The 57,671-nt window shown below is 35.4% G+C and carries 53 protein-coding genes (2 of these 53 cut by a window edge); 31 read left to right on the top strand and 22 right to left on the bottom strand.

What is annotated here, in order from left to right; translation table 11 throughout:
* Both DDY94_RS00835 and DDY94_RS00830 read right to left on the bottom strand, forming a co-directional pair.
* Window positions 1–117 carry the start of a T9SS type A sorting domain-containing protein gene (locus DDY94_RS00835; RefSeq protein WP_198658893.1) on the bottom strand. 2,874 nt of this gene lie to the left of the window's left edge, so the window shows 117 of its 2,991 coding nt (coding positions 1–117); the start codon lies at window positions 115–117; its stop codon lies beyond the left edge, outside the window.
* A 300-nt stretch (window positions 118–417) separates the two neighbouring features.
* The gene (locus DDY94_RS00830; RefSeq protein WP_111682133.1) at window positions 418–3,876 is read right to left on the bottom strand and encodes a T9SS-dependent choice-of-anchor J family protein; all 3,459 of its coding nucleotides are present in this window, start codon (window positions 3,874–3,876) and stop codon (window positions 418–420) included.
* A gap of 686 nt (window positions 3,877–4,562) precedes the next feature.
* On the opposite strand from DDY94_RS00830, the gene DDY94_RS00825 reads away from it, so the two are divergent.
* The 17 genes from DDY94_RS00825 (at window position 4,563) to DDY94_RS00745 (ending at window position 23,430) form a co-directional block, all read left to right on the top strand.
* Window positions 4,563–5,909, top strand: a complete 1,347-nt coding sequence (locus tag DDY94_RS00825) for a flippase (protein ID WP_317047171.1) — start codon at window positions 4,563–4,565, stop codon at window positions 5,907–5,909.
* Between the two features lie 16 nt (window positions 5,910–5,925).
* Window positions 5,926–6,684, top strand: coding sequence for a sulfotransferase domain-containing protein (locus DDY94_RS00820; protein ID WP_111682131.1), 759 nt, complete (start codon window positions 5,926–5,928; stop codon window positions 6,682–6,684).
* Window positions 6,677–7,519 carry a nucleotidyltransferase family protein gene (locus DDY94_RS00815; RefSeq protein ID WP_111682130.1) on the top strand — a complete coding sequence of 281 codons (843 nt, stop codon included), beginning with the start codon at window positions 6,677–6,679 and terminating at the stop codon, window positions 7,517–7,519. The genes DDY94_RS00820 and DDY94_RS00815 overlap by 8 nt, the downstream gene beginning before the upstream one ends.
* A 143-nt stretch (window positions 7,520–7,662) precedes the next feature.
* Window positions 7,663–8,337, top strand: coding sequence for a class I SAM-dependent methyltransferase (locus DDY94_RS00810; protein WP_157957207.1), 675 nt, complete (start codon window positions 7,663–7,665; stop codon window positions 8,335–8,337).
* 18 nt (window positions 8,338–8,355) lie between these two features.
* A complete protein-coding gene (locus DDY94_RS00805) occupies window positions 8,356–9,318 on the top strand; it encodes a hypothetical protein (protein ID WP_111682128.1) in 963 nt (320 codons plus the stop codon).
* An 18-nt stretch (window positions 9,319–9,336) separates the two neighbouring features.
* Window positions 9,337–10,422, top strand: coding sequence for a glycosyltransferase (locus DDY94_RS00800; protein WP_111682127.1), 1,086 nt, complete (start codon window positions 9,337–9,339; stop codon window positions 10,420–10,422).
* Window positions 10,422–12,314: an asparagine synthase (glutamine-hydrolyzing) gene (gene asnB, locus DDY94_RS00795; RefSeq protein ID WP_111682126.1), complete on the top strand. Its 1,893-nt coding sequence runs from the start codon at window positions 10,422–10,424 to the stop codon at window positions 12,312–12,314. Before DDY94_RS00800 ends, asnB begins: the two co-directional genes overlap by 1 nt.
* A gap of 22 nt (window positions 12,315–12,336) precedes the next feature.
* Complete coding sequence (locus tag DDY94_RS00790) at window positions 12,337–13,452, top strand: glycosyltransferase family 4 protein (protein WP_111682125.1); 1,116 nt, start codon at window positions 12,337–12,339, stop codon at window positions 13,450–13,452.
* Window positions 13,445–14,638 carry an O-antigen ligase family protein gene (locus DDY94_RS00785; protein WP_111682124.1) on the top strand — a complete coding sequence of 398 codons (1,194 nt, stop codon included), beginning with the start codon at window positions 13,445–13,447 and terminating at the stop codon, window positions 14,636–14,638. The genes DDY94_RS00790 and DDY94_RS00785 overlap by 8 nt, the downstream gene beginning before the upstream one ends.
* Window positions 14,625–15,752: a glycosyltransferase family 4 protein gene (locus DDY94_RS00780; RefSeq protein ID WP_111682123.1), complete on the top strand. Its 1,128-nt coding sequence runs from the start codon at window positions 14,625–14,627 to the stop codon at window positions 15,750–15,752. The genes DDY94_RS00785 and DDY94_RS00780 overlap by 14 nt, the downstream gene beginning before the upstream one ends.
* On the top strand, window positions 15,742–16,629 hold the full coding sequence (locus tag DDY94_RS00775) for a putative capsular polysaccharide synthesis family protein (RefSeq protein ID WP_157957205.1): 888 nt from the start codon (window positions 15,742–15,744) through the stop codon (window positions 16,627–16,629). Before DDY94_RS00780 ends, DDY94_RS00775 begins: the two co-directional genes overlap by 11 nt.
* Entirely contained in the window at window positions 16,614–17,369 is a 756-nt protein-coding gene (locus DDY94_RS00770) for a WecB/TagA/CpsF family glycosyltransferase (protein WP_111682121.1), read from the top strand. Before DDY94_RS00775 ends, DDY94_RS00770 begins: the two co-directional genes overlap by 16 nt.
* A gap of 65 nt (window positions 17,370–17,434) precedes the next feature.
* Entirely contained in the window at window positions 17,435–18,535 is a 1,101-nt protein-coding gene (gene wecB / locus DDY94_RS00765; protein WP_111682120.1) for a non-hydrolyzing UDP-N-acetylglucosamine 2-epimerase, read from the top strand.
* A 90-nt stretch (window positions 18,536–18,625) separates the two neighbouring features.
* Entirely contained in the window at window positions 18,626–19,705 is a 1,080-nt protein-coding gene (locus DDY94_RS00760; RefSeq protein WP_111682119.1) for an MraY family glycosyltransferase, read from the top strand.
* Window positions 19,706–19,798: 93 nt separating this feature from the next.
* Window positions 19,799–20,560, top strand: a complete 762-nt coding sequence (locus tag DDY94_RS00755; protein WP_111682118.1) for a polysaccharide biosynthesis/export family protein — start codon at window positions 19,799–19,801, stop codon at window positions 20,558–20,560.
* 3 nt (window positions 20,561–20,563) lie between these two features.
* On the top strand, window positions 20,564–22,903 hold the full coding sequence (locus DDY94_RS00750) for a GumC family protein (RefSeq protein ID WP_111682117.1): 2,340 nt from the start codon (window positions 20,564–20,566) through the stop codon (window positions 22,901–22,903).
* A 107-nt stretch (window positions 22,904–23,010) separates the two neighbouring features.
* Window positions 23,011–23,430 (top strand): CBS domain-containing protein, encoded by a 420-nt coding sequence (locus DDY94_RS00745; RefSeq protein ID WP_111682116.1) that lies wholly within the window; start codon window positions 23,011–23,013, stop codon window positions 23,428–23,430.
* A gap of 26 nt (window positions 23,431–23,456) precedes the next feature.
* On the opposite strand, the gene rpe is transcribed toward DDY94_RS00745, so the two are convergent.
* The 8 genes from rpe to DDY94_RS00705 form a co-directional block, all read right to left on the bottom strand.
* Window positions 23,457–24,119, bottom strand: coding sequence for a ribulose-phosphate 3-epimerase (gene rpe / locus DDY94_RS00740; protein ID WP_111682115.1), 663 nt, complete (start codon window positions 24,117–24,119; stop codon window positions 23,457–23,459).
* Window positions 24,116–24,526: a BLUF domain-containing protein gene (locus tag DDY94_RS00735; protein WP_111682114.1), complete on the bottom strand. Its 411-nt coding sequence runs from the start codon at window positions 24,524–24,526 to the stop codon at window positions 24,116–24,118. The genes rpe and DDY94_RS00735 overlap by 4 nt, the downstream gene beginning before the upstream one ends.
* Before the next feature lie 157 nt (window positions 24,527–24,683).
* Window positions 24,684–25,547: a sigma-70 family RNA polymerase sigma factor gene (locus DDY94_RS00730; RefSeq protein ID WP_094967995.1), complete on the bottom strand. Its 864-nt coding sequence runs from the start codon at window positions 25,545–25,547 to the stop codon at window positions 24,684–24,686.
* A gap of 175 nt (window positions 25,548–25,722) precedes the next feature.
* The gene (locus DDY94_RS00725) at window positions 25,723–26,829 is read right to left on the bottom strand and encodes an outer membrane beta-barrel protein (RefSeq protein ID WP_111682113.1); all 1,107 of its coding nucleotides are present in this window, start codon (window positions 26,827–26,829) and stop codon (window positions 25,723–25,725) included.
* Complete coding sequence (locus DDY94_RS00720; protein WP_111682112.1) at window positions 26,819–27,379, bottom strand: RNA polymerase sigma factor; 561 nt, start codon at window positions 27,377–27,379, stop codon at window positions 26,819–26,821. The genes DDY94_RS00725 and DDY94_RS00720 overlap by 11 nt, the downstream gene beginning before the upstream one ends.
* A 73-nt stretch (window positions 27,380–27,452) precedes the next feature.
* A complete protein-coding gene (locus DDY94_RS00715) occupies window positions 27,453–27,899 on the bottom strand; it encodes a hypothetical protein (RefSeq protein WP_111682111.1) in 447 nt (148 codons plus the stop codon).
* A 103-nt stretch (window positions 27,900–28,002) separates the two neighbouring features.
* The gene (locus tag DDY94_RS00710; protein WP_111682110.1) at window positions 28,003–29,061 is read right to left on the bottom strand and encodes a hypothetical protein; all 1,059 of its coding nucleotides are present in this window, start codon (window positions 29,059–29,061) and stop codon (window positions 28,003–28,005) included.
* A gap of 94 nt (window positions 29,062–29,155) precedes the next feature.
* Window positions 29,156–30,157 carry a hypothetical protein gene (locus DDY94_RS00705; RefSeq protein WP_111682109.1) on the bottom strand — a complete coding sequence of 334 codons (1,002 nt, stop codon included), beginning with the start codon at window positions 30,155–30,157 and terminating at the stop codon, window positions 29,156–29,158.
* 139 nt (window positions 30,158–30,296) lie between these two features.
* Between DDY94_RS00705 and DDY94_RS00700 the strand changes: the two genes are divergently transcribed.
* From DDY94_RS00700 to DDY94_RS00690, 3 genes are read left to right on the top strand one after another with little or no spacing between them, the layout of a single operon-like run.
* Entirely contained in the window at window positions 30,297–30,791 is a 495-nt protein-coding gene (locus tag DDY94_RS00700; RefSeq protein WP_111682108.1) for a hypothetical protein, read from the top strand.
* A gap of 16 nt (window positions 30,792–30,807) precedes the next feature.
* The gene (locus DDY94_RS00695; RefSeq protein ID WP_157957204.1) at window positions 30,808–31,179 is read left to right on the top strand and encodes a hypothetical protein; all 372 of its coding nucleotides are present in this window, start codon (window positions 30,808–30,810) and stop codon (window positions 31,177–31,179) included.
* Window positions 31,180–31,200: 21 nt separating this feature from the next.
* Complete coding sequence (locus DDY94_RS00690; protein ID WP_111682106.1) at window positions 31,201–31,596, top strand: hypothetical protein; 396 nt, start codon at window positions 31,201–31,203, stop codon at window positions 31,594–31,596.
* Between the two features lie 52 nt (window positions 31,597–31,648).
* On the opposite strand, the gene DDY94_RS00685 is transcribed toward DDY94_RS00690, so the two are convergent.
* Window positions 31,649–33,907 (bottom strand): polyribonucleotide nucleotidyltransferase, encoded by a 2,259-nt coding sequence (locus DDY94_RS00685; RefSeq protein WP_111682105.1) that lies wholly within the window; start codon window positions 33,905–33,907, stop codon window positions 31,649–31,651.
* 207 nt (window positions 33,908–34,114) lie between these two features.
* A complete protein-coding gene (gene rpsO / locus DDY94_RS00680; RefSeq protein ID WP_111682496.1) occupies window positions 34,115–34,384 on the bottom strand; it encodes a 30S ribosomal protein S15 in 270 nt (89 codons plus the stop codon).
* A gap of 184 nt (window positions 34,385–34,568) precedes the next feature.
* Between rpsO and DDY94_RS00675 the strand changes: the two genes are divergently transcribed.
* Both DDY94_RS00675 and DDY94_RS00670 read left to right on the top strand, forming a co-directional pair.
* Entirely contained in the window at window positions 34,569–35,675 is a 1,107-nt protein-coding gene (locus DDY94_RS00675) for a sensor histidine kinase (protein ID WP_111682104.1), read from the top strand.
* A 73-nt stretch (window positions 35,676–35,748) separates the two neighbouring features.
* Entirely contained in the window at window positions 35,749–36,594 is an 846-nt protein-coding gene (locus tag DDY94_RS00670) for a hypothetical protein (protein WP_111682103.1), read from the top strand.
* Window positions 36,595–36,654: 60 nt separating this feature from the next.
* Here DDY94_RS00670 and accD read toward each other — a convergent pair whose 3' ends face one another.
* From accD to tamL, 3 genes are all read right to left on the bottom strand, one after another.
* On the bottom strand, window positions 36,655–37,512 hold the full coding sequence (gene accD, locus DDY94_RS00665; protein WP_111682102.1) for an acetyl-CoA carboxylase, carboxyltransferase subunit beta: 858 nt from the start codon (window positions 37,510–37,512) through the stop codon (window positions 36,655–36,657).
* Window positions 37,513–37,710: 198 nt separating this feature from the next.
* Window positions 37,711–38,778, bottom strand: a complete 1,068-nt coding sequence (fbaA, locus tag DDY94_RS00660) for a class II fructose-bisphosphate aldolase (protein ID WP_111682101.1) — start codon at window positions 38,776–38,778, stop codon at window positions 37,711–37,713.
* A 122-nt stretch (window positions 38,779–38,900) separates the two neighbouring features.
* Window positions 38,901–41,465: a translocation and assembly module lipoprotein TamL gene (tamL, locus tag DDY94_RS00655; RefSeq protein ID WP_111682100.1), complete on the bottom strand. Its 2,565-nt coding sequence runs from the start codon at window positions 41,463–41,465 to the stop codon at window positions 38,901–38,903.
* 99 nt (window positions 41,466–41,564) lie between these two features.
* Between tamL and DDY94_RS00650 the strand changes: the two genes are divergently transcribed.
* The gene (locus DDY94_RS00650; protein WP_111682099.1) at window positions 41,565–42,299 is read left to right on the top strand and encodes a TrmH family RNA methyltransferase; all 735 of its coding nucleotides are present in this window, start codon (window positions 41,565–41,567) and stop codon (window positions 42,297–42,299) included.
* Here the strand turns inward: DDY94_RS00650 and porT are convergent.
* Together porT and ubiE are read right to left on the bottom strand one after the other, a co-directional pair.
* The gene (porT, locus tag DDY94_RS00645) at window positions 42,286–43,002 is read right to left on the bottom strand and encodes a type IX secretion/gliding motility protein PorT/SprT (protein WP_111682098.1); all 717 of its coding nucleotides are present in this window, start codon (window positions 43,000–43,002) and stop codon (window positions 42,286–42,288) included. The genes DDY94_RS00650 and porT overlap by 14 nt on opposite strands.
* Window positions 43,003–43,004: 2 nt before the next feature.
* Window positions 43,005–43,736, bottom strand: a complete 732-nt coding sequence (gene ubiE / locus DDY94_RS00640; RefSeq protein ID WP_111682097.1) for a bifunctional demethylmenaquinone methyltransferase/2-methoxy-6-polyprenyl-1,4-benzoquinol methylase UbiE — start codon at window positions 43,734–43,736, stop codon at window positions 43,005–43,007.
* 194 nt (window positions 43,737–43,930) lie between these two features.
* On the opposite strand from ubiE, the gene trkA reads away from it, so the two are divergent.
* The 6 genes from trkA to DDY94_RS00610 all read left to right on the top strand — a co-directional run bounded on the left by trkA (window position 43,931) and on the right by DDY94_RS00610 (window position 49,670).
* Window positions 43,931–45,280, top strand: a complete 1,350-nt coding sequence (gene trkA, locus DDY94_RS00635) for a Trk system potassium transporter TrkA (protein ID WP_111682096.1) — start codon at window positions 43,931–43,933, stop codon at window positions 45,278–45,280.
* Between the two features lie 17 nt (window positions 45,281–45,297).
* Window positions 45,298–46,791, top strand: a complete 1,494-nt coding sequence (locus DDY94_RS00630) for a TrkH family potassium uptake protein (protein WP_111682495.1) — start codon at window positions 45,298–45,300, stop codon at window positions 46,789–46,791.
* A gap of 57 nt (window positions 46,792–46,848) precedes the next feature.
* A complete protein-coding gene (locus DDY94_RS00625) occupies window positions 46,849–47,418 on the top strand; it encodes a hypothetical protein (protein ID WP_111682095.1) in 570 nt (189 codons plus the stop codon).
* 2 nt (window positions 47,419–47,420) lie between these two features.
* A complete protein-coding gene (locus DDY94_RS00620; RefSeq protein ID WP_111682094.1) occupies window positions 47,421–48,839 on the top strand; it encodes a DUF5723 family protein in 1,419 nt (472 codons plus the stop codon).
* A gap of 170 nt (window positions 48,840–49,009) precedes the next feature.
* Window positions 49,010–49,258, top strand: a complete 249-nt coding sequence (locus DDY94_RS00615; protein ID WP_111682093.1) for a hypothetical protein — start codon at window positions 49,010–49,012, stop codon at window positions 49,256–49,258.
* Between the two features lie 127 nt (window positions 49,259–49,385).
* A complete protein-coding gene (locus DDY94_RS00610; protein ID WP_111682092.1) occupies window positions 49,386–49,670 on the top strand; it encodes a hypothetical protein in 285 nt (94 codons plus the stop codon).
* Between the two features lie 93 nt (window positions 49,671–49,763).
* On the opposite strand, the gene DDY94_RS00605 is transcribed toward DDY94_RS00610, so the two are convergent.
* Window positions 49,764–50,948, bottom strand: coding sequence for a pyridoxal phosphate-dependent aminotransferase (locus DDY94_RS00605; RefSeq protein ID WP_198658892.1), 1,185 nt, complete (start codon window positions 50,946–50,948; stop codon window positions 49,764–49,766).
* A gap of 15 nt (window positions 50,949–50,963) precedes the next feature.
* On the bottom strand, window positions 50,964–52,064 hold the full coding sequence (locus DDY94_RS00600) for a fatty acid desaturase family protein (protein WP_111682090.1): 1,101 nt from the start codon (window positions 52,062–52,064) through the stop codon (window positions 50,964–50,966).
* Window positions 52,065–52,206: 142 nt separating this feature from the next.
* Here DDY94_RS00600 and rsmG point away from each other — a divergent pair, with 142 nt between their 5' ends.
* Window positions 52,207–52,833 (top strand): 16S rRNA (guanine(527)-N(7))-methyltransferase RsmG, encoded by a 627-nt coding sequence (rsmG, locus tag DDY94_RS00595; protein WP_111682089.1) that lies wholly within the window; start codon window positions 52,207–52,209, stop codon window positions 52,831–52,833.
* Between the two features lie 46 nt (window positions 52,834–52,879).
* Here the strand turns inward: rsmG and DDY94_RS00590 are convergent, their stop codons facing one another.
* Window positions 52,880–54,586, bottom strand: a complete 1,707-nt coding sequence (locus DDY94_RS00590) for a T9SS type A sorting domain-containing protein (protein WP_111682088.1) — start codon at window positions 54,584–54,586, stop codon at window positions 52,880–52,882.
* Between the two features lie 144 nt (window positions 54,587–54,730).
* Window positions 54,731–56,356: an L-glutamate gamma-semialdehyde dehydrogenase gene (gene pruA / locus DDY94_RS00585; RefSeq protein WP_111682087.1), complete on the bottom strand. Its 1,626-nt coding sequence runs from the start codon at window positions 56,354–56,356 to the stop codon at window positions 54,731–54,733.
* 143 nt (window positions 56,357–56,499) lie between these two features.
* On the opposite strand from pruA, the gene DDY94_RS00580 reads away from it, so the two are divergent.
* The gene (locus tag DDY94_RS00580; RefSeq protein WP_111682086.1) at window positions 56,500–57,504 is read left to right on the top strand and encodes a DUF6695 family protein; all 1,005 of its coding nucleotides are present in this window, start codon (window positions 56,500–56,502) and stop codon (window positions 57,502–57,504) included.
* Window positions 57,505–57,508: 4 nt separating this feature from the next.
* Here the strand turns inward: DDY94_RS00580 and apaG are convergent, their stop codons facing one another.
* Window positions 57,509–57,671 carry the final stretch of a Co2+/Mg2+ efflux protein ApaG gene (gene apaG, locus DDY94_RS00575; RefSeq protein WP_111682085.1) on the bottom strand. It continues 224 nt past the right edge of the window, so 163 of the gene's 387 nt are visible here — the last part of the coding sequence; its start codon lies beyond the right edge, outside the window — the gene reads right to left on this strand; its stop codon occupies window positions 57,509–57,511.

Raw genomic sequence — 57,671 nt, 5'->3', positions numbered from 1 at the left:
TGTCCCAAAAGGTCCCACTGAGGCCGGTCCTGATGCAGGAGGAGAGGATGATGTATGATCTGGAAATCCATCACCGTTATTTGAAAAATCCGCATCAAATATTACAGTTTGTGACATTCCTGCAGAACTAAAAATAAATGTCAAAAACAAAATCATTAAAAAAGAATAGAAATGTTTCATATTGTAGTTAAAGTATTTTCTAAAATTATTACAACGTAGGTTATGCTATTAAAAGGGGGGAAGACAAATATAGCAAAACAAAACACTTGCCAACTATTTAAATATTAACAATGCGTTAAAAATCTAATATTTACGTCAATCAACTAATTCATTAATTACGAATTAGTAATAGGACAAATAAAAAAGGTATTCTTGTTAAGGAATACCTTTTTTGTCACTAAATATAAGGTGCTGATGTTATCGCAGAATAATCTTCTGCGTTTTACGTGCATTTTGATTCTGAATGTCTGCAACATATATACCAGATGGTAATTCTGAAATATCAAATGTTTGAAGCGTGGTATCCTCCTTTAAAGTAAAAATATTTACAACTCTACCTTGAAGGTCATATAGTTTGAGTTGCGCTTCACTTTGAAGTTGGCCTTTAACGGTCAAGGAACGTTGCTGTTGATCTGTGAAAATTTGCAATGCATTCATGGTGTTTTCATTAACACTCAACGTTTGATTGACAAACCTTAGATAAAATCTTCCTTTTTCAATAGTAGGACTATCTAATACCACTTCATAATTTTCATCATTCAACAACGTTGTCGTTTCGGTCACTACATCTTCCAAGTAAACATTAACGTCATTTGGCAAGGTAGATTCCTGAATGCTAAACACTACAGTTTGATTTGGATTTACATTTATTCCTAAAGGAATTGTAACGTCTGAAACATCATTACTGTGTAAAGCCTGAATTGCCATAGCTCTGCCATTATCATTTTCAACTAAATAAGAGTGAACAGAGAAACTGGCAGGAGTGCTATTCCAAACTGAAGCGTCATAACCTTCATCTAAAGCTAGACTTGCATTGTCGTTAAAATAAAAGTCGGTATGAAAATTATTAGACCCATCATTTATTTGAAGTTTCAAAAAGGTGAGTGGCTGACTGTTTCTGCCTAAAATAAAATCATCTGAAGTGCCTGTCATTCGCATACTAGGAGTAAATCTAAATGTACCTGATGTTTCGGCATCAATAAAAAAGCCTTGCCCTGGTGCAATTATAGTAGAACCATCAGTATTGGCTAAATTATAGATGGTCCATCCATCGGTTGCTGAGCCGTCATATCCATAAATTCCGACTGCATTTTCATCAAAACGATTTCGGTTAGTGGTTTCATTTAATATTGACTGAACATTGATATAACTCGGATAAGGGTTTCCTATTAAATTCCAATTGGAAGCGCCTCCATTCGTTACACTAATTTCTACATCACCCGTTTCAACGGTACCTGTGAAGGTATAAGTGCCGTTATCTGTTGAGCCAGTGCGATAACCAATTCCGGTGGCTAATGGATCTGGGTTATTTGCTGGAGTAAAATTCAAATACGTACTTGTCGCCGAATCAAAAGTGCCAAATAAAAACGCAGGACTACCCCCAATTGTACCCGATAAAATGTTGGGATTAGCACTTGTAAATTCTCCAAAAGTCTGCCCTTGTAACGGTGGACTAATAAGATCGTTATTACCTGTTGTTGTTCCACTTCCGCTTGCGGAGTTGACATGTCTTAGGTAATTAATTGTACCATTAATTGTGCCGTCGAGAATTAAACTTGAAAAAGCAATGCTTGTTGATTCTAAGTCTAGACTATTAGCAATGTCTAAAGTAACTCCGGTATTGACCGTTAAACTTGCAGCCGGATCTACAACAACACTTTCACATTGGGTTGAGGTTGAAATAACCGCATTCCCACGTATTACCTGAATAGGGTTTGCCAATGTAGCAACACCATTTGGATCGGCAGGTGACCATCCATCGTCGTATACATAAGTGATCCCTGGTAAAACAGTGATGGTATAATCTTCAATTTCACCATCAGTTGATCCATCACATGGACCATTTGTAGGAATTGTTGTAGCGAAATACTGGCAAAGTACACGCAATCTCGTATCTCCAATAACGGCATCAACAGGAGCTGTAATCGTTAAAGCACTATTAGAGGTTGGGCCATCTGGGGTATTTTCAGATTCGCCTAGGTCATAAGTTTCACCAGCATCATCAAAATCTCCGTCGGCGTTCCAATCAATCCAAGCATAGCTGTACACTCTAAAATCACCATCTGTATTAAGATTAACGGTTAAGTCTTCAGATTCACCTCTTTCAATACTCGTGGATTGTGCCGTAAAATCGTCGTATCCAGAACCTTGACCAGTGATATTGTTGATATCCCCAAAATCTACCAATGTAATTGCCGTAGCAAAGGCAGTGTCGCCAGAAACGGTGCAATAATCTAAGGTAATGCTAATTGGAACTCCCGTACTCCAAGTTGTCCCCTTTCTGGTAAAAATTGAAAAATGATAAGTATTCCCCACAGAAACATTACTAATATCCACATTACTACCAATACTATTGAATACTACGAATTCATCAGTAGCGATTTCGGTACCATTACCAAAAATTGAATCTGCTGTATATGAGCTTCCATCTCCTGTTGGTGTTGTGGTCACTGGACTTCCTTCTTTAGCTACCACTAGAATATCATCATAACAAGAGCCGAGTGCCCAGTTCAAGTTAACAACAGAATCGTCAAATCCTACTGTCACGTTTGAAACTTCGTCTGGAATTGTACAAGCAGGAAGTTCAACTACTGAAACATCGTCTAGAAACCAATTGTCACCGTCATTTTGTTCCATTACAAAGGCAATGTAAACCACACCACTGTAGGCTGATAAATCTACTGTTTTTTCATTGTAAGTATTACCGAGTTGAGATTCGTTATAAGTTTGAATAGTTGTAAAACTTGAAATATCTGTAGCAGATGTTTGCGAAATTCGTATCGAATATTCAGTATTGAAATCTATTGTAAACTGCTCTCTTGCAAAAAATCGTAGCTGGGTTTGAGCGGTACCAAGATCAATAGCAGGCGTTACCAGCCAATCTTGTGCATTTCCGCCAGAAACAACTTCAAACTCTACAAAGGCCGATGTTGTACCAGAGTTAGAGACGAGCGTTGAGGTAGTCCAGTCATTGACTGTTCCTAAACCGTTACTTCCTCTGTAACTTTGCCAGCATTCAGGAGGGAAGACGCCTCCTTCAAACCCTTCATTAAAAGGTAGACTATACGCAACATTACAATCACGAGTACCTGTAACTTCAATGTCATCTATTCGTTGACGTTCACCACCACCATTGTTGGTCATGGTTACTCGTATTTCTAAGTTTGAGCCTAATAATCCAGTCTCACTACTTACGGTAAGATCATAATCGTCTGAAAAACTTCCGTTGGTTGAGGCCGTAGTCCAAGTTCCCGAATCTATTCGATATTCAATGAGAACAGTATCTGTGCTTTCCAGGTTATTTCCACCTGTTCCATTAGATTCCGAAACATTAATTGTAAAGCCAACATTTGTGAAGTCTGAAATATCAATATTTGGTGAAAACCATGTTGCGCTTACGTCTAAGTCTCTACCTTCTAGTAATTGATTTCCGCTTACAGTAACTACACTAAAATAATCTGTTGTTGCTGAAAGGGTGGCGTTGCTAACGTCGATAGTCCAGTCGACACCAGAAAGATCGATGGTAGGGCTACTTGTACTAGAGCCAATTGCGCCTTTACCAACTTGATTGGTAAAATCCTCTGTATAAATTGTTGTTTGGCTAATGCCTTTAAAACAAAGTAGTGCTAATACAAAGGTCATGAAAATCTTGTTCATAGCTGTGTTGTTTTATTACATAAAATTTTTAGCAGAAAAAGAACTGCAGGAAGTTGCCTATAAAGGTTGATATACCTATATAAAACATCCTCCGCCAGAATTCTTTAATTCTGCGGCTACAACACTGAAAATGGATTTTTGAGATTTAACGTAGGGTTAAGTTAGGGGACTCATAAAATGTAGAATCTTCAATGTTATTATTTAAGGGTTAATCGTAAATAAGACACATTAGTTAAGAAATAGTCACAAGAATTAATTAACGGTCTTTTACTTCAATTTTATGTTTTTAGTTTCATTGGTTAATTGTTATAATTTGTTTGTTTATAGCAAGATTCCTTACACACAACCCAATGTAAATTGAGTGTGAGAAATAATTATTGATTAAAAAATTAGAGGGTAGTAGCTCGGCAATAACTTCTAAAGCTCTGCTAATGAGTGGGTTATTATGCTTAGACTTTCGTCTGGTCTTCATAATCAAAAAATTAATATCATTAATTTTTTAGAAGCTGAAATGATTATAAAAGATTGATTTCGCGCAAATATACTAAAAAAAGTAGTTAGTTTCTTACGTCGTAATTTTTGTGTTAACAAGTAGGGTAGAATTTAAGTATAATAGGTTATTAAGATTATCTAAAAATTTTAGATTTGTAACCATTAACTAGGGTTTTTATGAGCCTTTAAAAAAAATCGCACCAATCTTCAATAAATTAAAAAACCGTCTTAACTTCGATAGTAATACATCTGAGGTTTTTAAAAAATCTGTACCTACAGCCTTGGTTAAGGTTTTAGGTATGGTTCTTTCTATTCTAATAAGTGTTTTTTTGGGTAGAATGCTTGGTGCCGAAGGCTTAGGTGTTATTAACCTTTCCAATAGGATAGTTGCAATTTTATTAGTAGTCTGCATGTTTGGAATGCGACAAGTGCTCATCAAGGAGATTGCTATTGGATTTAGCGCTGGTGATAACAAGCGCATTGGTGACTCATTAAAAACGGCTTACTTTTTTAATTTAATATTATCTGCTTTTGTTTCTGTAGTATTAATATTATTAAGTCCGTGGCTGGCTAATAATTTCTTTGAGGTGCCTGAGTTAGAAGAGGTTCTCATTATTAGTTTTATTGTTTTTCCATTTCAAATTTTATCGCGAATTTTTTCATCTGGCTTAGCTGGATTTAGAAAAATATGGCAAGCGAGTTTAGTTGATCAGACCTTAAATACCTTTATTACATTTTTAGTCCTTGCGATTTATTACATCTGTAATATTGAAATTGATATTATTAATGTCATCATTGCGTATGTTGCTGGAAGATTTATTTCCATGCTAGTTATCGGTGCTTATTGGAATACACTTTTCGAGTCTACTGAGAAAAGAGAAAAAAAGACCTCAGAACTTTTAAAGACCGCGTTTCCAATTTTATTAGTTACGGTCACCGAAACTATTTATAAGAATGTGGATATTATTATGATAGGCTGGTTATGTTCTGCTAAAGAAGTTGGTATTTATACTGTAGCTTCTAGAGTGGCCATTATCTCTGGGTTTCTATTGAATGTCGCTCATTCTGCAGTAGCACCCAAAGTTGCAGTCTTATATAATGATAATAAGAAGGTTGAACTTCAAACCCTAATTCAGTATTTAACTGGCGCATTGTTAGTTACAGCTTTATTTATTTTAATTATATCCATCGTATTTGGAGAATTTATTCTGTCCATTTGGGGTTCAGAGTTCAAAGCAGGTTATATGGTTTTAGTATTCTTGGCCATAGGGCAGTTTTTTAATGTTTCAACAGGTACCGTGGGAACTATATTAACTATGACGGGCTTTGAAAAGAAGTTACTCTCGGTAAATACCTTTTTTATGGTTTTAAATCTTATTCTTAACTATTTATTTATAACTATTTGGGGCATTGAAGGTGCTGCCATTGCTTTTATGATCTTAATTGTTGGAATGAATTTTACGAGAGTTTTTTACGTATACAAGTATGTCGGGGTGAAAATTTTACCATGGGATAAAGTTTTGGGCAAACTCAAGATTTAATTTGAAAAGTATAAAAATGACCAATATAGATTATGCATTTGTAACTGGAGTAGGAAGATCAGGAACTACTTTTTTATCACATTTATTATCTAACTGTAAGGGAGCAACGATTCATCATGAATATGAGCGAACCAGAGAATTTCAGTTATTAAGTTGGTATTTAGGTAAAACCTATTCCATACCATATTTAAAAGTTTTAAAAGAGGATATTGAAAGTAAAAATTCTTCAGCGTCTAAATTCGTTGAGGTTAATGGTGGTTACAGACATTGTATTAATGAGCTTTGTGAAGTTTTTCAAACAGAAAAAGTATTTCATCTCGTAAGAAACCCCAAAGATGTAGTAAGATCATTATACACCCGAAGAGATGAGAGAAATGTTCATTTTATACCAAAAACAGAAACTGAAATAGAATGGTGGCTCAAAGCAGATAAGTTTAGTCGAATTTGCTGGAATTGGAAAACCGATACAGAATTATTGATCAATGAAGGTCTAGATATCCTTCTTTTTGAAAAAATCATTTCAGATTACGACTATTTCAAAACCAATCTATTAGATAAGATCGGGTTAACCATGGATAAAGGGTCTTGGCAGAACGAAGTTCAGGTTAAAAAGAATAAGACAAAATCTAAGCTGTATCGTTTTCTTTATGCTAAGTATAAGGGTAAAGGTTTTGTTGAAGACAGGTTGCCTAAATATGAAGATTGGTCAGACGATTATAAGCATAAGTTTAATGAGATCTGTGGAGATACAATGTTAAAGCTCGGTTATGAATGAGGTCTCAACAATAAAGCGAATTACTTTAAATCGCTATGACGGCAAGGAACTCATAGTTTCTCAAATTAGCGATCTAATTGTAAATGAGTATTCCTTTTTGTTTTATGCAGTTATTATTCATGGTAGTATTGCTACCGATGAAGTTATTCCTTATAGCGATTTTGATGGATTATTAATTGTGAAAGATAATTACGTCGATTCTGAAGAATTAAAACAATTTGAGAGAAAATCACTAAAGCTTATTTTTGAATTTGATCCACTTCAGCATCATAGATGGTTTCAGATTTTAGAGAGCGATTTAATAAATTATCCTGAAGATTATTTTCCTTGTGCCATTCTTGAACATTCAAAATTAATATATCCTCAACAGGACGAATTGACTTTAGATTTGAAAATAAAGTCCACCGTTAATTATAACAATGCTTTAATTGGTTTGATAGATAAGCTGGAGAAACAATTATCATCAAATTGGAGGCCTAGTAATAGTTACCAATTAAAGAGTTTTTTAAGTGAGATCATGTTAATTCCGAGCCTATATTATTCATTGAAAAACAATAGTGGTATTTTTAAAAAAGATAGCTTTAATGCTGTAAAAGATAACTTCAATGAAAACGAATGGATGCCAATCAAAGTGGCATCAAAAATAAGAACGAATTGGAACTATCCCTTAAACCCAATTCAGAAGCGGTTTTTAAGTATTACCAATTGGCGTATTAGAAAAAAAGCAATCCGTCTATATGCACCAAAAATTAATGAAAGTATAAAGCAAGAATTGTCAAGTGAATTTTATGTAAATCTGATGCTATTTATCAAAAGAATAAGAAAAGACATTTAGTTATGTTTAATCTTAACCTTTTCAATATATTGCAATTAATAGTCATCAAATTTGATTTTAACCTAGAGTAAATTATGTTAGCTATAAGCCACAAATACGGGAAGTATTATTATTCTGTATTTCACCATCCCATATCACGGGTTTTGAAAGCAAAATTGTTTATCGAATATTTTAAACATGTTGAAAAAAGAGACTCTATTTTAGATTATGGTTCTGGTGATGGGCCATATAGGAAAATGCTAACCGAATACTTCGATTCCTATGTTTCAGCAGACTATGAAGTCACAAATTTAAAGCATTCAAATAGGGCAGAAATTTCAATCGATGATAATCAAAAAGTCGATGTAGAAGATAACGCCTTCTCATGTGTTGTGTTATCTGAGGTGTTAGAACATATTTATAAACCTCATGAAGCATTACAAGAAATAAAACGCATTGTTGTACCTGAAGGCTATGTTATTGGTACGGTGCCTTTTTTTATGTGGGAACATGAAAAGCCTTACGATTTTCATAGGTACACTTATTTTTGTCTGAAACGAATGTTTGAAGACAATGGTTTTGAGATCATAAAGTTAGATTACGTAGGCGATAATTTAGGCGTATTAACCTATATTTTCACTAAAGTTTTCGGTGTTTTTATAAAACCTATTAGAAAAATCAAACCCCTACACTTTCTGTTCAAAACAATTCTGAAAATTCCGGCATTGCTGTATTTTCTGCTAATTAAAATCAATTTTGTGGAAAAAGGTTTGAAAAAGTATTTTGGTGAATACCCTTTTGGATTTGTCTTTCTAATTAAAAAACCAAAAGAAGTTTAAGTTCAAACTAAACAACAAATGGGATTAAAATTTATAGATTCTCCAAAATATATAGAGCCTAAAAAATACGAAGTTCTAAAAACGAAATTAGTCGCCGAATTAAAAGATAAAGCAGCTGTAAAAAGTGTGTATCAGATGGGCTCAGTGCGAGATCCTGGGATTTCAGATCTAGATATAATCTGCGTATTTAAAACGGATTCTAATTTAGATATAGATCTTAGAAGTTCCTTAAGCGATAATGAAAGAAGTATATTAACTCATGATTTGTTTGGTATAGAAGAAGCGAGTTTTACCAAAGCTCTTAATTATGGTTTAGTTTCTAATTTGAAATTGCTTTATGGTGAGGATTTACTAAGCGATAAAAATATTGGTCCTGCACACAAAGAAGTTAATACTCAAATTGCTTTTGAGTATCTTATAAAGATGTTTATTTCTCTCGATGTTCAAGTAACTTTAGGCATCATAAAATTGAAATCTTTCTTGTTAGAAGCCAGAGCTATAATTTTTGATCTAGAACTTCTGAACGTTTCTGAAGGACGACTTTACGAAATAGTAAAAGAAGTTATTGAATGTCGTAAAACATGGTTTGAGGAAGAAATAGATAAAGCAAATCTTTCAAAATTGATACTAGATTTTCATAATGAATTAGGGCAATTTTTAGAATCAGAGCTGGTTGATAAGGATTTCTATCTGCCAAGTTTAGATATTAAATTACCTCATGATTACAGGCTAATTCAAAATGACAAATTCATAGCAGAACATAAAGGTTTTGTGCTTCCGAATATATTCAGTTTTTTGGGGAGAAAGTATATAAATCTCCAAACTCGATTTAATAAGTTCTCGTACAAAATACCCTATAAATTACCAGAAAAAGACTCAATAATAGAAGATAGATTTAGCTTTTATAAAAAGTTGGTCATGGCGAATAAAACATCATATAGGCACTTTATTCCGCTAACTACAAGTTTATCCATACACTAACAAAACAAAGATCTACAGGTGAAAGTAATACATTACATTGTTAGTCTAGGATTTGGAGGCATAGAGCGTTTGGTTTATGATTTAGTGACTGAGCAGAAAAAAAATTCTGAGGTTAGTCCTTCCATTGCCATTGCAAAATTGAAAGGAGAATTTAAGGCAGAGTTTGAAGGATTAAATGTTTCTTTGTTCGATTTGAAGCTTAATTCCGGTTTTGATATTAATCCATTCAAGATTAGAAGGATCTATCGTCTGTTTAAAAAGCAAGATATCATTCATTTACACGGTTTTCACCTAAGTGTAGCAATAGCAGCAATTTGGTCTAAACGCAAAATTATTTATACCGAACACGGAAATTTTGGTTTCGGAAGAAAGCATAGTTTATCAGATAAATTAAGCTTTTGGTTAAGACGTCAATTTTTTAAAAATAAGTCTGTTTCAATTTGCTGTAATTCTAAATTTACTGAAGGCTATTTAAGGACGCATTTTTACAAGGGCAAAAGTGTTAAAACAGTATATAATGGCGTTTTGTTAGACAGAAAGGTCAATTCTTCAATGGTCAATGATTTAAAGGAGGAATATTCAGGTAAATTTGTGGTAGGTACATCAACGCGATTAGCCGGCTTTAAAAGAATTGATCGACTAATAGACGTATTCGCAATCTTTCAGAAAACACATCAAAACGCCGTCTTAATTATTGTTGGTGACGGCCCTGAAAAGGAGAATTTAATCCAACAGACGAAGGATTTAAATATTGATGATAGCGTCGTTTTCAAAGGGTTTCAACAAGAGGTGGCCAGTTTTCAATCTGCTTTCGATGTGGCTGTGTTCCCGTCGCAAAATGAACCCTTTGGTTTAGTTGCGGTAGAATGCTTAAAATTGCAAAAACCAGTGCTTGTTTTTAATGACGGTGGTGGTATTTGTGAAATTATTGAAATGTTTAATCCTAACGATATTTGTGACCATAAAACAGCCATGGTGAATCGAATGCTTTTTTATTCAGAAAAGAAGTTCGAGTGGGATGAAGAGAATGACGAAAAACTAAAATATTTTGCTGCTGAACGAATGGAAAAAGCCTATTTTAATGAATATAAAGAAGTTTTGTAATGTGTGGAATTAATGGAGTTTTTGAGCTTTCAGACAATGAAATAGACTTAGTTGGTGCCATCAGCAAAATGAACACCAGACTGAATCATCGTGGTCCAGATGATAGCGGATTGTGGCTAAACGAAGCAAAAAATTTAGGAATTGGTCAAACCAGACTGAGCATACTAGACCTCTCTAATGCTGGTCACCAACCGATGATAGATCATAGAAATACCATTGTATATAATGGTGAGGTTTTTAATTATCAATTTCTGAATAAATCCTACCTGAATGATGAAAAATTCTTTTCTACTTCAGATACCGAAACCATTTTAAAATTATACGGAAAGCTAGGCATTAATGCCATCGAAAAGCTAAACGGAATGTTTGCATTTGCTATTTGGGATGGCGTAAAAGAAGAACTCATTTTAGCAAGAGATCGTTCAGGAAAAAAGCCATTGTACTACACTACCATGGGTGGTAAATTTGTGTTTTCTTCAGAATTAAAAGGCATCTTCGAATTACCATGGATTAAAAAAGAACTTGATGAAGAAGCACTCTATGACTTCCTGACCTTTAATAATGTTCTTACACCCAAGACAATGTTTAAGGACATTCATAAGTTTGTTCCTGGGCATTATATGGTAGTGAATAAGAAGGGTATTAAAACCTATGAGCCATATCAGCATCTAACTCAAAATTCGCTTGAATTTTCTTCAGAAAAAGAACTCTCGGATATGGTGTATTCGAAGTTAGAAGAATCAGTAGCATCACGGATGATTTCTGATGTACCCGTGGGTGCATTCTTAAGTGGTGGTGTGGATTCTTCTGCCATTGTTGCTTTGATGCGAGAAAATACTGCTCATGAAATTAAAACATTTACTGTTGGTTTTGAAGGGCAACCAGATTATAATGAATTGACCTATGCCGAGCAGGTTTCAAAAATGTTTAATACAAATCATTTTGTAAAAACAGTAACGCCTAATGATCTACTAGATTTTATTCCGAAGATCACTGAGATCTACGATGAGCCGCAGGCCGACACAACAGCGATACCCATCTACTTTATTTCAAAACTAGCTCGTGAAGAAAACATAAAAGTGGTTCTCAATGGTGATGGACCAGATGAATTATTCAGTGGTTATAGTAGTTACGAGCGGTACGTAAAATTAAATAAGTACTTTAAAATTATTGAAAAGGCACCTCATTTCTTTAAAGAGATCATTCCTATGGTGACTAAAATGATCAATAAGGGTGCACCAATGCACGAAATGGCGAATAGACTTGCGAATAATCAAGATTTTTATTGGCCGGGTGCTGGCGGGTTTAAAGAAGGAATAAAAGCTGATCTCATCTCTGATCAGTTTAAAACTAGTATAGGAAACCATTCTTCTTACAATTATGTGAAGGAACTTAAAAAGGACTATGAGCAATTTTTAAATGGAAATAAATTTGATTATATAAATTGGTTGTCTTATTCAGGCTACAGAAATGCTATTACCGAACGATTTTTATTTAGAGCGGATCGACTTGGAATGGCTAATTCTATTGAAGCACGTAGTCCCTTTTTGAATCATGAAATGGTACATCTAGCCTTGGCAATTCCGGGTGAATATAAAATCAAAAATGGCATAAATAAATATATCCTGAAAAAATCCCTTGAACGCATATTACCTCACGATATATTGTACAGAAAGAAGATGGGCTTCTGTTTACCAATTAAAGAATGGGCCAATGAAACTATTTATCACACCGTAAAAGACAACATCAAACAGTTCAATAATGACACAGGTTTTTTTAATAGTAAAACGGTCAATGAACAGCTAGAACTCTTAAAACAAGGCAAAGAGGAATACACTAATAATATCTGGACAATTTATTTCTTAATGAATTGGTATAAACGATGGTTCTAATCAAATTTTAGTATTGAAAGAAATGGTAAAAGTACTTTGGTTAACGCCCAATTTTAATCACTACAAAGCTCGATTTTTAAATCATCTAGCTAAGGAGTCAGATATTGATTTACATTTGCTAAGCGGCACCGGTAGAACAGGTTTTGGCGATAAAACACTTCAGAAAGACTGGTCTTTTAAATACCAACAAATTCCGGTTTCGAAGAAAAAGTTTGGATTTTCCCGTAAAGCAGCAAAGACCATTAAGAAAAGGTTTAACGAATTTGATTGGATACTAATTTCTGCTGAAAAGAAGAATTTATTGCTTTTCATATCTCTATTGAGACTTAGGTCATTAGCCAAAAAGAAGGGCAAGAATGTTAAGTTGTTTACCTATTGTCATCCTTTAACCAAATCTGGTGGTGGTAAAGTCACCTATTTTGATTTAGTGATTACAAAATTCTTCTTTAGAAACTTTGATCGTGTCATCTTTTATACTGAACAAAGCCACAATTTAGCCGTAGAACAAGGATATATTGATGAGTCTAAGGCTTATTGGGCAAACAATACAATAGATACCTCCGAGGTAGATAAAAACTACAGTTTTGATTATCCTCTAAAAAAGCCAAAGCATATCGTTTTTATTGGTCGTTTAATTCCTTCTAAAAAAGTGAACATTGCAATTTCTTATTTCGAATTGCTTCAGAAAAGCTTGCCAGATGAAGAATTGGTTCTAGATGTCGTTGGAGAAGGCCCAGACCAAGAAGTGGTGAAGCAAGCTGCAGCCGCGAATACCAATATTATTTGGCACGGAGCATTAATTGAAGAACATGAAATTGCACCAATTTTAAAAAAGGCAAGTTTCGTATTTTTACCGGGCGACTCCGGACTATCAATAAACCACGCTTTTGCTTATGGTAGACCATACATAACGCTCGAGTCTAAAAATCATGGGCCAGAAATTAGTTATATTAATAATCAAATTAATGGTTTAATTCTTCCTCAGGATACCACTGAGGCAAACTTGAAGTTGTTAGAGGAATTATTACAAGATCAAACTTTACTTCACCAGTATTGTGATGAAGCAAAAAAGAAAAGCCAAGAAATTTCATTAGAAAATTGGATTAGTCAAGTTAAAAATGCGCTCCTAAATGAATAATCTCAGCAAAAAATACAAGCTTAGGGTCTATGCATTATTGTTTTTAGTCCTTGTTTTTGTATTCAGAATTACGCTGCTTATCAGAACCAGAGATTCAAGCACTTATACAAGTCTTGATTTTTATAATCTGATTCAGATTGGTAGTGTGATAATGCTAGCGGTTCTATTATTGAAATATAAGAGTCTTATCATTAGACTGAAAAATCAATCCATCAATTTCTTTATTGCTCTTTTTATATTAGGTATTATTTCAGGGATTTGGTCTGAAAATCTATTTTATTCCTCTTATCGAGCCTTTGAGGCGTTTATACTATTTATGGCCTGTATAACTATTCTTAATTACAATAGTTATGATTATATGCAAATTGAAAAACTATTTCTTAAAATAGTATTGATCATAGGTGCTTTGAGTTTTGTAGGTTTATTACTAAGAAGAGATTCACTATCCTTAGCAGGACTTCATAATAACAGTTATACCATTACCGGCGCTATTCTTGCATCTTATTGTTTTGGTGGTCTAATGGAACCAGAATGGTATAAAAACCGTAGAAAGCTACTTAAACGATATTTAGCTTTTGGTTTATTTCTAACCATTTTAGGAACGAGTTTGGGCTCATTTTTATCCTTTCTGACGGCAGTCTTGATCATAATGACACTATCGCCCAAAAAAAGTAAGACCTTTATATTTATTATTCTTTTGGTTGCTGCCGTAATTGTTATAGGGGTTATTAATGCAGATGCCATACAGGAAATCATATTAATTAACAAGGATGCTGAAGAAATAGAAGGATTAAATGGACGTACGAGGCTGTGGGAAATGTATTTAGATATGATTTATGAAAAGCCGTTCCTAGGTTGGGGGTTCGATATTATTGCGCGTAGTGCTGAGTTTTATACCACCAATACACACTTTTTTCTCATTTCTATTTTAGGCGGAATGGGCTTGTTGGGAATCCTAGTATTTTTTATTGGCTTTATTATGTTGATTAGAGAGTTATTCAAGTACCTAAGTCAAAAATTACCATCATATCTTGGCTTTATAGGTGGATTAGCAGCAGCATTTGTAAATGGCGGAAGTAAGGGGTATATTGGCGAACATATTTACCCCGAATCATTGACATTTCTTCTTATTCTTACTTTTTTTTCAATTTGTTATCAGAGACTTTATTTAAATGCAAGACGATAAGCAAAAACCTAAAATATTATTTTTAGCCCAACTACCACCACCTGTTCATGGTGCATCTCAACGGAATTTATCTGTAGCGGAAAGTGAAATAATTAATGAAAATTTCGACCTAATTATTCTTCCATTAAGCTTTTCAAAAACGATAAAGGAGCTTGGAAAAACTTCATTTAAGAAATTTTTTCTTTTTCTGAGTTTTGTATTTCGCTTGATTAAGTTGCTATTTCAAAATAAATTCTCATTCGCATATTATACAATCTCTGTAAGACCTCTAGGCATAACCAGAGATGCCATTATAATTTTCATTTTAAGATTATTTAATGTAAAACTCTTATATCACTTAAGAAATAAGGGAGTTAAGGTATATAGCAAGAATAAATTTCTTAAGATAATTTACAAATGGGTTTTTAAAAACAGCTCGGTGATTTGCTTGAGCAAAAGTATTTCATTAGATATCATTGATTTCATAAACGATTCTCAGTTATATATTGTTCCTAACGGGATAAAAGTTTCCGAAGTGAAGGTCGAAGAGAAGGCGGAGACCCAAAGTTTGAATTTTATTTATCTTTCTCATTTAAGAAAATCAAAAGGTATTATGGAGTTTCTCGAAGCCTTAAAGAAGCTTAGTGATAAAGGATATCAGGTTTCCGCAACAGTAGTTGGTGATGAAGGCGACATTGGATTTGATGTAATTAATGATTTCTGTAAAAGTCATAAGATTGAAGACAAGGTCGATGTTAAAGGACCTTTATACGGTAATCAAAAATTTGAAGCTCTCAATAATGCAGATATTTTTGTCTTTCCTACTTACTACTATAATGAGATTTTTCCTGGTGTAATTTTAGAAGCTATGCAAATGAAATTGCCTATTATCACAACAAATGAAGGGGCGATTAGTGACATGATCCAGGACAGGAAAAACGGACTGATCGTAGATAAACAAAGTATCGAGTCCTTAGAAAAGGCAATGACAGAATTAGCAGAAAATAAGGCGCTTAGGCAACAGATTTCAAAGCAAGCATATGAAGACTTCTATAACTATTTTACTATGGAAGTATTTGAAACGAATATGTTAGAAGTGTATAAGACGATAAACGATAAAAATAGTGCACTTTAGAAATACAAATACAGGAATATTACTAAGACGATGGATCGCTAGATGGCTATTCTATCCGGTTTACTTGGTTGAATATATTTCGGTGTATTATAAGTTGTTTATTAAAAGTAAGTCTCAACCACTATTTATTGTTTTAACAATTGGTAAAGTTGGGTCGTCCTCGGTATACTACAGTATTAAAGAACAACTAACAAGTCGAGTTTTTCACATTCATTATATTTCAGAAGAAGGAATTAAATCCTCTTGGGAACAGCATAAAAACTCGAGTAGAAAATCCGTTCCACTACACCTTATTACAAGCAAGATTCTAAATAGATTATTTAAGAAAGTAGATGAAGATATCTATTTCATTACAGTTTTTCGTGAACCACTGCAACGCAAGCTTTCATCATTTTTTCAAAACTTAGATCAATTCAAAAATGAAGTTGATCTTAAAGGGTTACAATTCGATGTAAATAAAGCTAGTCAAGTGCTAAATAACGATTATTTTAATAGCATAATAGATGAGGAGGATAAATGGATAGAGCAAGAGCTCATTGGACCTCACGGATTTTCGATATATCACAAAAATGAAATCGAAAAAAACAATTATGTTGTTGAGAGAAAAGAAAATCTAAATTTACTGATCTTAAAAATGGAAACCCTAAATGACAGTTGGGATGAAGCGATTTCTAAACTTTATAATAATCAGGATAGTATCGAATTAATTACGGTGAATGATGGTGGTGAAAAGTATTATAACAAGGCCTATAAAGCGATTAAGAACACCATAAAATTAGATAAGCAAATTCTAGAAAATTTATACGGGACACGATATTTCAAAACTTTTTACGAAGACCAAAAATCAGAGTTGATAGAAACATGGATAAAGCGATAGACAAAGGAAAACATCAGGTTGAAATTTTTGGCTTTAATGTAAACGCCACTATTGAAAATTTAAGTATCAATGATCAAAAACAGATTGTTAATACTATAAATCCACATTCCTATTGTATTTCGAGAAAAGATGAATTATTCAATGAAGCATTGCATCATAGCGATTATTTACTGCCGGACGGTGTGGGTATAGTCTTAGCATCAAAATTTCTCAAAGGAAAATCGATTAAGAAAATTGCTGGCTACGATGTTTTTTTACATCTTATGCAGATATTGAATGAAAATAATGGCTCTTGTTTCTTTCTAGGTGCTTCAGAAAAGACACTTGAGATGATCAAAGCAAAGGCCAGCAAAGAATATCCTAATATTACGCTGAACACCTATTCGCCACCTTATAAACCAAGTTTTACTCAAGAGGATAGTGCAAAAATGTGTGCCATGGTAAATCAGCACAAGCCCGATGTGTTGTTCGTTGGAATGACTGCGCCCAAACAAGAAAAATGGGTTTATAGTTTTAAACAGAATCTAGATGCAAAAGTCATCTGTTCCATCGGTGCTGTTTTTGATTTTTATGCCGGAAATGTAAAACGACCAAATAAGATTTGGATAAAAATGGGACTAGAATGGCTGCCACGTTTTTTAAAGGAGCCAAGAAGATTAGCAGAACGAAACTTAGTATCAACACCAAAGTTTATTTTTGAAATGTTGAGCTATAAGCTATTTAACAAAAGTTGTTTGTAAACTTATGCAAAGCTACTAATTGAAGGAAATTATTCTGTATTTTAAGTTAATGATGTTGAACAATAATGAGTTTTAGAATTACCATAATAGCAGGAGCACGACCAAATTTTATGAAAATTGCTCCGATAATACATGCCATTGATGCCGCCAAATCCAAAGGTGAAAGATTAGATTATAGATTAGTACATACTGGTCAGCATTATGATAAAAATATGTCGGGTAGCTTTTTTGAACAACTTAATATACCCGAGCCACATGTCAATCTAGAGTGTAGTGGCGGTACGCAGGCCGAGCAAACAGCGGCCATTCTAATCCATTTTGAAAGAGAACTCCTGGCTAATCCGGCAGATCTAGTTTTAGTTGTTGGTGACGTAACTTCAACAATGGCGTGCGCATTGGTAGCTCAGAAATTACACATTAAAGTGGCCCATGTTGAAGGTGGTATAAGATCACATGACTGGAGTATGCCCGAAGAGATCAATAGATTAGTAACAGATAGTATAACCGATTATTTCTTTACAACTTCTGAATTAGCCAATTCTAATCTTTTGAAGGAAGGTAAAGCGGAAGATCAGATCTTTTATGTCGGTAACACCATGATTGATACCCTACTGAAACAAAGAGCTAATTTTAAACAACCCTCAATTTGGAGTCAATTAGATCTTCGTCCGAAGGAGTACATTGTAATGACACTTCATCGTCCTGCCAATGTTGACGAAGAAAGTCAATTAAAGGCAATGATAGATGAAATTATTCATCATACCAGAGAATTACCATTGATATTTCCTGTTCATCCTAGAACAGCCAAAATCTTAGAACGCCTAGAGATTACGCATCCTAGGTTACACACAATTGCACCATTGGGTTATCTCGAATTTAACTATTTAGTTGAAAAGGCTAGAGCTGTGATTACAGATTCTGGAGGTATTACTGAAGAAGCCTCAATATTGAATGTGCCATGCATGACAATGCGAGATAATACCGAACGCCCTGAAACTATTTCATTAGGAACGAATGAACTGGTCGGAACAGATCCAAAATCAATAAAACCATATTTAGAAAAATTATTTGCAGGTGAATGGAAACAAACTAAAACCATACCTCTTTGGGATGGTAAAACAGCACAACGGATTGTCTCACATATTTTGAAACTTATTGCGAATTAAATCAAACATTAGATTTTGTTAGGACTTGTCGAACTTTGTTCAGAAATTTGTACCTTACTAAACCCCTAAGATGTTTGAATATCAGATTATATGATTAAAACATTACTCGAAAATTTTGCTCCTGAAAATAATGTTGTCGTTTGGATGGTCGCCGCTTTTGTACTAGCGTTTTTTATTGCTTACCAGTCATTTCCTACCATACTATATATAGCGAAAACAAAACAACTTGTTGACGAGCCCGACAGTAGAAGTTTACACTCTAATAAAGTTCCGACCCTTGGAGGCATTGGGATATTTTTGAGCTTAATTGTTCTCATGACCCTTGTTGGGGCATTTTTGAACACCAAAGTTTTGCTGTTGGTTATGGGCGGTTTAACTATATTATTTTTCCTCGGTTTGAAAGACGATCTAACAGTTTTATCTGCTAGGAAAAAATTTATCGGACAATTATTTGCAGCACTTCTTTTAATAGTATTTACAGATACAAGAATAATAGGATTTTCAAAAATTCTTGATGTCGATATGTTACCATATTGGATTTCTATTGGCTTTACTTTATTCGTTTATATTCTTATTATCAATGCCTTTAATCTTATTGATGGAGTTGACGGATTAGCTGGCACCATAGCCCTATCTGTATCTATTGTATTTGCAATTTTATTTGTGAGAAACGGAGCGCTTAGCCTTGCCACAATTTCGGCGGCCTTAGGTGGGTCCTTGGTGGCTTTTTTAAGACTCAATTTTTCTGATAAAAATAAAATTTTCATGGGTGATACGGGGTCCATGATTGTTGGTTACTTGATAGCGATATTTACAATTAGTTTCATAAATATGGCTCAGATTGATGAAACATCAAGTTACTACAGAGCTTCGCCAGCTTTGGCTTTAGCGTTACTATACTATCCATTAATGGATACCTTACGTATATTTTTTGTTAGAGTTTTTATTCATAAAAAGAGTCCGTTTAAAGCAGATCGAAATCACATTCACCATAGATTCATAGATAAAGGATATAGTCATTTGGTTACAACGCTTATGATTTCAGGGATTAACCTTGTAATAATTATAATTGCTTTTAATCTTTTACACCTCAATCTTAATACTCAGATTATCTATTTATTGATCTATGGTTCGGTATTATATAGTTTACCATTTTTTCTTAAGAAGTAATACGATAATAAAGTATATTAGCCCAAAATGGACAATGCTTCTTGTTAGTCCTTATAATTGCATTTATATTTGTTAATCTTTAAAAACATTTAAATGAGAAAACTTATTACGGGAATCATATTACTCGTCTTTATAAGCTCTTGCGCTTCAAAAAAGGATATTTTATATCTTCAAGATGCAGACAGCGCTAACAACAGTAATGTTAATTATTCAGACCCTGTAATTCAACCTAATGATATTCTAAAGATTGATGTTGCAACATTAGTTCCTGAAGCATCAATACCCTATAACAAAACATCGACGAGAGGTGCACAAGTTCCTAATCTGCAGATCATGCAAATTGATGGCTATTTAGTGTCCGTAGACCATAATATTACCTTTCCTGTATTAGGAGATATTATCACCAAAGACCTAACCACTAAAGAACTAGAAAAAGTAATAAAGGATAAACTCGTTTCTGGTGGACATCTTTTAAATCCAACTGTGAGCGTGCGTTTAATAAATGCAAAAGTAACTGTCTTGGGAGAGGTTAATCAACCAGGTACCTTTACCTTTACAGAGCAAAATATTACGCTTTTACAGGCTCTAGGATATGCTGGTGATTTAACAATCAATGGTAAGCGAGATGATATACTTGTTCAAAGAGAGGTTGAAGGCATTCGTAGAGTTTCGCATATAGATTTGACCTCAGTATCATTTATTGATAGTGAATTCTACTTTATAAAACCTAATGATATCATTATAGTCAACCCAAACAATCCAAGAGTGAAAAATGCAGGTTTTATTGGTAATGCCGGAACCGTATTAACCATTGCCTCTTTGGCCCTTAGTATAACCATTTTATTGTCGAGATAAACTATGGAAGTTAGATACGATCATAACTACGCAAAAAATGATGATGATAATGTTGATTTTAAACATGAAATTAAACGATTATTAAGGTATTGGCCGTGGTTTCTTGCAGCGTTGGTAGTTTCATTAATATCGGCCTATGTGTTTTTGAGGTACTCACCTAGAATTTATGAGACTTACTCTAAAATAAAAATCCTCGACGAGTCTGAAGGATTAGAATTACCTACGTCGGCGTTTATATTCAACCGTAGTAACATCAATTTAGAGAATGAGATTGAAATTCTTACGTCTTACATTATAATGAATCGCGTGGTTAGGAAGCTAGACCTGAACACAAGTTTTTATGAAGTAGGGACAATTCAAACAACTCAAATAGATCATTTACCATTCGAATTTCAACAGATCATTGAACCCGATAGCATTACCATCCCAATGTCATATAAGGTTAATATTTTAGACAATGGTTTGCAAATAGACAATCTAAATACTGATAAGTCATTTACCTTTAACGAATTTAATACCAAGAGTAAAGACCATCGTCTTCCTTTCAATATAAATTTGAATAAAGCCTTAGCAGAAAGTTTCGCAGACAAGTCTTATATCATAAAGTTCGCGACTCTAAAAAATGCTGCATTGTCTTTAAAGAATAAAATTAAAGTAGAGACTATTGGAGAGCGAAGTGATTTATTACAACTCTCTATGAAGGGTGAGAGTAAAGAGCTTTCCGAGCGCATATTAGATACTCTTATGGGTGTTTTTGATGCTGACGGAATAAAAGATAGACAACTTGTGTCTCAGCGCACTTTAGAATTTATAGCAGATCGCTTTAAGCTATTAGAAGTGCAATTAGATTCGATTGAAATTGACCAGGAGGTCTTCAAAGAAGACAACAATATTGTAAATATTACAGCCGATGCAGAATTGGGACTTCAACAGCGTGCGGAGTCTGAGCAAGAATTATTCAAAATTCAAAATCAAATTACACTTTCAAACCTTCTCGACAAATCTCTGAACACCGATGACAATACATTAGGCTTACTACCAGCTAATTTCGGAATTGAGAATGCTGGTATTAACACCCTTATTTCAGAATATAATATTGCGGTCCTCAACAGAGATAAACTAAAAAGTAGTGCAGGTGAGAATAACCCTGCGGTGAAGGCAGCTGAAAATCAGGTTTTAGACCTAAGATCTAACATCAATAGATCTATTAAAACCTATAAAAATCAATTGGAAGCATCCTTAAATCAATTGGATGTTAGGAATAAACAATATGCAGGTCGCGTTTCGCAAATTCCAGAGCAAGAGCGATTATATAAGGCGATACAAAGACAACAAAAGATAAAGGAAAGCTTATACCTCTTACTACTTCAGAAGCAAGAAGAAGCTGCTATAAATTTGGCCATTACCGAACCTTCTATCAAAATTGTAGAAGATGCCTTATCGAGCACAAACCCTATTTCTCCAAAGAAGGGTATAATCTATGCTGTTGCAATACTCGGTGGTCTATTTCTTCCTATCGGAATTTTATATCTGACCTTTGTGTTTGATGATAAATTACATAGTAAAGACGATGTGACGAAATATTCGCCAAATGTTCCTGTTATTGGTGAGATACCAGATCTAAGAAAGAAAAAGAACATAATTTTTGAAGATCCAAATGACCGTTCACCTTTGGCAGAATCCTTCAGGATATTAAGTTCTAATGTTGATTATATCTTACCAATAAAAGAAGATAAATTGGGAAGAGTAATTTATTGTACCTCTACGATTAAAGGAGAAGGTAAAACCTATATTAGTATAAATTTATCCTTGGCACTTTCAAGTATAAATAAAAAGGTACTACTTATTGGAGCAGACCTTAGGAATCCTCAAATTCATACACATATTGCTGAAGATAAGCAAAAAAGAGGCCTATCAAATTATCTACATGATGTAGATTTCGACTGGAAAGATTCATTAATTAGTGGTTTTGATAAACACCCTAACCACCATATTATGTTGTCTGGTAGTATACCTCCAAACCCAGCTCATTTGCTCACTAACGGAAGGTTTGAGAAATTAATTGAAGAAGCAAAAGAAATCTACGATTATGTAATTGTAGATACTGCACCTTTAATTCTGGTTACAGATACGATGTTAATTTCTCAATTGGCAGATGCAACGGTTTACCTGGTTAGAGCAAACTATACTGAAAAGAATCTTTTAAAGTTTTCTAGAGAACTTCACGATTCTGGCAAACTTCAAAATATGGCTTATGTACTAAATAATGTAGGCGCAAGCAGATCCTATGGCTACGGTTATAACTATGGATATAATTATGGCTATGGCAGTAGTCAGGAATAATTCTGAGTTGATCAAATCTTAGTTTCAGACTCTTATATATGATTTTTATCATACTTTCTGTCGGTTTTAAATACTACTTTTAATAGTGAATTTTAAAACCGATAGTCATGAGATATGTTCCACCAATTTCTGAAATAATGACCCGTAATATCATTGCTCTTAATAGAGATGATGATCTTGAAACGGCCGAAATGCTTTTTAAGCGAAATAAGATAAGACATATACCAGTCGTAGCTGGTGATGTTATAGTCGGAATGCTAAGTTATTCTGACCTACTACGCATTAGTTTTGCTGATGCCGTATATGATACTGACGAGGAGGTTGATACGCTCGTTTACAATATGTTTACAATTGATCAAGTGATGGTTAAAAATGTTGTTACAGTTCCATCTACAGCGACAATTAAAGAGGTAGCCAAGATATTATCCGAAAACGAGTTTCATGCGCTGCCAGTAGTGGATGATGGCTTCCTGGTAGGGATCGTAACAACCACTGACTTAATTAACTATCTCTTGAAACAATTATAAATAAAAAGCGCCGAAAGGCGCTTTTTTTATGAATTGGCTAAACGTTTTAAATTTTCGATGGTCGCTGTGGGATTATCACTTTTAAAGACATGACTTCCGGCGACAAAGGTATCTGCACCCGCTTCCACTAATTTTTCAATATTTTTATCTGTAACTCCACCATCGATCTCTATTCTTGTATCTAGATTTTGGTCATTGATCATCTTACGCAATTTTTTTACGCGCTGATAGGTGACGTCTTCAAATTTTTGTCCTCCAAAACCAGGGTTAATCGACATTAATAATATCATATAACATTCTGGTAAAATATCTTCTAGTACAGAAACTGGAGTTGTTATATTAAGTACAATACCAGCTTTACAACCTGCATCTTTTATTTGTCGGAGTGTTCGGTGAAGGTGTACTGTAGATTCGTAGTGAACCGTAATAATATCTGCTCCAACCTTTGCGAATTCTTCTATATAGCGTTCGGGCTTTTCAATCATTAAATGCACGTCTAAGGGTTTAGTGGCGTGCTTTTTTATTGCTGCGATTACCGGCATGCCGTAAGAAATATTTGGTACAAAATGGCCGTCCATCACATCGATATGAAACCAGTCGGCCTCACTTTGATTTACCATTTCTGTATCGCGCTGAAGATTGCCAAAATCGGCTGCCAACATTGAAGGTGCAATTAAGCAGTTACTCATTTGTTATGTTTTAAGAAATTTGTGGTTAAATGAATCAATTTGTCAGCTGGTAAATAGTTAGCGTTTTTGATCCAATTAAAGTACAAATATAACCTTTTCATATCTGCATATTTCTGAAAAGTTTCGAATTTTCCACCATTGTAATTATCGAAGATTTGGCCTTCAATATTTGTGTCTAGTAATTTAATGATTCCCTTATGCCGCTTATCCTCTTTAATTTTTTCGTATAAGGCGTCAATTTTTTGAGATTCACCTTCTAATATTTGAAAAAAGTGCTTGTTCTTCAGAATTAACAAGCCAGTAATCTTGTGACGCGTATTATTCAAATTAACGAACTCTATTAATTCTGAAATAGCGCTGTGGTTCAAACCTTTTGCAAAGTTACTTATGTAACATATAGCCTTCATTTTTATAAAGGTGTTGATTTACACTAATATAGCTCAAAAAAAGTGAACCCACGGTAATCAGCCGTGGGTTCTTTCATCAATCAAAAAACGAACAGTTATGTTTTGTAACTGTTGTTACCTTTATTAGGTTGGTCGTTAAATATACAAAAAACTAACCTTATCCTAAATAGGTCTTTAATATTTTACTACGTGATGTATGCTTTAATCTACGAATTGCTTTCTCTTTAATTTGTCTTACACGCTCACGAGTAAGATCGAAAGTTTCTCCGATTTCTTCTAAAGTCATTGGGTGTTGATTCCCCAATCCAAAATATAAACGAATCACATCTGCTTCTCGAGGTGTTAAGGTCTCAAGGGCACGTTCAATTTCTGTACGTAACGATTCGTGTAATAAATCTTTATCCGGATTTGGTGATTCACCACTTCGTAATACATCATATAAATTAGAATCTTCGCCTTCAACTAAAGGCGCATCCATAGATACGTGACGCCCAGAATTTTTCATAGACTCCTTTACGTCGTTGATCGTCATATCTAATTCCTTGGCAATTTCTTCTGCTGAAGGTGGACGTTCATGACTTTGCTCTAAAAATGCAAATGTCTTATTGATCTTATTTATAGAACCGATCTTGTTCAATGGTAAACGTACAATACGTGATTGTTCAGCTAGTGCTTGTAAGATAGATTGACGAATCCACCAAACTGCATACGAGATGAATTTAAAACCACGGGTTTCATCAAAACGTTGTGCCGCTTTAATAAGACCTAAGTTACCTTCATTAATAAGATCTGGTAAGGTTAATCCTTGATTTTGGTATTGCTTAGCAACAGAAACTACGAAACGTAAATTTGCTTTAGTCAATTTTTCTAAAGCTATCTGATCACCAGCCTTAATACGCTGCGCTAACTCAACTTCTTCGTCCGCAGTAATAAGATCTACTTTACCAATTTCTTGTAAATATTTATCTAATGACGCGGTTTCACGGTTGGTTACCTGCTTTGTAATTTTAAGTTGTCTCATGTACTTTTAAGATTTGTGCAATTTTATGTAACAATAGGTTACTATTATTATACGCACAAACTCGAAAAAATGTTACAAAAGTTGTCAAATTATTTTTTTCAAGAAGGTAATTATTGATCTTGAATTTCAACCTTACAGATGTACTAGCTTTAAACTTCACTTAAAACCTGCATGGTCAAAACCTGTATTCTATCCCGGTTTGTATTGAAAAAATATATGGATGTATAGCATTGTTTTCCCTAAATGGTTGCAATTGATAGTTAAAATTACTTTCAAGATTGAGGTATAACTTGTTAAATAATTTGGTTTCTACACCGAGACCAACATTTAAACCTAGTGTTGCTCTATATTCCATCATATTAGAAGCGTTAGAATCTTGTAAAATAAAGTAACTCAATCCACCCGTTACATAAGGATTTAATTTTTTGTCGAATGGAACATATTTGATTTCTAATGGAATTTCGAGGTATTTAGAACTATTGGTTAAGCTGTCTATTCGTTGCTCTAGATCGAGTTTTCTTATCCCAGTTCTAACATAGGCTTTTTCGGTCATTCTATAGCTAACATATAAACCGTAATTAATACTAAAATTATCGGAAGTTGTTGCATTCAAAGCACCATAGTTTGAACCTATTATGTGTGGTGTGAAGCTCCATCGTGATTGGCTTTCTGACGGCAGGCTATCCTTTATCTTTTCACTTTTATTCAACTCATCTTCCAATTCCTTTTCAGGGATAATTTCTTCGTCAGTGTTGTTTTCTTCTTCTTCAATTTCTCCTAGTTCAGTTTGTTGCGGTAAATGGGTTTGTTCATTATCAGTCGAATCATTTGATTCTGAAGTATTCCGATTTGGCTCATCTTGAATCTTATCGTCTGAAGACTTTTGGGTTTTATTTGAAAGGTTCTTGGTAGAAATTGGTTGAGTCTTATTTACTAAAGACGTATTGATATTTGTTGATGTGAAGGATTTAACATCGTCTGAATTGACAATTTTAGTGGTATCATTCTCGCCAATTTGATCAGATTCAGAAATTATAGTGGTCGAATTTGACGGGTTCGAAATTGTGTTTTCTGGATTTGACGTATTAAAACTATTAGTGTACCACATGGTGCCAGCGAATAGACCAAGCAGTCCGCCAACGAGCCAGATATAGATGAATCTTCGTCGTTTCTTTTTTCTAAGTTGCGATTCAATATTAGCCCAAACAACATCATCAGGGCTTGCCGTGTGCTGCTCTAGTCTGCTTTTAACCGCGAATCCTATGTCTTCTTTAGATGCCATTAGAGGTTTGATTTTGATGCGTTAATTGTAATGACTGCTGAATCTTTGTTTTTAATATGCCTTTAGCCCTGTGTAAATTCGATTTTGATGTGTTAATACTAATTTGAAGCAGGTCTGATATTTCTTTATGTGAATACCCATCTAACTCATAGAGATTAAATACTAATCGATATTTTGGTGGTAATTCCTGTATGATGTTTAAAACGTCTTCTAAAGGAATGACTTCCAAAGTTCCCGACTCAATTGAAGTATCCATCATTATATTATCATTAATGGTGATGTTGACCGTTTTGTCTTTTTTATACTTGTCTATAGCTTTATTTATGGTTATTCTTTTCATCCATCCTTCGAAAGAACCATTCCCTTTGTACGATTTGATCTTACTGAAAATTTCAATGAAAGCATCTTGAAGATTGTCTTGTGCCTCCTCGCGGTTTCTGCAGTATTTCAAGCAAATTGAAAACAAATTATCTTTATAGAGTTGGTATAACTCAGCCTGTGCCTTCAAGCTTTGTTTTTTACACCCTTTTATTAATTTTTCTAGTTTCAATATGTTGTTTACCGAATTCAGCAGTTGCAGTTCAAATTTAATTACATAAATGTGATTTCTTCATAATTACTTGTCATTCTGAAGCATCGAGCTCCACTAAATGATTCATCGTGGCGCTACCACTATTATTTTCAGATAAAACATTAATGACGCCATCACCTGTAAAATCTGAATTCAGCCTTATCGTCACTACTGATCTAGCAATAGAATTTTCATTGTCAATTATAGACTCGTTACTTAAAATCTCCATACTTCCAGAGGAAATAGTCCATGTAAACACGGTATTAGAAGGGTTATCTCCTTTGGAATAAAATGAAGCTGAAATAGTCAAAACCTGATCTGGTCGAGCCGTATTACTACCGTCAGTGCACAGTGCTATGAGGGTATCTTCAACAATGTTTAAATCACATTCTGAAACTGTTTCAGCATTCTGGTTATTTAATTCAAGTTCGTCTTCAGAACAAGACAACAAAAGGCAACTTATAATGAGACTGAGCGACAATAAAATTTTATGTTTCATAATACAAAGTGGTTTACTTTATAGTCTGTATAATTTGAAAAGGTTGCGTGATTACCTTTATTTTTTTCGAAAATGTTTAAAGACCTTCGATGTGCTTAAAGTTCTAACAAGACTCAGCGATGAGTTCAATCTCTACAATAAAATGTTCGCCACTTTCCAGATCGTTAATTCTTACATAAATGATCTGAATTTCTTCATTCGTTAAATAAGGTTCATCGGGTAAAATAGGGTTAGTCATAAGCAGCGCATCTTCTTCAGACTCATAGTAAGTTATGGTTAAATTATCCTGCTCTTGGTCATAGTCTAAAGTGTCGAAAATACAAAAGCTGTATTCGCCCAGTAAAAATTCGGCAACGCCACTGTCTAGTTCAGTTTCGCACGATTCAAACTTAAAATCCTTACAAATATTGAAGTCGAGATCACAGCGTTGATTTAAGATCAATTCTTTATCTTCATAAAAGAGCCTTAGCGAGTTTTGATCAATATATTCGGCTTTCCAGTCGAAATTGAAAAATTGGCCAACCGCTGTCGTATCGATGAGGTTTATATTGATGTGAAGTTCACTTTCAATAACGAATGGCGTCCAGGAGCCAGGTAGAATGTCATCTCCATAGTTAAAGGTTAAAAATCCATCAGATTCTTGAAGGATGTTTCCGAGATACGGATTGTCGTACTCAAAACTATAACCTACTTTCCAAAGGCATTCTCTAATTAAACCTTCACATTCACCAACCATTTCAATATCTAAACAGTTGCTTATAGATTCCTCCAATTCTTCTTTATCATTTATTTCAAATTCTTCACCAGTGTTTAAGGTGCTTCTAATAGGAAAACTGATACTTATGGAATAGGTTTCTGGTATTGGGGCAAGGAAATTGCTAAACTCGTCATCATCACTGATGGTAGACGTAGATTGGTATTCATCATTTTCGTTAAAGACAAATAAAGTGATTGGATAAATAAAGTCGATGCAGGCGATTGTTTCATTTTGGTTGTCGCTATCCGAAGCCACCTCCTTAAGATTATCAAATAGATCTGAGTCGGCCGGGATGGCGTTAATCTCCTGATAATCTTGTCGTAGGCCAAGTCTATCGTCTAAGTCTTTACTGCAGGAAACGGATAAGATAAGGGCGGACAGAAATAATAGTTTTTTGAAATTCATAGGTCTTTTTCTTATAAGACTCAGAACTTCAAAAAGGTTGCGTAAAAAAATAGTCTATCTTAAATTCTCTTCTATTTAGGAATGTAATTCGTAATTATTCAAGGCTGAAGATTTCGTTATCCATCTCAATTCTTGTTTTAAGCATATCTATTTTTTTGTGCATTCTATTGAAGAAAAGTGCACGATCTTTTTCACCAGCATTTACAAGAAGTTTCGATATGTTCATTTGTTTTTGCAGAAAGCCATACATTAAATCGCAAGTGGCCTGATGCTCTACTTTAAAATAGGTTAGGACGGTAAAGGGTACAAAAAATACTTTTTGATGCGCCGTAGTAACCATTAGGCAATTGGTTAGCATGTGCAGGTCGCATTTATAGAGTTTGAAAGATTTTTTACTCTCGCTACCTAGAATAGATTGATGAATGGTCTGTTGCTCTGTATGGTCGATCACGTCATGAATATCTTGACAGATCTTTAAAGCCGTCTCTTTTGCAACAAGTCCGGCTTCATAATAATATAAGAGTTGTTGCAATGTACCTGTAACTGTATTGTCATTCCAGAGTTCTGTAATATTGATGTTCTTGTAAACATTGCCCAAGGAAAAAGCACTATCTAAAAGTGAATTCGGAATTTCTCTCACCCATTCATCAAATGTAATCTTACTTTTGGTCATTGAGGTATCTAAATCCTTGAGCCAAACAAACATTTTATAGCGTGTTAAAAACGAATCTGTTAGTGTGTGAAAAAGGGAGATATCTTTTCCTGACCAAATAAATTCTGCCGACTTTACTTTAGTAAGTGGTTGCACATTTTGCAAAGACACTTTAAACCATTGCTCTAAGCCTTTTTCGTCCTTTGGTTGCGGCGGTAATTCAGTCATTACGGTATTAGGACTATCGACTTCAAATAATTTATTAAGTGAAAGTTTATAGTGCCTTGCTAAAATCACACTTTCTTCGAGTGATAGATTAGTTCTGAGATTGATTCGTCGGTAGGCAGCATCATAACCAATGTCGAGAATACCTGCTATTTCTTCAACAAATGATGTATTATCGGCAGATCGTTGCCTTAGAGCATTAAAAAACTGTTCTTGCATTATTTATTAATATTTTGATCGCTTCATTATATATTTTGTAAAAATTACAAAAAATATAAATTATTGTCTGCATTTTGACTAAAGTGTTTTCAATAATTGCAAAATAGCTTTGTGTTGATACTTATTAAACTGACTAATCATGAAGCTATTAATTTTATCCTTAATCCTATTTAGTACAACGGTTCTTGGTCAGAAGAAAGCAGATCAAAAGTTGGAATTTAATGGGTTTGCCATTTCTCCATTAGAGTTTTTTAGTGAGCATCATTCTTTTGGAGTATCTATAAGTTCTGATGTGAGCTTTAGATTAAAAAAGAACATTTTTACTGTTTCTGCAGGATTCGGTGAAGAGTTTTCGATATGGAATTATGGCTATAACTTCTTGCAGGTAAATCTGCTTTATGGTAGAGAAATTGAAATTGCTCCTTGGTTTTTTACAGATGCCAATATCGGTGCAGGACTACTCAGAATAAAGCATGAAGACTCTAATAGCTTTTCCTTAGGGATACCAGTTCAACTACAACTTCGATTTAAAACAGGAAAGCGATTTTCTTTTGGCCTAAGATTTCAGAGCAATTTGAATTCTGAACGGGCTATTCATACCTATGGCATTGTCTTACAATGGAATAGAATCTAATTCAAACTATATAATTATGAAAACCAATTTTTCTATGAAACGCCCCATTGTTGTCATTTTAGCTCTAGCATTCATGTTTCAAAGTTGCAGTATTTACAGAGCTAACACGGTTAGCCTAGAAGAGGCTTCTGAGCAGCAGACAAAAGTTAAAGTACGAACAAACGGAGATGAAAATCTCAAATTTAAGCGAATTGAGTATGTAGACCATAAGTTTTATGGTCTAACAAAGAAAAAAGGAGAGTGGGTTAAGGTCGAATTAAAGGAAGATGAAATTAAATCTATACGCCCAAAGAACAAGGGATTATCAACATTCATGAATATTCTTATGATAGGAACCTTAGCTCTAATGGCGCCTGCCATCGCTTTTGCCGCTGGAGGTGGAATCTAAAGAATAAAAAATTATGAGGATATGAAAAATATAAAAAGGTGTCTTAAGTCAACTGTGATCTCTCTGTCTATGCTGCTTCTATTTCAAAGCTGTAGGGTCTACCACAGAACCAATGTTTCAATAGATAAAGCAGTTCAGGAAGAAAAAAGGGTAAAACTAAAGACGAAAGATGGTCAGAAATTAAAGTTCAAAAGAATAGTGTTCGAAGACGGACAATATTATGGTGTAAAACGCAAGGCCAATAGAACCTTAATACAACCCAATGAATTAGAGTCGATAAGACTACACGATAAAACCATGTCAATTATTTATGGAATTATCATCGGAGTGGTAGGGACAACCATAGGTCTTTCTATTATCTATTTTGCCACTTGGAATGGGCCTTTTGTTAGTGGAGCTATTATTGGGCCATGGTGAAAAAATAAAAAACCGCTTCAATTTTGAAGCGGTTTGTAACTATTAAAGAAGACTAATCGTCTTTTCTATCTTCTCTTGGTTTTCTATCGTCACGACGATTATCTCTATTGCGATTATCTCTGTTACGATTATCTCTACGGTTGTTATTTCCACCACGATGATTATTATCGCGTTTTGGGCGTGGCTGCCAACCTTCAGGTTTTGGTAAGAGCGCTTTACGAGAAACTTTTTCTTTTCTTGTTTTTGGATCGATACCAAAATACTTCACGTCAAAAACGTCACCCATATTCACTACATCAGTAACATTCTCAGTACGTTCCCATGCTAATTCACTAACGTGTAATAAGACTTCATTTCCAGGAGCTTCAGTATATTCTACTACAGCACCAAAATCTAGCATCTTGATAACTTTCACCTCGTAAACGCTTCCTACTTCTGGCTTAAACATAAGCGCTTCAATAGTAGCAATTACTTTATCAATTCCAGCTTGATCAGTACCAAGGATCTCAACAATACCTTCTTCTGTAACAGGATCTTCATTAATAACGATAGTGGTGTTAGTATCTTTTTGTAACTCCTGAATTACTTTACCTCCAGAACCGATAACAGCACCGATAAATTCACCTGGGATAACTTTAGTAATGATCTTAGGCGCATGTGCTTTTACTTCAGCATTTGGTGTTGCAATAGTATCGGTAAGCTTTTCAAGAATATGTAAACGACCTTCCTTAGCTTGCATTAATGCTTTTACAAGAATTTCATAAGAAAGCCCTTTGATCTTAATATCCATCTGCGTTGCAGTGATACCATCTGCAGTTCCAGTAACTTTGAAATCCATATCACCAAGGTGATCTTCATCTCCTAAAATATCTGAAAGTACGGCGTATTTATCACCGTCAGAAATAAGACCCATTGCGATACCAGATACAGGTTTTTTAATTTGAATACCAGCATCCATTAAAGCCATTGTTCCAGAACAAACTGTTGCCATTGACGACGATCCGTTAGATTCTAATACTTCAGAAACAACTCTTACTGTATATGGGCAATCGTCTGGCACCATGCCTTTCAATGCACGTTGTGCTAAGTTACCATGACCAACTTCTCTACGTGAAGTTCCTCTGATTGGGCGTGCTTCACCAGTTGAAAATGGAGGGAAATTATAATGTAAATAGAAACGCTCTTCACCTTCGTAAGATGGCATATCAATAATATTTGCGTCTCTACTAGTACCTAATGTTGCCGTAGCTAATGCTTGAGTTTCTCCTCTGGTGAAAATCGCAGAACCATGAGTTGATGGTAAGTAATCAACTTCACACCAAATTGGTCTGATCTCGTCTGTCTTACGACCGTCTAAACGTAAACCTTCATCTAAAGTTAGGTTTCTAATAGCTTCTTTCTGAGCTTTAGCAACATATTTGTGGATGAGTTTACCTAGTTCGTCTTGCTCTTCTTCACTGAAAGATTCAAACACACCTTCTTTGATCTCGCTAAATGCTGCCCCTCTTTCATGCTTAGATGAACCAGCTTTAGCAATTTCATAGGTTTTGTCGTAAACCATTTCATGAATTTTCTTAGCTAATTCTTCATCTTCAACTTCAGGATCGTATTCGCGAGTTTCTTTTTTACCGAAGGCTTCAGCTAATCTCAACTGAGCATCACACTGAATTTTGATAGCTTCGTGTGCAGCTTTTATAGCTTCAACCATTTCTTCTTCAGAAATCTCGTCCATTTCACCTTCAACCATCATTACAGAATCAGCAGAAGCACCGATCATCATATCAATGTCTGACGCTTCTAATTGTGCAAATGTTGGATTGATAATAAATTCGCCATTAACGCGTGCAACTCTAACTTCAGAAATAGCCGTTTCAAAAGGAATATCTGATAATTGAATTGCTGCAGAAGCAGCTAAACCTGCCATAGCATCTGGCATTACTTCTGGATCGTGAGACATTAACTGAATCATTACCTGAGTTTCGGCGTGATAATCCTTCGGGAATAACGGACGAAGACATCTGTCTACCAATCTCATAGTTAATACTTCACCGTCGCTCGGTCTTGCTTCTCTTTTGAAGAAACCTCCAGGATAACGACCAGCTGCAGCAAACTTTTCGCGGTAATCTACTGTTAATGGTAAAAAGTCTACATCTGCTTGATGGTAATTTGAAACTACTGTACATAGTAACATACAATTACCAGATTGCACCACAACGCTACCATGCGCTTGCTTAGCTAATTTTCCGGTTTCGATAGAAATTTCTCTACCGTCACCAAGGTCTATGACCTCTTTGTAAGTTTTTGGAATCATAAAATTTTTATTCGCACTTCAGTAATAATAACATACCGAAGTAATGTTAAACAATGGTCGTTGTGTTGTTGTGTAGTTGTTGTGACCAATGAAAAACTGTAATTCCAAATAGAATTTGGAATCTTTTCTGCTATTTCAATTCGAATTTTAGACGCTTTCGATTGCGTAAATATTGAGCAAAAAACCACGCTTTGAGCGTGGTTTCTTTTATTTTCTTAATCCTAATTCTTTAACTATTGCACGATATCTCAAAATATCTTTCTTAGTTAAATAATCTAGTAACGCACGACGCTTACCTACTAATTTTACTAACGAACGCTCTGTGTTAAAATCTTTACGATTGTTTTTTAAGTGTTCAGTTAAGTGGTTAATTCTAAGCGTAAATAACGCGATTTGTCCTTCTGCAGAACCGGTATCATTTTTTCCGTTACCGTACTTCTCGAAGATTTCAGCTTTCTTTTCTTTAGTTAAATACATTCTAATATTATTGTAAATGATTGTTATGTACTTTGAAAGGTTTTCTTTCAAGCGGCAAATATAGTACTTTTTTGTGATTTGAAGTTTTTTTTCGTAACTTTTATCGTTGATATTTTGTGCATTTTTAGAGTTACCCTTTCCTTCTAAATAGCGCTTTCTAGTGAAATCCAAATCATAATGAGGTATGAAAGCAACACAACTTCAGGGTAATTTTGTAGCAAGCAACGACCTTCTCGAACGTATTTTTAACAATACCTACAACGGAATTGCCGTCGTAAGCCTTTCTGGCCATTGGCTAAAAGTCAATGACAGCATTTGTGAACTTCTTGGATATAGCCGATCTGAATTATCAAATATGGACATCGATAATATTGTGTTCGTTGAAGATCTTGGCGTACACGAAGAAAAATTTGAGCAATTAATTCTAGGTGAGATCGATAAGTACCGAGTTAAACAACGCTATTTTCATAAGGATGGTACACTTATTTGGGTGTTAGTATATGTATCCCTGGTATACTTCAAAGAGGGAAGACCGCATATGATATGGCAATTCAATGACATTACAAATCAGGAGAAAATCAAAACTAAGTTACGAGCAATGCTTCAAGTGGCACGCGAACAAAATGAGAGGCTTTCATCTTTTGCCAATATTGTTACACACAATTTAAGATCGCATTCTGGAAATCTCTCAACACTTACAAATTTCATTACAGATGATTGCCCAAATCTTAAAGACAGTGACAACTACCAACTTTTAAAAACTGCACTTGAAAGTCTCGAAGACACTGTAGCGCATCTTACGGAGGTAGCAAAGATTAAAGAAGTTGAATCTTCAAAGTTAGAAGCACTCAACCTTTATAATTATCTCGAAAAAGCATTGTACAGTATTATTGCGATGGCTCAAAATGCTGAAGCTACCATTTATAACGAAGTCGATGAAAATCTCCAAGTTTATGCATTGCCAGCTTATTTAGATAGTATTATTCTAAACTTCCTTACAAACGCAATTAAGTATAGATCAGAAAAACGAAAGCTTGTGATTGAACTGTCAACCGAAATTGAAGACGAGTTTATCATATTTAAAATACGAGATAATGGCCTCGGAATAGATATGGAAAAATATGGTGATAAACTATTTCAGATGTATAAAACCTTTCATTTTAATGAAGATGCCATAGGAATTGGTCTCTTTATTACAAGAAACCACATAGAATCTTTAGGCGGTAAGGTTGAAGTGGTCAGCGAGGTTGATGTAGGTACAGAATTTTCAATTTATTTGAAAAAAGTATAATTTTTTTCTGTTCAGATTAAACCTTTTCAATTTGAACAAGTCTTAACACTACATTAACAATAAAAAAGTAATCATGAAAAATTTCAAATCATTAAAAAAAGGAATGTTAGGCCTTGTGGTTTTAGGCTTAGTCTTTACATCATGTAGTGATAACAATGATGTTTCAGAAACGCAAGATCCAGCACAAGACACTTTAGAAGTTAGACGATCTGCAGAAATCGATCAGGTAGACAATATTTTAGGAGACTTGGTTGTAGATGCCTACGAAGGACAGGAGCAAAGTGAGTTAGGTAGAAATAGCTACTCTGACGGAATTCCGGAGTGCGTCACTATTACTGTAGTTGCAGAGCAAGGTTATAGACAAGTAACTTTAGACTTCGGTTCTGAAGGGTGTATGATTCACGGCCATTTAATTCAAGGGCAAATTGTATTCGATTATACAAGAGATCCTGAAGCTCAACAAATTATGATCAATTATAATTTGATCGACTTTTTCTTCGATGGAAAAAATATTATTGCCAGCCGATCTATCTTAAAAGAATTATCTAACGAAAATGGCAACCCTCAATTTACACATGATCTCAGTATAACAGTTATTTGGCCAAATGGTGTTCAAGCTTCTAGAGAAGGAACAAAGATCAGAGAATGGGTTGAAGGCTTTGGTAGTGGCGTTTGGAGTGATAACGTATTTGAAATTTCTGGGGACTGGACAGCAACTTTCGTAAACGGTAACACGCACACTTATGAAGTTATTGAACCATTAAGAAGAGAAGTAATCTGTGCATTCTTTGTAAGTGGCTCTTTCGATGTACAACGCACAAACTTCGGTGGATTATTCGATTATGGTGATGGTAGTTGCGATAACCAGGCAACATTTACCTTCAATAACGGTACAGAAATACCTATAACTTTAAATTAGAATTGTTATTTGGTTTTAGTTTGATTGGTGAAAAAAAGCGAGCTGTTAGGCTCGCTTTTTTTATGCTCTTAAAGGTTGATTTCGTATCAAATCAATATATAAGTTGATCTTTTTCTTTAGTTCTTTTCTGTGTGAAATAAAGTCTAAGAAACCATGTTCTAACAAAAATTCTGAAGTTTGAAATCCTTCAGGTAGTTCTTGTCCGGTTGTATCTCTTACAACGCGCGGCCCCGCAAATCCGATTAGGGCACCAGGTTCCGCAATATTTATATCTCCTAGCATTGCAAATGAGGCCGTGGTTCCACCAGTTGTAGGATCTGTACACAATGAAATATATGGGATCTTAGCTTCTGCTAATTGTGCCAGTTTTGCTGACGTCTTTGCTAACTGCATAAGCGATAAAGCTGCCTCCATCATACGTGCACCACCAGATTTACTAATGATCATAAAAGGCGTATCATTCTTTAAGGCGTAATCTGCAGCACGTGCAATTTTTTCACCCACAACACTACCCATAGAACCACCAATAAAGCCGAAGTCCATACAAGCAATCACTAAATCTTGTCCATTAGATTTACCAACCGCGGTACGAACAGCATCCTTAAGATTGGTCTTTGCCTGAGCTGCCTTTAAACGGTCCGGATATTTTTTTGTATCAACAAACTTTAATGGATCTTTTGATGTAAGATTGGCATCTAATTCCTTAAATTTATTATCATCAAAAAGTATTTCAAAATACTCTTTACTTCCAATTCTTACATGGTAACCATCTTCAGGGCTCACATAAAAATTCTGTTCAAGTTCTTTAGTATCTATGATCTTACCAGTTGGGGATTTATACCAAAGCCCCTTTGGTGTGTCTTTTTTTTCTTCTGTGGAAGTTTGAATTCTTTTGTCTTTTCTCTTAAACCAAGCCATATTTATATACGATTTTGATTTGGAATTGCAGCATTAACGTAGACGTCTGCAATCAATGTTTTCAGTTAGTTAGCTGGGACAAAATTACTACTATTTAATTAAACTCAAAAGTAGTTAAGAATAGTATTTATAAAAACAACAAACCTATCAAATCCAATGTGTTATGGTTTGATAGGTTTATTTTATATCTGTTTAAACTTATAAAGTATCTACATTATTTAGGTCTTCAAAAGCTTTTTTCAGTCTTTCAACAAAGGCTTGCTCTCCTTTTCTTAACCACACTCTTGGGTCGTAATATTTTTTATTTGGAGAATCAGCACCATCAGGATTACCGATCTGAGTCTGCAAATAATCACTCTTATCTTGTATGTAATCTCTAACACCACTCAAAAATGCCCATTGCATATCCGTATCGATATTCATTTTAATAACACCGTAGCCAATTGCCTCTCTAATTTCTTCAACCGTCGATCCAGATCCACCATGGAATACAAAATCGATATGGTTGTGACCAACGTTGTATTTTTCGGTGATATATTCTTGAGAATTCTTTAAGATCTTAGGCGTCAATTTTACATTACCAGGTCTGTAAACACCGTGTACATTTCCGAAAGCAGCCGCAATTGTAAACTGATCACTCACCTTGCTTAACTCTTCATATGCGTAAGCAACTTCTTCGGGTTGCGTATATAGTTTTGAAGCGTCCACATCTGAATTGTCAACACCGTCTTCTTCACCTCCAGTAATACCTAATTCAATTTCTAAGGTCATACCCATTTTGCTCATTCGAGCTAAATATTCCTTACAGATCTCAATGTTTTCTTCCAAAGGTTCTTCTGAAAGATCAATCATGTGTGAGCTATAAAGTGGCTTTCCGGTTTCCTCGAAATGCTTTTCACTGGCATCTAGTAAACCATCGATCCAAGGCAATAATTTCTTCGCGCAGTGATCAGTATGCAAAATTACAGGAACACCATAAGCTTCTGCCATTTGATGTACATGCTTTGCCCCGGCAATTGAGCCAGCAATAGCACCTTTTTGATCTTCATTTCCTAATCCTTTACCCGCATTAAATTGCGCACCACCATTTGAAAATTGAATGATTACTGGTGCATTTAAAGCTTTTGCTGTTTCTAAAACACCGTTAATAGTATTTGAACCTATGACGTTTACCGCCGGTAGGGCAAATCCTTTTTCTTTTGCTAGTTTGAAAATTTCCTGAACTTCTCGTCCTGTTGCCACGCCAGGCTTGATATTGTGACTCATAATTTTATGATTGAAATTAGATTTCAAAAATACATAATTTTGAAGACCTAATTGACAGTTTTTATCGAATAATCATAGATAAAATTTGCGAAAACGATATCGCTTTTCAGCCTGAAGAATAATTAGAACGGATAGTTAATTCCGATGTTATAAACGGCATTTCTGAAATTGTAATTTTTAAACCATCGATTACCTTCGGGTAAGGAAGGCTCGTAAGTTTTAAATCCTGTATCGACACGGAGGACGAAGAAATCGAAATCATAACGTAAGCCAAATCCAGATCCAACGGCTATATCCTGAAGCGAGTTGAAATTTGTAAACGTCGCTCTATCATCTTCAACATTATCTAATACATTCCAAATATTACCAGCATCAATAAATAGTGCACCTCTAAGATCGCCAAACAGCCCAAAACGCTGTTCTGCACTAAGATGAATTTTGAAGTTTGCTTCGTTAAATTCGTTTGTGGTTGAAGAGCTTCCGGGTCCAAGATTATAGGCTGTCCATGCTCTGTTGTCGTTTGGTCCACCAGCAAAGAAACTTTCTGCAAATGGTATACTATTGGAGTTACCATACGGAATTGCAATTCCGGCGTAACTTCTAAAGGCAAAAACATTCTTCTGCCCCATATCAAAATACTTTATATAATCGATCTCAGTCTTAAAATACTGCGAAAAAGCCACACCAAACACCTCATAATTACCATCGGCATTTTGCGTAGAACCAAATAATTCTGACAGGTTAGACAATAAATTTCCTGCTAACTCTACACGCCATTTGAAAATGGAAAAACTATTATCAAAAATGTTGGTTCGCTTGTCTTTTACATAATCAAAACTCGAAGAGAAGATGAGGTTATTTTCAGTAAGTCGTTGTTTTCGCTCTTCAATATTATTAACCGCTATAAAATCGTCATCACCTGGACTTAAACTCGTATTTTCGGTAAGTACATCATTAATAAATTGATCTGTTTCACTAGGAAAGCTTAAGTTGTCGTTAGAAGGAATATAGCCAATATCTTGCGCAATGCCATTAAGTCGGTTATACGATGTAGAATAAACCCCAAAGTAATTGCTAGTATTTAGATTTTTTACAAACTGCACATTGAATAATTCGAGCACGTTGGTAACCGTTGGTTTCGGTGCCCAGTTGTAACTCAATAATCCAGAAAGTGTTTGCTTGTCTAATCCGATGTTCTGCTGACTTGTTGTCGATAGGTTAATGGCAGTACTTGGTGACATGTATTTCGGAATGATACTTTCGGTATTGAAAGGCGTAAATAACCGAGGTATTGTTAATCTGATATTGCCACCAAACTCGTTAATATCGAAAAACGTTTCGTCATTGTCATTTCCGTCTTCTGAAGCACCAATAGCTGCAATTCCACTTAATTCTAGTGTTTCGGCACCTCTAAAAATATTCCTGATCTTTAATCCCGGAGTTACTGAAAATCCTATGGTCTGAATATTACTTTGAGAGACATCCAAATCGAGACTCAATGCATATTTTTTCTTTGGCTCAAGATAAATATTGGCCGTAAGTGTGGTGTCTTCTCTGTTTTCGAGGTATTCAATTCGAGGGTACCTAAACATTTGGAGATCGTTGAGATATCGCGAAGTCCGGCTACGGGCAATATCACTATAAATATCACCTTTATTAATAAAAACGGCATCCGTCAATGCTTTGGGTCTAAACCTGAGTTTTTCCTTGCTATATAATGAATAGTCCTTGTAGACCGTAGTGTCGGATATAGCTTTAGATTGATTGGCGAAATTATCGTCTGTAAAAATATTGACGTCCTTGATCTTATAAATTTTGAAAGGCTCAACAGTAGTTGAATCATCGGTTCTGATCACCCGGTCTGCAATTACAAGTTCTGTATTGACTTTATGATCGGTGCCTATCGTGTCGGTTACAAACCTGATGTAATCTTGCCCGAAATAATAGAATCCGTGATTTCGTAAATAATCATTAATACGTTCGCGCTCGCGCTCATAATTTTGCTCGTCGTATTGTTCGCCTTTCACTAATAGTGATCCCTTATTAAAATCACTGTATAAAGAATCTATAGCCGGACTACTAATAATCGGAGTAATAGAATCTAAAAAATAAGGGTCTTTGCGAGTAACATTATAAGTTACCTGAGCTCTTTTTGTGCTGTCTTTTTGAATGTCATAAGTAACCTCATTGTCGAACCAACCCTTGGTGTAATAATATTTTCTTAGCTTAAGAACGGTATTAGCCGTTTTATCTTCATCTAGAATTGTGGGTGCCTCACCTGTACGCTTTAACCAACTATTAAAATTTTTACGCGATTGAATTTCTCTATCGAACTGCTTTCTAGATAAAACTTTCGATTTCCATTTAACTTTAGAAGAATCGCTCAAAACTTTAGCTTCGAGAATGGAATCGATATTTGGGCGTGCTAAATTATAGACATGAAGCCGCAAAGGAAACCCCAAAAAACGATCGATACCCGAATTAGTTTTCTGAATGATTAGATTATTTACACGCTCTTCTTTTGTGACCTTTTCATCAACAATAATGGTGTTTTTGGTAATAAGGTGCTCGTTAGACTTAACGCGCTTTACTACATCACAAGAGTTTAAAAGTACCACAGAAAAGAACAAGCAAAGCTTGAATAAGATACTGCGATATTTATTTAGTATTGTGAAGGGAACTTGCAAGCTTTATAGGTCTATGATTTATTGATATGGATTGCTTAAACAAAAATTAGTCCAAAAAGGTTTACTTTGTAATTATGCTAACAAATGTAAAGACATTTTATGTTATCAAAGAATCAAATAAAATTAATTAAAAGTTTAGCTCAAAAAAAATACCGACAACAGCAAGGCTTGTTTATAGTTGAGGGCATTAAGGGCATCAATGAATTTTTGAATTCAGATGTAGAACTTCATGCGTTATATACGACCCAAGACCTGTTCAAGGTTCATAATGACGTATTATTTAACATTTCTGAAGCCGAACTGAAAAAGATTTCATCATTAAAAAATCCTAATACGGCTCTGGCAATCTTTAAAATTCCCAAGTCAAAATCTATAAACAAGAACGCTTTAATTGTGGCATTAGACGCGATAAGAGATCCTGGTAATTTAGGCACTATTATTCGCCTTTGCGACTGGTATGGAATTACAGATTTAGTTTGTAGCAACAATACGGTTGATTGTTTTAATCCGAAGGTTGTACAGGCTACTATGGGTTCGCTCACACGAGTTAACGTGAGCTATACAGCGCTTGATGATTTCATCTTGAATTATCAGGGCGCTATCTTCGGAACATATATGGACGGTGAAAATATTTATCATTCAGAATTACCAACAACTGGAGTTATCATTATGGGTAACGAGGCCAATGGTATATCTGAAGAAATCAGTAAAACGGTTAGCAAACGATTGTCCATTCCGCAATTTGGGAGTCATAATGAAACTGAAAGTCTCAATGTTGCAACTGCAACAGCGATTGTTTTAAGTGAATTTAAAAGGCGTTCTATTGAAACGTAAAATTGATAAAGATCCCTCGGGTTTGCATTTTAGCAACATTACCTGTCCAAGGACTATTAGGGTCTGCATCTCTAACAATCTCATCGTTCATAGCGAAGATAGCTCTAATTGACGGTGTAAATTTGAAGTAAAGAAGGTAAAGGTCAATGCCAAATCCAATCTCATAGAAATAGGTATTTCTTTTCATTCTGAATTCACCAGCACTATTATCGTCAGGATTTTCCTCGTTACTCGATAAATTTAAGGCTGTAGATACACCACCAATAATAAATGGCTTGAAATTATTGATGCGCTTTGTGGATATTTTCAACAATAATGGCACATGAATGTAGGTCGATTTTACTTCACGCATTAAATCAGAATCGTTAAATTCTTGTCCGGCAAAGTAACTTTCGTCATACATGAGGTTTCTTGTAGTAAAGAACACACCTGGTTCGAGACGAAGATTTAAATAGTCGTTAATTCGCATATCACCGATAAGACCTAAGTGAAATCCGAAGGTTTTATCAACCAGAATATCAGAAAGATCTTCGTTATAGTTGAACTTAAAATCATATTGATTAAAGCCCAAAAAATAACCCCACGACAAAAACTTTTGGTCGATGTTGTCAATATTATTAGCAACTTTTTCCTTGGTAAACAACTGTGCAGTTGCCATTTGGAAGGATAATAATAAGGCTACAAAAACTATGATTTTCTTCATAATTAGGCTTTAGATGCGGTATAAATGGTGGCTACGCCTAGCGTTTGTGGTTTATCTTCGACATTAATAAACCCAATTTTTCTTAAAATATTGTTTAACGCTTCGCCATATGGAAATACCGATGCAGATTCGCTGAGGTAATTATACGCAATTTTATCTTTTGAAAACAATTTTCCTACCGTTGGTAATACCACTTTCGAGTAGATATTATAACCAAACTTGTAGATTGGATTTGTTGGAACAGAAGTTTCTAGGATCACGAAAATTCCGTCAGGTTTCAATACTCTTAAAATTTCAGCTAGACCTTTTTCAAGGTTTTCAAAATTTCTAACGCCAAAGGCCACAGTGATGGCATCGAAGGTGTTATCTTCAAAAGGAAGATCTTCAGAATCGCCCACAACCATTGAAATGGTGTCATCTAAATTTTTAGATGCAATTTTCTTTCGTCCTACTTCAAGCATACCATTACTTATATCCAAACCAACAATTTCTTTGGCATTAGTAACGGTAAGATTTATAGCAAGATCACCAGTTCCTGTGGCAATATCGAGGATATTTTCAGGTTTTTTTTCAGAAACTATTTTAACAACTTTCCGTCTCCATTTTACATCAATACCTAGAGAAATAACACGGTTGAGTCCATCGTATTCATTAGAAATGGTGTCGAACATTTCCGTGATCTGCTCTTTTTTGGACGCCTCACTATTTTTATAAGGTTTTACTTTTTCAGCCATTAAAAAAATTTTGGCAAATATACGGATAACATCTAAGTCCTTGAAGTTGTAAGTGTTTAAAGTGTATTAAAGTTTTTCTGAATTTCTTCACGAATCGTTAAAAGCTTCAAATGGTAACTTAACTTTAAGGGAATTCTGGCTTTCCAACTTAGAACTTCTTTCTATATTTGCATGTTTATTAGGAACAATTCACGATGAAAATAATTATCGCAGGTGCTGGAGAGGTAGGATTTCATTTAGCAAAATTATTATCCTACGAGTCGCAAGAGATTACCCTTATCGATACAAGAAAAGATAGCCTATCTTATGCCGGAGAGCATTTAGATATCAAAACCATTAAAGGTGATGCTACCTCTATTTCTATCCTTAGAGAAGCGCGTATAGAATCTTCTGCCTTGTTTATTGCAGTAACTTCTTCTGAAACTACAAATATTACGGCCTGTGTTCTGGCCAAGCAATTGGGTGCACAACGTACGATTGCAAGAATTTCGAACACTGAATTTATTGAAGAGAAAGAAACCATTGGGTTTTCACAGTTTGGAATCGATGAATTGATTTCACCTGAATCGCTAGCAGCTTCAGAAATCGAATTATTACTCAACCAATACGGTTTTAATGACACCTATGAGTTTGAAGATGGTGCATTAACCATGTTAGGTTTGCGTTTGTCTCGAACAGCAACTTTCGTCGGAAAGACGGTTAGAGAGGCCGCAGAGATCTATTCAGAATTACACTTTATCCCAATTGCCATTCAACGTTATGCCACTCAGTATACCATAATACCACGAGGTGATACCCAATTTAAAGAAGGGGACAAGGTGGTATTTATGACATCTAAGGGCGGCGATGCTGAATTGTTTGATCTCTCAGGAAAAGTTAAAAGTCAGATCAAGAATGTAATGATTCTTGGTGGTAGTAAAATTGGATATAAAACGGCCAGAGACCTCTGTAAAAGCAAGTTTAATGTAAAATTAGTTGAAAGCCGCAAATCGATGGCTGAAGATTTGGCTGATCGACTTCCAAATGCTTTAGTGATCTGTGGTGATGGCAGAAATGTTGAAATTTTAGATGAAGAGAATATCGGCGATATGGATGCCTTTATTTCAGTAACAGGTAATTCTGAAACTAATATCATGTCCTGTCTTTTGGCTAAATCAAAAGGTGTTAAAAAAACAATTGCTTTAGTTGAGAATATGGATTATTATCAATTATCGCAATCTATTGGTGTTGACACACTAATTAATAAGAAACTTTTGGCTGCAAACAATATATTTAGATATATTAGAAAAGGAGAAGTTGTGGCCATGACCAAGCTTGCCAACATGAATGCGGAGCTTTTAGAATTTGTTGTAAAACCAAATTCTAAAATCACTAATAAAATTATTAAAGAACTCGATTTCCCAAGATCAGCTATTTTTGGTGGAGTTATTCGAAACGGCACCGGATTAATTCCGTTGGGAAGTTTTAAAATTGAAGCTGGTGATCGTGTTGTGGTATGTTGTTTACCACGCTCAATTTCTGAAGTAGAAGCCTTTTTCTCATAATCGCTAGTATGGCGCGAATGCATCTTAATTATAAAATCATTTTCCATTTTTTTGGACTGCTACTGCTATTTAATGGCGGCTTTATGTTATTGGCAACCTTGATGAGTTTGATCTATCAAGACGGTGTAACTATAAATATGTTTCTAGCCAGTTTGGCAACCTTACTGATGGGTGGAGTAGCCATGTATGCTACGAGAAATCACCGTAAGGAAATGAATAAGCGCGAAGGCTATATTGTTGTGGCTTTTGGCTGGATTGTGATGTCACTTACAGGAACACTACCGTATATCGCTACTGAAGCCATTCCATCATTTACAGAAGCCTTTTTTGAGACCATGTCTGGCTATACCACAACAGGTGCAAGTATTCTCAATGATATAGAAATTCTACCCGAAGGCGTCCTTTTTTGGCGAAGTATGACCCATTGGATTGGAGGTATGGGAATTATAGTACTGGCCATTGCCATTCTACCATTACTAGGCGTTGGAGGAATGCAGCTCTTTGCGGCTGAAGCTCCTGGTCCTGGCGGTGATAAATTACACCCCAGAATAACAGATACTGCCAAGCGCTTGTGGCTTATTTACTTCGGATATACAGTTGCCGAAACGATTTTACTTCAAGTGGCAGGGATGTCTTTTTTTGATGCCATTAACCATGCCTTGAGTACGCTTTCAACTGGAGGATTTTCGACCAAAAACGCTAGTATCGCGCACTGGAATGATAATCCGGCGGTACAGTATATAATTATTTTCTTCATGTTTTTGGCAGGTACAAATTTTGTTCTCAGCTACTACCTGTTCAAGGGTAATGTTACCAAGATCGTGAAGGATGATGAATTCAAACTGTATTTCAGGTTCATACTTGCGTTTACTATAGTTGCTGCACTTCTTATTTATTTTAGAGCTGATGTTTCACAATCGTCTGTAGATCATCCTATGGTACTTGGAGAAGGTGAAAGCTCCATTAGACATGGCTTATTTCAGGTATTAGCTATTGTTACCACCACAGGATTTGTTACTGCCGATTACACCATGTGGACACCCTTTTTAACCGTATTCTTTTTCGGGTTAATGTTTTTAGGAGGTTCTGCCGGAAGTACGTCTGGTGGTGTAAAAGTGGTACGACATCTTATTCTCATCAAAAATGGTTTTCTAGAATTTAAGCGTTCCCTTCACCCAAATGCAATTCTACCAGTGCGGTATAATACAAAATCGGTGTCAAAAGATATTGTATTCAATGTCTTAGGATTCTTCATACTGTATATGCTTTCTTTTATTATTGGTGCGCTGGTATTTTCAATGTTTCAAATAGACTTTACCTCGGCTATTGGGCTTTCGGCCTCTAGCTTAGGAAATGTGGGTCCAGCTCTTGGTGATTTCGGACCAGTAAATAATTATGCGGCGCTTCCTGCGCTAGGCAAATGGTGGGCGTCATTTATGATGTTATTAGGACGTTTAGAACTCTTTACGGTACTAATATTACTAACACCTTTCTTCTGGAGAAATAGATAGCCAACAATATGTTTTTGATTTAATACGTTACCTTAGCATGTAATAACACCCAAATTCATGCTAAACAGTAAGTTAAACTATATTGTCTGTTTCTTCATATTAATCTTAACCTGCACGTCTTGCGTAAAAGATGTAGATTTTAACCAAGCAGAAAATTTAACTCTAACTCCCATTGTAGCAGCTAGTGTTGTTTATACAGATGTTGAGGCATCTCGCTTTTCTGAAAATGGTACTGAAATTGAAACGGTGCGCGATTCTATTGCTAATATTGAAATATTCACAGAGCAATTCGTAATTGATAATTTAGTGCGGACCGATTTAGTTTTTGAAGTCACGAATTCCATTGATCGCAGTTTTGAATTAGATGTTGAGTTCCTAGATGAATCAGATACCTTGTTAGATGTCTTTACTTTTGAAGCTTTACCTTCAAATGGCTCAAATGAAGTGATCACTATGGTTACAGAAGTTTATGAAAATGAACGCCTTGAAGCACTTAAGCAGACCACCAAACTTGTGATTACTTTGAGACTCCTTCCTAGTTCTGACGGTTCAACACTTAATGAGAATTCTACAGGTCGGATTATACTCAAATCGAAAGGTCTATTTTATCTAAACCTAAGTGCTTAGATATGAGCAAAAGGGTAATCGTCATAGTCCTTATGCTATTTGGGTTTGTAACCTTTGCTCAAAATAAACAATTGTTATTTGGCTTCAACGATATACCACAATCTGTATTAATAAATCCAAGTACAACACCAGATAACGAATTGTTTGTCGGCTTACCCTTAATATCACACATTCATTTAGGCTTTGGTTCGTCAGGTATAAGTGCCTTCGACCTTTTTGCCGATGATGGCAGGGATTTTAGTGATAAACTAAGGCAGGTTATTTTTCAATTAGATAATAACGACTTTTTCATGGCAACGCAACAAGTTGATATTTTTTCGGGTGGATTTGCCTTTGGAAGTGGTATAGAGAAAGATCGCTACTTATCATTCGGAATGTATTTAGAGACCGATGCCATTGCCTATCATCCTAAAGATTATGCTGTTTTAGCTTTTGAAGGAAATGCAACTAATATCGGTAGAGTATTCGACGTGAGTGATCTTAATTTTACTGGCGAAGTACTTTCTGTGTTACACGTTGGTATTACGAAAAAAATGAATGATAAGTTAACTCTTGGTGCCAGAGGAAAGATCTACTCAAGTGTTTTTAATGTAACTTCCACAGACAACCGAGGTTCCTTTATTACAGAAGAAGGACAAAATAACCTGCTCATCCATACCTTCAATATCGATTTTACCTTCAACTCGTCCGGAATTGCAAGCCTTACGGAAGATAGCAACTCAGATATTTCAAATGATATTAAAACGCTGCGAAAAAGGTTGCTATTTGGCGGGAACCTTGGATTGGGATTAGATTTTGGTTTTACGTATCAACCTTCAGATCAGTGGACCATTGAAGGTAGTTTATTAGACGTCGGATTTGTTCGTCATGCAAAAGATATTGAAACCTACAGGGTGAAAGGCACTTATGTTTATGAAGGGATTAACCCTTTATTCCCTGAAGTTCCGACGGGTCAGACCGCGGAAGATTACTGGAATGATATCGCTGATAATTTTGAAGAACTTTTCGATATTGATTCTACCGCGACTAAATATACCACTTGGCGCCCGACAAAATTGAATGCTGCTGTGCGTTATCGCTTCGGAAAGAAAATATCTAAAGACTGTAATTGCTATGCCGAAGATGGTGGTTACCTTAATGCAGTGGGTGCGCAGCTATTTGCTATAAGAAGACCAAGGGCACCACAATTAGCTTTAACTGCTTTTTATTACCGTAGGGTATTTAAAGGTTTACAATTTAAAGCAACATACACTATTGATTCGTTTTCGTTTACTAATGTCGGTTTGGGTGTTTCAACGGATATTGGTCCTTTAAACCTCTATGTATTAGCCGATAACGTTTTAGAGTATCAAAATTTGGCAAAAGCGCAGAGTCTGTCACTTCAATTTGGGCTCAATTTTGTGTTCGGAAAAGGACAATAAAACACTTTTTTTAAATTTTTTTTGAAAATTTTTAAAATTGAGCCAGCCTATATTTTTACTGATATTTTTGAAGGTCAACACCCTCAAACGTACGCTATAGTTGCAACACAGCGTGTAACATTTTTTTAACTGCTGCGTCATATTTGCGTAACCAATTAAAAATATCAATCATGGAATTAGTATTAAACCAAGAATTAGAATCAGTACCAGAACCCGCTGCGGTATCTTGTTATACAACCAACGGCCTGTTGAATTCTAATTACAAAACAATTGTGAAGCAAAATTATAGTGCGTCTAACACAAAATCTGTATTTGGAATACGTCAACGCATCAAATCTTCACAATTCAATCGAATCAACCATACAGCTGCAATTTTAAAATTGTCTGTATTTGCCATAGCCTTGATCGCAATTTTCTAAACCGAAAGGCTAAATTTTCTGAACTTTTAACTGGTACTTCAACAAGTGTCTTTTATAGGATTCGCAACGTAAAAATTGTGTTGCTAAGGATTTTATTTTTCAATTATCACTTAAAAATTTTGAAGTCATGACAGGAAGTTCAATGATGGTAAGCGTTAAGAATAATTTGAACCAATTATCGAAACGCAAAAAATTAAAGAATAGGCTGGGTGGATATGATCCAAAAGCTAAGCAGGAATATAATCTGCCTAAAGCCTCAACGAAAGAGCTTAGTGCCATAGCCAAGCGCTTGCAAGAGGAGCATAAAACAAGAATGACTAAAGTCATTATCGTAACTGCAATTTTGTTTTTAGGATTAGTTTATGCCTTTATTTTCTCTAGCGATGGCATTATAGAATTATTATCCTATTAGGATAAAACATATAATTTGGTTTGGATGCTTTTGGCATCGTGATGAAAAGCTATAACATAGGATGGATGTTGTAGCTTTTTTTTTAATTAAACTTTACCCCAAAGCAGTTTTTATCCTTCTAATAGCTTCTATAATCTGTTCCTGAGAAGCTGCATAAGAAATTCTTATACAGTTAGGGTTACCAAAAGCTTCACCGGTAACGGTTGCTACATTGGCTGCCTCTAATAAGAACATGGCCATATCCGAAGCATTATTTATGGTTTTACCTTTGATCGTTTTTCCGAAGTAAGCCGATACATTCGGGAATACATAAAAAGCACCTTCCGGCTCATTAGTTATGAAACCGTCAATGTCATCGAGTAAACCAAGTATAAGTTTACGGCGTTCTTTAAATTCATCAACCATGTATTGAATGCGAGAAGGATCAGCTTCTAAAGCAGAAATCACAGCGCGCTGTGCAATACAATTAGCACCGCTAGTAACTTGCCCCTGAATTTTATTACAGGCTCTAGCGATGGTTTCAGGCGCACCGATATAACCAATTCGCCAACCCGTCATAGCAAAAGCCTTAGAGACACCATTCACTGTGATGGTTCTGTTGTACATGTCTTCAAAATTAGCCATGCTGTAATGCCCACCAATAAAATTGATATGCTCGTAGATCTCATCTGACACCACATAAATATTCGGGTGGTCTTGTAAAACATCGGCAAGCGCTCTTAATTCAGCTTTACTATAAACCGAACCACTTGGATTACAAGGAGAACTATACCAGATCATTTTGGTTTTTGGTGTAATGGCAGCTCTTAACTGGTCGGCTGTCATTTTGAAGTCGTTCTTAATATCTGTCTTTACTTCAACAGGAACGCCTTCTTGAAGCTTAACAATATCACTATAGCTTACCCAATACGGACAAGGTAAAATAACTTCGTCTCCAGGATTCAACATCACTGAGGCAATATTGAATAGGGCTTGCTTGGCGCCAGTAGATACAACAATTTGAGTACGTGTATAATCTAAATTATTATCGCGCTTAAACTTTGTGATAATGGCGTCCTTGAGTTCGCCATAACCGTCAACTGGTGTATAACTATTGTAGTTATCATTGACTGCCTGGATAGCTGCGTCTTTCACGAAGTCGGGCGTATTAAAATCGGGCTCGCCCAAGCTTAATCCAATAATGTCTTTTCCTTCTGCTCTTAGTTCTCTGGCTTTTGCAGCCATAGCAAGAGTGGCTGATGTCGATAGATTATTAATTCTATCTGAAAGTTGGTTCATGATTTAGTAATAGTATTATGCTTGCATTGCTGGTCGCATACCCATTTCTCTTAAAAATCTGAAATGCGCAGCTATTGCTTTTCTTGTAGTTTTATATTCTTTATAAGGCAAATTAAATTCCTTAGCTGTTTCTTTTACAATTTTAGCAATTTTGCCGTAATGAATATGACTAATATGTGGAAAAATATGATGTTCAACCTGATGATTTAAACCACCAGTATACCAATTAACTAACCAATTCTTTGCACCAAAATTTACAGTTGTTTTTAACTGGTGAATGGCCCAGGTGTTTTTCATGGTTCCGTCTTTTTCTGGTAAATGCATTTCTGCTTCGTCCATAACATGTGCTAACTGAAATACGACGCTCAGAATTAAACCAGCCACATAATGCATAATTAAAAACCCGATTAGAACTTCATACCAAGCTAAGTCTGTTAAAAGGATTGGTAGTATGATCCACATCGATAAGTACACTAATTTTGAGATGACCAACTTACTCCAATTCACTATTGGATTAGGGAATTTGCCATAAGATAATTTACGCTTCATATAGCGTTTCATCTGCAAGAAATCTGTCGTAATTGCCCAGTTAATCGTTAATAATCCATATAAGAAAATAGAATAATAGTGCTGAAATCTGTGATGTTTACGCCATTTTGAATGTTTAGAAAAGCGCAAAATTCGTCCTGCTTCTAGATCTTCATCGTGCCCATGTATGTTTGTATAGGTATGATGTAACACATTATGCTGTACTTTCCAGTTGTATACATTTCCGGCAAGTATATAAATGCTACTTCCCATAATGCGGTTAACCCATTCTTTGTTTGAAAATGAACCGTGATTTCCATCGTGCATTACGTTCATCCCAACGCCTGCCATTCCAACGCCCATTACTACTGTAAGTAATATTTGAGCCCAAGTTGGCATATCTAAAGTTAATAATAAGAAGTATGGTGTTAGGAAAATACCAAACATCACAATTGTTTTTACCCACAGTTGCCAGTTTCCTGTGCGCTTAATATTGTTTTCTCTAAAGTAGTTGTTTACGCGTTTGTTTAATGTCCTAAAAAATTTGGCTGAATCGGCTCTTGAAAAGGATAGGGTTTGTTGTGCCATGTAATCTAATTTTAAGCTTTAATATTAGGAGATTTAATTCAGATTAGTTTGTCAAAGATAGTAATAATTAAAATGTAGCATTAAGTGATTAACGTTAATTTATACCTATGAAAAAAATGTACTTTTGCAAAAAGCTAATTTGATGGATTTAATTCTGAAATATTTCCCAGACCTCACAGAGACTCAGATCAGTCAGTTTGAAGCTCTTGAGCCTTTGTATAAAGACTGGAATGCAAAGATCAACGTAGTATCTCGTAAGGATATTGATGAATTATACCTGAGGCATGTTTTGCACTCATTGGGTATTGCAAAGGTGATTCAATTTGCCGACGATTCTTCAATTTTAGACGTGGGAACGGGTGGTGGTTTCCCCGGAATTCCGCTAGCTATTTTATTTCCGAACTGCCAATTTCATTTGGTTGATAGCATCAACAAAAAATTGAAGGTCATCAATGCCGTGGCTGAGTCGATCGGACTTACAAACGTAAGAACCACTCATAGTAGAGTAGAAGCTATTGATGAAACCTACGATTTTATTGTGAGTAGAGCTGTAACTGCAATGCCTGAATTTACCAAATGGGTGAAAGGCAAGGTTTCCAGAAAACAAAAAAATGCCCTAAAAAATGGCATTCTTTATTTAAAAGGTGGAGATTTAACCGAAGAACTTCAACAGTATACGACGGTTAAAGCGTATTTACTTTCAGATTATTTTGAAGAAGACTTTTTCGATACCAAAAAAGTCATTTACCTTCCAATGAAATACAAATAAAAAAGCACCTCTTCCGAAGTGCTTTTCTCATCTTTATCAGCAACTTTTAGTTAGCTAGAAATTTAGTTGTGAATGCGGAATTGTTATCCGTAGTAATGTTCAAAATATAGAATCCTGATGCTAAATTCACGGGAATCGTTGTTCTACTCTCTAAAGATACTTCAGTATTAAATACCGTTTTACCCGTTAGATCAACAATATTTATGTTGGCATTTGTTTCTGTACTTGAAAGTAATACAAGTTCTTTGCTGATTGGATTTTTTTCAAGTTGAAAAGCTATAGTATTTTCATCTGAAGTACTTAAAGGTGGGTTTAAAATTTCAGTTAAGGCAAAATTCACATTAGCTTCTGTTAACTCCACATGGCCTTCATTATCGTCTGGTAAAAAGGTATTATCGAAAGGTGTGTTGTTAGTTGTAGCACGCCCAGAAAGCGCAATTGTATGAAACCAGTCGACACTATCTCCTGAAGCTTCGGGGGTAATTTCTAAAGCTAGTGCACTTACGGACGGTATAAAGTTAAATTTATCTATTTGAAGTGCATTCAAGAAATCTTCAGCAATTCCGCCACCGCCACTGAGGTCGCCAGTTAGACCTGAAAGATCAAACAATCCACCTGGTGCAGCATCTACACCGTCGAAATTCACAGTTCCTGAGTTCGCGATAGATTCAACATCTGGGAAAACAGGAATTGGCGCAAAGAAACGACTTACCTGAACAGGTGTTCCGGCAGCTGGTGTAAAGTTGATGTCAATTTCAATGTCGATGGTTAATGGACCAAATGGGGTATCAACTTCAACCGGAAGTGTAACATCTACAACCGTGAATCCGTTGGTGATCGGTGTAACTCCGTCAGCCGCAAAATAAGGACTGCCTATACCGCTACCATTAATAATAGCAACATTTCTAACATTCTGAGGGAAACCATCTGGCGTAAATGAATTGATATTGGTTTCAAATGTAGTTCTGAACGGATGTGGCATTGGCAGGGTAAGCGACGGATCGAAATCAACCATACTACCTCCTAGTAAATGTGGTTCAAAATGATCGATCAATAGCTGTCTTGCTGCTGGTGAATTTAAAAAGCTGTCAATTAAAGGTTGAACTTCTGGCACCGGATTGGTGTCATTGAAGGCCAAATAGTTCAATTGATGTTGAAGTCCAATCGGGACATTCGCTCCAAGATGTGGCGAATCGAATGAAATGTATAATCGCGTATCTGGATCGATCATATTAGATTCCATATAATTAAGTGCATATCTTGAAATAAGTCCACCCATACTTGGACCAATAATTACATTTTGCTCTGGGCTATTTGTTGCTTTCATTGTATTGACAATGTCTAATAACTCAACTAATAACATGGCATTGCGCTCTATAAAATCTGCACCACCATCGATAGTGGCCATGTCGGCCGCACGTTCGTATACAGGAAAGTTGAGGATGATCACATCAAACCCTTGTGCTCTCACTAAATCAGCAAGATTTTGGGTTCCTGAGGTCCCAGTAAAGCTCAGTGAAGCATAAAGACTTGCTATATCTCTAGTGTCTCCAGGATCAAATCCATCAACAAAAATGATTGGTTTGTCGAGGATATTGTCAGCACTCAAAAACATTTGGTACTCTCCTTCACCTGGATAGTTCGTAGTTTCACCATAAGCCGATAAATCTGGCGTTATTCCAGAGGTAAAAGCAGTTTGCGCAATTAAAAGCGATGGTAAAATCAATAAGATTAAAGCGTAGAATTTTTTCATATGATCCAATTTTCGTTAATAGACTAAAAAGATACGAAGATTAAGAAGGTAATCGAATTTTTTTCGTGCTATTTCTATAAAAAGCAAAAAAAATCCTTAAAAGTAAATGACTTCTAAGGATTTGTATTTCAGTTTATTATGATTCTAACCCAAAAACGGATATCTGTAATCCGTAGGTGTTACAAACGTTTCTTTAATAAGTCGTGGCGATACCCAACGCAATAAGTTTTGGGCGCTACCTGCTTTGTCGTTTGTTCCAGATGCTCTGGCACCACCAAATGGTTGTTGTCCAACAACAGCACCAGTTGGCTTATCATTAATGTAGAAGTTTCCAGCTGAATTTTGTAATGCTTTGGTCGCTTCATCAATGGCATATCGCTCCGTTGCAATAACAGCGCCAGTTAAAGCGTATTCACTAGTTTCATCTACTAATTTTAAGGTTTCAGAATACGCCTCGTCTTCATAGATATATATCGTGATCACAGGACCAAATAGCTCAGTGCACATGGTCGTGTACTTCGGATTAGAAGTAACTATGACCGTTGGTTCAATAAAGTAACCTTTTGATTTGTCGTAACCGCCACCAGCAATGATCTCAGCATCAGCATCAGCCTTAGCCGCATCGATGTAGCTTGCTAATTTATCGAATGAACCTTCATGAATAACAGCTGTAATGAAATTACTCATGTCTTCTGGTGAACCCATTTTAAACGAGGCAATATCATCCAATACAAATTGCTTCACCTCAGACCAGATGCCTTTTGGTATGTAAGCTCTTGAAGCGGCACTACACTTTTGTCCTTGAAACTCAAATGCACCACGAGAAATAGCTGTTGCTACTTGCTTTGCATTTGCTGATTTATGTGCAATAATGAAATCCTTACCACCAGTTTCACCAACAATTCTTGGATATGTTTTATAGTTATGGATGTTGGTTCCGATTTGCTTCCAGAGTTCTTTAAATATAAAGGTTGAACCTGTAAAATGTAATCCTGAAAAATCAGGACTAGCCAATACCGTATTCGTGATCATCACAGGATCACCAAAAACCACATTGATCACGCCATCAGGAACGCCAGCTTCTTTAAATACATCCATGATCACTTTGGCCGAATAGATCTGACTGTCACTTGGTTTCCAAACAACTACATTACCCATTAAGGCCATACACGCCGGAAGGTTTCCAGAAATAGCCGTAAAGTTGAAAGGCGTTACAGCATAAGTGAATCCTTCTAGCGGTCTATATTCTACACGGTTCCAGGCGTCGCTTGTACTTTCTGGTTGCTCCATGTAAATGTCCGTCATAAACTGCACATTAAAACGCAAGAAATCTATAAACTCACAAGCTGCATCAATTTCAGCCTGATGAATGGTTTTAGACTGCGCAATCATGGTAGCTGCATTAATCTTTGCACGATAAGGACCGGCGATCAATTCAGCAGCTTTAAGGAAAATACCTGCACGATGCTCCCAAGGTAATTGAGACCATGTTTTACGAGCTTCGAGTGCAGTGGCAATGGCTTCTTCAACATGCGACTGTTCAGCCAAATGATATTCACCAACAATGTGCTGATGATCATGTGGTGGAGACATGGTTCTGGTATTACCCGTTTTAACATCTTTACCATTGATATATAAAGGCACTTCAACTTTGCTATTGAACATCGATTTGTAGGCTTCTAATACCTCGTCACGCTCAGGTGTTCCGGGTGCATAAGACTTTACCGGCTCGTTAACAGCGATTGGCACATTAAAGAATCCTTTTCCCATAATTTGATTATTTTTTTGGTTTGAATTTTGAAGTGCAAAGGTACAATATTTATGAAATATTGAAGCCTTCAAACGTTATAGTTGTGTGAAACTATCACCAATATTTTTTTGTAAGTTGCCACTTGAAATTATCCAGTACCACAATGCCTAAGAATGACGCCTTTATTCTAACCTTAGCTTATCCTGAAACTATAGTTTCGCATGCCGATGAATGGTATTCGAAGTTTTTAAGATATGCTTTTATTGGAAGCAAAAAGCATGTTAGAGCTGGCCATGCGGCCTTAGTTTTAATTAATAAAGGTACGGGCGAATTAGAGTATCATGACTTCGGAAGATACATTACATCTGAACCTAATGGACGGGTTAGAGGCAAAGAGACTGATTTTGAATTAGACTTTCCGCTAAAGGCGAAAATTGAAAATGATACAATCATCAATCTAGAAGAGATCTTAGAATTTTTAGCTACGCATCCTAAACTCACTCATGGTGATGGGAATTTATATGCTTCGGTTTGTAATGCGGTAGACTATCAATTAGCCCGAACACACATCGACGCCATGCAAGCACAAGGATTTATTCGCTATGCGGCCTTTATAAAAATAGCATGTAATTGTGCTCGATTTGTTACAGATACTCTAATCGCATCGGTTACGGATTCAAAAATCAAAAGAGCACTCGAACGCTCCAAGTGGTTTACGCCTAGTACAATTGGTAATGTGGTTATCGCCGATACCGAAGATTTTGTGTATTTGGTTTCTGAGAAAGGCGAAATTTCAGAGTTCAATTCTACAGTCAGTAAAGAAAATAGACGCCTCTTTTTAGATACCTTGAAAGCCTATAATCCAAGTTTGATAGGTACATTAGAACCAAAGCACAATGACGTAAAAGCAGAGCATGCCCAATGGTTAAGTGGCATAGCAGCAGGAGCATGGTTTGAATTGTACGATCTCAATGAACGTACCGAATACCGTTTTAGGCGAATTTCACCTTATGGCCATATTGATTGTGATGCAGTTTTTAAAGTGAATGACGAGCGCTTCGATATGAGTTTTGATTATCGGTTTGTACATTATTCGAATTGTTCATTTATAAATATTGAACAGCACTCGAAGGTCTTCCGATTTGATTACTTAAAAAACTTCGAATAGAATTTTAATTCAGCGCAAAGGGTGCACTAAGCTTGAAAGAAGGAATATATACTTTAAATTTACTCGCCTTGGTAAAGTTGACCATATTGTAATGCCCTTGCATGGCTCCGAAAGGTGAGGTTAGCAAACACCCTGAATTGTAAGTGTGAGATTCTCCTGGCTTCAAA

This window comes from Winogradskyella tangerina (assembly GCF_003260205.1).
Classification (GTDB): domain Bacteria; phylum Bacteroidota; class Bacteroidia; order Flavobacteriales; family Flavobacteriaceae; genus Winogradskyella; species Winogradskyella tangerina.
This window is presented reverse-complemented; position numbering and strand designations above follow the sequence as displayed.

What these genes read in the sequence shown, in the direction of transcription:
- DDY94_RS00830 (WP_111682133.1), bottom strand. Translation starts at nt 3,876, where the DNA reads ATGAACAAGATTTTCATGACCTTTGTATTAGCACTACTTTGTTTTAAA.
- DDY94_RS00820 (WP_111682131.1), top strand. Translation starts at nt 5,926, where the DNA reads ATGACCAATATAGATTATGCATTTGTAACTGGAGTAGGAAGATCAGGA.
- DDY94_RS00815 (WP_111682130.1), top strand. Translation starts at nt 6,677, where the DNA reads ATGAATGAGGTCTCAACAATAAAGCGAATTACTTTAAATCGCTATGAC.
- DDY94_RS00805 (WP_111682128.1), top strand. Translation starts at nt 8,356, where the DNA reads ATGGGATTAAAATTTATAGATTCTCCAAAATATATAGAGCCTAAAAAA.
- asnB (WP_111682126.1), top strand. Translation starts at nt 10,422, where the DNA reads ATGTGTGGAATTAATGGAGTTTTTGAGCTTTCAGACAATGAAATAGAC.
- DDY94_RS00790 (WP_111682125.1), top strand. Translation starts at nt 12,337, where the DNA reads ATGGTAAAAGTACTTTGGTTAACGCCCAATTTTAATCACTACAAAGCT.
- DDY94_RS00785 (WP_111682124.1), top strand. Translation starts at nt 13,445, where the DNA reads ATGAATAATCTCAGCAAAAAATACAAGCTTAGGGTCTATGCATTATTG.
- DDY94_RS00780 (WP_111682123.1), top strand. Translation starts at nt 14,625, where the DNA reads ATGCAAGACGATAAGCAAAAACCTAAAATATTATTTTTAGCCCAACTA.
- DDY94_RS00770 (WP_111682121.1), top strand. Translation starts at nt 16,614, where the DNA reads ATGGATAAAGCGATAGACAAAGGAAAACATCAGGTTGAAATTTTTGGC.
- wecB (WP_111682120.1), top strand. Translation starts at nt 17,435, where the DNA reads ATGAGTTTTAGAATTACCATAATAGCAGGAGCACGACCAAATTTTATG.
- DDY94_RS00760 (WP_111682119.1), top strand. Translation starts at nt 18,626, where the DNA reads ATGATTAAAACATTACTCGAAAATTTTGCTCCTGAAAATAATGTTGTC.
- DDY94_RS00755 (WP_111682118.1), top strand. Translation starts at nt 19,799, where the DNA reads ATGAGAAAACTTATTACGGGAATCATATTACTCGTCTTTATAAGCTCT.
- DDY94_RS00750 (WP_111682117.1), top strand. Translation starts at nt 20,564, where the DNA reads ATGGAAGTTAGATACGATCATAACTACGCAAAAAATGATGATGATAAT.
- DDY94_RS00745 (WP_111682116.1), top strand. Translation starts at nt 23,011, where the DNA reads ATGAGATATGTTCCACCAATTTCTGAAATAATGACCCGTAATATCATT.
- rpe (WP_111682115.1), bottom strand. Translation starts at nt 24,119, where the DNA reads ATGAGTAACTGCTTAATTGCACCTTCAATGTTGGCAGCCGATTTTGGC.
- DDY94_RS00735 (WP_111682114.1), bottom strand. Translation starts at nt 24,526, where the DNA reads ATGAAGGCTATATGTTACATAAGTAACTTTGCAAAAGGTTTGAACCAC.
- DDY94_RS00730 (WP_094967995.1), bottom strand. Translation starts at nt 25,547, where the DNA reads ATGAGACAACTTAAAATTACAAAGCAGGTAACCAACCGTGAAACCGCG.
- DDY94_RS00725 (WP_111682113.1), bottom strand. Translation starts at nt 26,829, where the DNA reads ATGGCATCTAAAGAAGACATAGGATTCGCGGTTAAAAGCAGACTAGAG.
- DDY94_RS00715 (WP_111682111.1), bottom strand. Translation starts at nt 27,899, where the DNA reads ATGAAACATAAAATTTTATTGTCGCTCAGTCTCATTATAAGTTGCCTT.
- DDY94_RS00710 (WP_111682110.1), bottom strand. Translation starts at nt 29,061, where the DNA reads ATGAATTTCAAAAAACTATTATTTCTGTCCGCCCTTATCTTATCCGTT.
- DDY94_RS00705 (WP_111682109.1), bottom strand. Translation starts at nt 30,157, where the DNA reads ATGCAAGAACAGTTTTTTAATGCTCTAAGGCAACGATCTGCCGATAAT.
- DDY94_RS00700 (WP_111682108.1), top strand. Translation starts at nt 30,297, where the DNA reads ATGAAGCTATTAATTTTATCCTTAATCCTATTTAGTACAACGGTTCTT.
- DDY94_RS00695 (WP_157957204.1), top strand. Translation starts at nt 30,808, where the DNA reads ATGAAAACCAATTTTTCTATGAAACGCCCCATTGTTGTCATTTTAGCT.
- DDY94_RS00690 (WP_111682106.1), top strand. Translation starts at nt 31,201, where the DNA reads ATGAAAAATATAAAAAGGTGTCTTAAGTCAACTGTGATCTCTCTGTCT.
- DDY94_RS00685 (WP_111682105.1), bottom strand. Translation starts at nt 33,907, where the DNA reads ATGATTCCAAAAACTTACAAAGAGGTCATAGACCTTGGTGACGGTAGA.
- rpsO (WP_111682496.1), bottom strand. Translation starts at nt 34,384, where the DNA reads ATGTATTTAACTAAAGAAAAGAAAGCTGAAATCTTCGAGAAGTACGGT.
- DDY94_RS00675 (WP_111682104.1), top strand. Translation starts at nt 34,569, where the DNA reads ATGAAAGCAACACAACTTCAGGGTAATTTTGTAGCAAGCAACGACCTT.
- DDY94_RS00670 (WP_111682103.1), top strand. Translation starts at nt 35,749, where the DNA reads ATGAAAAATTTCAAATCATTAAAAAAAGGAATGTTAGGCCTTGTGGTT.
- accD (WP_111682102.1), bottom strand. Translation starts at nt 37,512, where the DNA reads ATGGCTTGGTTTAAGAGAAAAGACAAAAGAATTCAAACTTCCACAGAA.
- fbaA (WP_111682101.1), bottom strand. Translation starts at nt 38,778, where the DNA reads ATGAGTCACAATATCAAGCCTGGCGTGGCAACAGGACGAGAAGTTCAG.
- DDY94_RS00650 (WP_111682099.1), top strand. Translation starts at nt 41,565, where the DNA reads ATGTTATCAAAGAATCAAATAAAATTAATTAAAAGTTTAGCTCAAAAA.
- porT (WP_111682098.1), bottom strand. Translation starts at nt 43,002, where the DNA reads ATGAAGAAAATCATAGTTTTTGTAGCCTTATTATTATCCTTCCAAATG.
- ubiE (WP_111682097.1), bottom strand. Translation starts at nt 43,736, where the DNA reads ATGGCTGAAAAAGTAAAACCTTATAAAAATAGTGAGGCGTCCAAAAAA.
- trkA (WP_111682096.1), top strand. Translation starts at nt 43,931, where the DNA reads ATGAAAATAATTATCGCAGGTGCTGGAGAGGTAGGATTTCATTTAGCA.
- DDY94_RS00630 (WP_111682495.1), top strand. Translation starts at nt 45,298, where the DNA reads ATGCATCTTAATTATAAAATCATTTTCCATTTTTTTGGACTGCTACTG.
- DDY94_RS00625 (WP_111682095.1), top strand. Translation starts at nt 46,849, where the DNA reads ATGCTAAACAGTAAGTTAAACTATATTGTCTGTTTCTTCATATTAATC.
- DDY94_RS00620 (WP_111682094.1), top strand. Translation starts at nt 47,421, where the DNA reads ATGAGCAAAAGGGTAATCGTCATAGTCCTTATGCTATTTGGGTTTGTA.
- DDY94_RS00615 (WP_111682093.1), top strand. Translation starts at nt 49,010, where the DNA reads ATGGAATTAGTATTAAACCAAGAATTAGAATCAGTACCAGAACCCGCT.
- DDY94_RS00610 (WP_111682092.1), top strand. Translation starts at nt 49,386, where the DNA reads ATGACAGGAAGTTCAATGATGGTAAGCGTTAAGAATAATTTGAACCAA.
- DDY94_RS00605 (WP_198658892.1), bottom strand. Translation starts at nt 50,948, where the DNA reads ATGAACCAACTTTCAGATAGAATTAATAATCTATCGACATCAGCCACT.
- DDY94_RS00600 (WP_111682090.1), bottom strand. Translation starts at nt 52,064, where the DNA reads ATGGCACAACAAACCCTATCCTTTTCAAGAGCCGATTCAGCCAAATTT.
- rsmG (WP_111682089.1), top strand. Translation starts at nt 52,207, where the DNA reads ATGGATTTAATTCTGAAATATTTCCCAGACCTCACAGAGACTCAGATC.
- DDY94_RS00590 (WP_111682088.1), bottom strand. Translation starts at nt 54,586, where the DNA reads ATGAAAAAATTCTACGCTTTAATCTTATTGATTTTACCATCGCTTTTA.
- pruA (WP_111682087.1), bottom strand. Translation starts at nt 56,356, where the DNA reads ATGGGAAAAGGATTCTTTAATGTGCCAATCGCTGTTAACGAGCCGGTA.
- DDY94_RS00580 (WP_111682086.1), top strand. Translation starts at nt 56,500, where the DNA reads ATGCCTAAGAATGACGCCTTTATTCTAACCTTAGCTTATCCTGAAACT.